Origin of the sequence: Catellatospora bangladeshensis (assembly GCF_016862575.1) — a bacterium.
Taxonomy (GTDB): Bacteria; Actinomycetota; Actinomycetes; order Mycobacteriales; family Micromonosporaceae; genus Catellatospora; species Catellatospora bangladeshensis.
Genome location: NZ_BONF01000005.1, coordinates 281517 through 339187, shown reverse-complemented (window position 1 = coordinate 339187; position 57671 = coordinate 281517). Strand labels below are relative to the sequence as shown.

51 protein-coding genes and 1 pseudogene (2 of these 52 cut by a window edge) are annotated in these 57671 nt (G+C 73.3%); 33 read left to right on the top strand and 19 right to left on the bottom strand.

Translation table 11 applies throughout. From position 1 onward, the window contains the following. The 7 genes from Cba03nite_RS04430 to Cba03nite_RS04400 all read left to right on the top strand — a co-directional run. A protein-coding gene (locus Cba03nite_RS04430) for an asparaginase (protein WP_203742031.1) crosses the window boundary here: on the top strand, positions 1–670 show its 3' portion. 278 nt of this gene lie to the left of the window's left edge; 670 of the gene's 948 nt are visible here — the last part of the coding sequence; its start codon lies off the left edge, out of view; its stop codon occupies positions 668–670. A 358-nt stretch (positions 671–1028) separates the two neighbouring features. Next, complete coding sequence (locus Cba03nite_RS04425) at positions 1029–1490, top strand: helix-turn-helix domain-containing protein (protein ID WP_373315723.1); 462 nt, start codon at positions 1029–1031, stop codon at positions 1488–1490. Continuing rightward, on the top strand, positions 1487–1981 hold the full coding sequence (locus Cba03nite_RS04420) for a hypothetical protein (protein WP_203742029.1): 495 nt from the start codon (positions 1487–1489) through the stop codon (positions 1979–1981). Before Cba03nite_RS04425 ends, Cba03nite_RS04420 begins: the two co-directional genes overlap by 4 nt. Positions 1982–2086: 105 nt before the next feature. Beyond that, complete coding sequence (locus tag Cba03nite_RS04415) at positions 2087–2371, top strand: DUF2516 family protein (RefSeq protein WP_203742027.1); 285 nt, start codon at positions 2087–2089, stop codon at positions 2369–2371. Between the two features lie 7 nt (positions 2372–2378). Then, positions 2379–3269 (top strand): alpha/beta fold hydrolase, encoded by an 891-nt coding sequence (locus Cba03nite_RS04410; protein ID WP_203742149.1) that lies wholly within the window; start codon positions 2379–2381, stop codon positions 3267–3269. A 23-nt stretch (positions 3270–3292) separates the two neighbouring features. Then, positions 3293–4054, top strand: a complete 762-nt coding sequence (locus Cba03nite_RS04405; RefSeq protein WP_239125447.1) for an EI24 domain-containing protein — start codon at positions 3293–3295, stop codon at positions 4052–4054. Between the two features lie 10 nt (positions 4055–4064). Further along, positions 4065–6149, top strand: coding sequence for an endonuclease/exonuclease/phosphatase family protein (locus tag Cba03nite_RS04400; protein ID WP_203742025.1), 2085 nt, complete (start codon positions 4065–4067; stop codon positions 6147–6149). A gap of 183 nt (positions 6150–6332) precedes the next feature. Here the strand turns inward: Cba03nite_RS04400 and Cba03nite_RS04395 are convergent, their stop codons facing one another. After that, positions 6333–7331: a LacI family DNA-binding transcriptional regulator gene (locus tag Cba03nite_RS04395; RefSeq protein ID WP_203742017.1), complete on the bottom strand. Its 999-nt coding sequence runs from the start codon at positions 7329–7331 to the stop codon at positions 6333–6335. A 12-nt stretch (positions 7332–7343) separates the two neighbouring features. Beyond that, complete coding sequence (locus Cba03nite_RS04390) at positions 7344–8102, bottom strand: maleylpyruvate isomerase family mycothiol-dependent enzyme (protein ID WP_203742015.1); 759 nt, start codon at positions 8100–8102, stop codon at positions 7344–7346. A 67-nt stretch (positions 8103–8169) separates the two neighbouring features. Here Cba03nite_RS04390 and Cba03nite_RS04385 point away from each other — a divergent pair, with 67 nt between their 5' ends. Further along, positions 8170–9222, top strand: a complete 1053-nt coding sequence (locus Cba03nite_RS04385; RefSeq protein ID WP_203742013.1) for a UDP-N-acetylmuramate dehydrogenase — start codon at positions 8170–8172, stop codon at positions 9220–9222. A 151-nt stretch (positions 9223–9373) separates the two neighbouring features. Here Cba03nite_RS04385 and Cba03nite_RS04380 read toward each other — a convergent pair whose 3' ends face one another. The 3 genes from Cba03nite_RS04380 to Cba03nite_RS04370 all read right to left on the bottom strand — a co-directional run bounded on the left by Cba03nite_RS04380 (position 9374) and on the right by Cba03nite_RS04370 (position 11179). Then, a complete protein-coding gene (locus tag Cba03nite_RS04380) occupies positions 9374–9532 on the bottom strand; it encodes a hypothetical protein (protein WP_203742012.1) in 159 nt (52 codons plus the stop codon). A gap of 33 nt (positions 9533–9565) precedes the next feature. Continuing rightward, on the bottom strand, positions 9566–10369 hold the full coding sequence (locus Cba03nite_RS04375; protein ID WP_203742140.1) for a class I SAM-dependent methyltransferase: 804 nt from the start codon (positions 10367–10369) through the stop codon (positions 9566–9568). Between the two features lie 66 nt (positions 10370–10435). Next, positions 10436–11179: an SDR family oxidoreductase gene (locus Cba03nite_RS04370; RefSeq protein WP_203742010.1), complete on the bottom strand. Its 744-nt coding sequence runs from the start codon at positions 11177–11179 to the stop codon at positions 10436–10438. Between the two features lie 101 nt (positions 11180–11280). Between Cba03nite_RS04370 and mshA the strand changes: the two genes are divergently transcribed. From mshA to Cba03nite_RS04340, 6 genes are read left to right on the top strand one after another with little or no spacing between them, the layout of a single operon-like run. Then, positions 11281–12570, top strand: a complete 1290-nt coding sequence (gene mshA, locus Cba03nite_RS04365; RefSeq protein ID WP_239125446.1) for a D-inositol-3-phosphate glycosyltransferase — start codon at positions 11281–11283, stop codon at positions 12568–12570. A 16-nt stretch (positions 12571–12586) separates the two neighbouring features. Next, positions 12587–13198, top strand: coding sequence for a type III secretion system chaperone family protein (locus Cba03nite_RS04360; RefSeq protein WP_203742008.1), 612 nt, complete (start codon positions 12587–12589; stop codon positions 13196–13198). Then, positions 13179–14222, top strand: coding sequence for a cobalamin biosynthesis protein (locus Cba03nite_RS04355; protein ID WP_203742006.1), 1044 nt, complete (start codon positions 13179–13181; stop codon positions 14220–14222). The genes Cba03nite_RS04360 and Cba03nite_RS04355 overlap by 20 nt, the downstream gene beginning before the upstream one ends. Next, positions 14219–15244, top strand: coding sequence for an Rv2231c family histidinol phosphate aminotransferase CobC (cobC, locus tag Cba03nite_RS04350; protein WP_203742003.1), 1026 nt, complete (start codon positions 14219–14221; stop codon positions 15242–15244). The genes Cba03nite_RS04355 and cobC overlap by 4 nt, the downstream gene beginning before the upstream one ends. Before the next feature lie 31 nt (positions 15245–15275). Continuing rightward, on the top strand, positions 15276–15746 hold the full coding sequence (locus Cba03nite_RS04345) for a hypothetical protein (RefSeq protein ID WP_203742001.1): 471 nt from the start codon (positions 15276–15278) through the stop codon (positions 15744–15746). After that, a complete protein-coding gene (locus Cba03nite_RS04340; protein WP_203741999.1) occupies positions 15743–16099 on the top strand; it encodes a hypothetical protein in 357 nt (118 codons plus the stop codon). The genes Cba03nite_RS04345 and Cba03nite_RS04340 overlap by 4 nt, the downstream gene beginning before the upstream one ends. Here the strand turns inward: Cba03nite_RS04340 and Cba03nite_RS04335 are convergent. The 6 genes from Cba03nite_RS04335 to Cba03nite_RS04310 form a co-directional block, all read right to left on the bottom strand. Then, positions 16096–16611, bottom strand: a complete 516-nt coding sequence (locus Cba03nite_RS04335) for an O-acetyl-ADP-ribose deacetylase (RefSeq protein ID WP_203741997.1) — start codon at positions 16609–16611, stop codon at positions 16096–16098. The genes Cba03nite_RS04340 and Cba03nite_RS04335 overlap by 4 nt on opposite strands. A 61-nt stretch (positions 16612–16672) precedes the next feature. Continuing rightward, positions 16673–18331: a serine/threonine-protein kinase gene (locus Cba03nite_RS04330; protein WP_203741995.1), complete on the bottom strand. Its 1659-nt coding sequence runs from the start codon at positions 18329–18331 to the stop codon at positions 16673–16675. 15 nt (positions 18332–18346) lie between these two features. Continuing rightward, positions 18347–19963, bottom strand: a complete 1617-nt coding sequence (locus tag Cba03nite_RS04325) for a serine/threonine-protein kinase (protein ID WP_203741993.1) — start codon at positions 19961–19963, stop codon at positions 18347–18349. Then, the gene (locus tag Cba03nite_RS04320; RefSeq protein WP_203741991.1) at positions 19960–21672 is read right to left on the bottom strand and encodes an FHA domain-containing protein; all 1713 of its coding nucleotides are present in this window, start codon (positions 21670–21672) and stop codon (positions 19960–19962) included. Before Cba03nite_RS04320 ends, Cba03nite_RS04325 begins: the two co-directional genes overlap by 4 nt. Before the next feature lie 202 nt (positions 21673–21874). Further along, a complete protein-coding gene (locus tag Cba03nite_RS04315) occupies positions 21875–24094 on the bottom strand; it encodes a hypothetical protein (protein ID WP_203741989.1) in 2220 nt (739 codons plus the stop codon). A 182-nt stretch (positions 24095–24276) separates the two neighbouring features. Further along, complete coding sequence (locus tag Cba03nite_RS04310) at positions 24277–25341, bottom strand: hypothetical protein (RefSeq protein WP_203741987.1); 1065 nt, start codon at positions 25339–25341, stop codon at positions 24277–24279. A gap of 142 nt (positions 25342–25483) precedes the next feature. On the opposite strand from Cba03nite_RS04310, the gene Cba03nite_RS04305 reads away from it, so the two are divergent. Beyond that, on the top strand, positions 25484–27142 hold the full coding sequence (locus Cba03nite_RS04305; protein ID WP_203741985.1) for a helix-turn-helix transcriptional regulator: 1659 nt from the start codon (positions 25484–25486) through the stop codon (positions 27140–27142). A 405-nt stretch (positions 27143–27547) separates the two neighbouring features. Here Cba03nite_RS04305 and Cba03nite_RS04300 read toward each other — a convergent pair whose 3' ends face one another. After that, entirely contained in the window at positions 27548–28294 is a 747-nt protein-coding gene (locus Cba03nite_RS04300; protein ID WP_203741983.1) for a phosphoglyceromutase, read from the bottom strand. Between the two features lie 145 nt (positions 28295–28439). On the opposite strand from Cba03nite_RS04300, the gene Cba03nite_RS04295 reads away from it, so the two are divergent. From Cba03nite_RS04295 to Cba03nite_RS04255, 9 genes are all read left to right on the top strand, one after another. Beyond that, the gene (locus Cba03nite_RS04295) at positions 28440–29693 is read left to right on the top strand and encodes an MDR family MFS transporter (RefSeq protein WP_203741981.1); all 1254 of its coding nucleotides are present in this window, start codon (positions 28440–28442) and stop codon (positions 29691–29693) included. Positions 29694–29754: 61 nt separating this feature from the next. Beyond that, positions 29755–30957, top strand: a complete 1203-nt coding sequence (locus Cba03nite_RS04290; RefSeq protein WP_239125461.1) for an MDR family MFS transporter — start codon at positions 29755–29757, stop codon at positions 30955–30957. Between the two features lie 8 nt (positions 30958–30965). After that, positions 30966–32261, top strand: coding sequence for an MFS transporter (locus Cba03nite_RS04285; protein ID WP_203741977.1), 1296 nt, complete (start codon positions 30966–30968; stop codon positions 32259–32261). A gap of 221 nt (positions 32262–32482) precedes the next feature. Continuing rightward, on the top strand, positions 32483–33385 hold the full coding sequence (locus Cba03nite_RS04280; protein WP_203741975.1) for a MurR/RpiR family transcriptional regulator: 903 nt from the start codon (positions 32483–32485) through the stop codon (positions 33383–33385). A gap of 215 nt (positions 33386–33600) precedes the next feature. Beyond that, positions 33601–35022: an N-acetylglucosamine/diacetylchitobiose ABC transporter substrate-binding protein gene (gene ngcE, locus Cba03nite_RS04275; RefSeq protein WP_203741973.1), complete on the top strand. Its 1422-nt coding sequence runs from the start codon at positions 33601–33603 to the stop codon at positions 35020–35022. Positions 35023–35125: 103 nt separating this feature from the next. Next, the gene (locus Cba03nite_RS04270) at positions 35126–36115 is read left to right on the top strand and encodes a carbohydrate ABC transporter permease (RefSeq protein WP_203741971.1); all 990 of its coding nucleotides are present in this window, start codon (positions 35126–35128) and stop codon (positions 36113–36115) included. An 11-nt stretch (positions 36116–36126) separates the two neighbouring features. Then, on the top strand, positions 36127–37071 hold the full coding sequence (locus Cba03nite_RS04265) for a carbohydrate ABC transporter permease (protein WP_203741969.1): 945 nt from the start codon (positions 36127–36129) through the stop codon (positions 37069–37071). Between the two features lie 204 nt (positions 37072–37275). Then, positions 37276–43506, top strand: coding sequence for a hypothetical protein (locus Cba03nite_RS04260; RefSeq protein ID WP_203741967.1), 6231 nt, complete (start codon positions 37276–37278; stop codon positions 43504–43506). After that, positions 43503–45590, top strand: a complete 2088-nt coding sequence (locus tag Cba03nite_RS04255) for an MBL fold metallo-hydrolase (protein ID WP_203741965.1) — start codon at positions 43503–43505, stop codon at positions 45588–45590. Before Cba03nite_RS04260 ends, Cba03nite_RS04255 begins: the two co-directional genes overlap by 4 nt. A 132-nt stretch (positions 45591–45722) precedes the next feature. Here the strand turns inward: Cba03nite_RS04255 and phoU are convergent, their stop codons facing one another. Then, positions 45723–46361: a phosphate signaling complex protein PhoU gene (gene phoU / locus Cba03nite_RS04250; protein WP_203741958.1), complete on the bottom strand. Its 639-nt coding sequence runs from the start codon at positions 46359–46361 to the stop codon at positions 45723–45725. Between the two features lie 224 nt (positions 46362–46585). On the opposite strand from phoU, the pseudogene Cba03nite_RS04245 reads away from it, so the two are divergent. After that, a pseudogene (locus Cba03nite_RS04245) lies at positions 46586–47845 on the top strand (sensor histidine kinase); the annotation flags it as partial. A gap of 115 nt (positions 47846–47960) precedes the next feature. Then, a complete protein-coding gene (locus Cba03nite_RS04240; RefSeq protein ID WP_120317276.1) occupies positions 47961–48644 on the top strand; it encodes a response regulator transcription factor in 684 nt (227 codons plus the stop codon). A 4-nt stretch (positions 48645–48648) separates the two neighbouring features. Here Cba03nite_RS04240 and Cba03nite_RS04235 read toward each other — a convergent pair whose 3' ends face one another. The 3 genes from Cba03nite_RS04235 to Cba03nite_RS04225 are packed head-to-tail and all read right to left on the bottom strand — an operon-like array spanning position 48649 to position 50078. Next, positions 48649–49032 (bottom strand): type II toxin-antitoxin system death-on-curing family toxin, encoded by a 384-nt coding sequence (locus Cba03nite_RS04235; RefSeq protein ID WP_203741956.1) that lies wholly within the window; start codon positions 49030–49032, stop codon positions 48649–48651. Continuing rightward, on the bottom strand, positions 49029–49199 hold the full coding sequence (locus Cba03nite_RS04230) for a hypothetical protein (protein WP_203741954.1): 171 nt from the start codon (positions 49197–49199) through the stop codon (positions 49029–49031). The genes Cba03nite_RS04235 and Cba03nite_RS04230 overlap by 4 nt, the downstream gene beginning before the upstream one ends. Before the next feature lie 21 nt (positions 49200–49220). Further along, the gene (locus Cba03nite_RS04225) at positions 49221–50078 is read right to left on the bottom strand and encodes a DUF3109 family protein (RefSeq protein WP_373315725.1); all 858 of its coding nucleotides are present in this window, start codon (positions 50076–50078) and stop codon (positions 49221–49223) included. A gap of 35 nt (positions 50079–50113) precedes the next feature. Here Cba03nite_RS04225 and Cba03nite_RS04220 point away from each other — a divergent pair, with 35 nt between their 5' ends. After that, positions 50114–51040, top strand: coding sequence for a Ppx/GppA family phosphatase (locus Cba03nite_RS04220; protein WP_203741952.1), 927 nt, complete (start codon positions 50114–50116; stop codon positions 51038–51040). Positions 51041–51060: 20 nt separating this feature from the next. Next, on the top strand, positions 51061–51861 hold the full coding sequence (locus Cba03nite_RS04215) for a sugar phosphate isomerase/epimerase family protein (protein ID WP_239125444.1): 801 nt from the start codon (positions 51061–51063) through the stop codon (positions 51859–51861). Between the two features lie 68 nt (positions 51862–51929). On the opposite strand, the gene Cba03nite_RS04210 is transcribed toward Cba03nite_RS04215, so the two are convergent. From Cba03nite_RS04210 to Cba03nite_RS04200, 3 genes are read right to left on the bottom strand one after another with little or no spacing between them, the layout of a single operon-like run. After that, positions 51930–52523 carry a CGNR zinc finger domain-containing protein gene (locus Cba03nite_RS04210; RefSeq protein WP_203741950.1) on the bottom strand — a complete coding sequence of 198 codons (594 nt, stop codon included), beginning with the start codon at positions 52521–52523 and terminating at the stop codon, positions 51930–51932. An 18-nt stretch (positions 52524–52541) separates the two neighbouring features. Further along, a complete protein-coding gene (locus Cba03nite_RS04205; RefSeq protein ID WP_203741948.1) occupies positions 52542–53708 on the bottom strand; it encodes a glutathionylspermidine synthase family protein in 1167 nt (388 codons plus the stop codon). 6 nt (positions 53709–53714) lie between these two features. Next, positions 53715–53954, bottom strand: a complete 240-nt coding sequence (locus Cba03nite_RS04200) for a hypothetical protein (RefSeq protein WP_203741946.1) — start codon at positions 53952–53954, stop codon at positions 53715–53717. Positions 53955–54072: 118 nt separating this feature from the next. On the opposite strand from Cba03nite_RS04200, the gene Cba03nite_RS04195 reads away from it, so the two are divergent. The 5 genes from Cba03nite_RS04195 to Cba03nite_RS04175 form a co-directional block, all read left to right on the top strand. Then, complete coding sequence (locus Cba03nite_RS04195) at positions 54073–55035, top strand: proline dehydrogenase family protein (protein ID WP_203741944.1); 963 nt, start codon at positions 54073–54075, stop codon at positions 55033–55035. 75 nt (positions 55036–55110) lie between these two features. After that, entirely contained in the window at positions 55111–57015 is a 1905-nt protein-coding gene (locus Cba03nite_RS04190; protein ID WP_203741942.1) for a hypothetical protein, read from the top strand. 92 nt (positions 57016–57107) lie between these two features. After that, positions 57108–57317 carry a helix-turn-helix domain-containing protein gene (locus tag Cba03nite_RS04185; protein WP_203741940.1) on the top strand — a complete coding sequence of 70 codons (210 nt, stop codon included), beginning with the start codon at positions 57108–57110 and terminating at the stop codon, positions 57315–57317. A 101-nt stretch (positions 57318–57418) separates the two neighbouring features. Then, positions 57419–57520, top strand: a complete 102-nt coding sequence (locus Cba03nite_RS04180) for a 30S ribosomal protein bS22 (protein ID WP_007465623.1) — start codon at positions 57419–57421, stop codon at positions 57518–57520. Between the two features lie 130 nt (positions 57521–57650). After that, positions 57651–57671, top strand: the start of a protein-coding gene (locus Cba03nite_RS04175; RefSeq protein WP_203741938.1) for an NAD-dependent epimerase/dehydratase family protein. It continues 1065 nt past the right edge of the window; the window shows 21 of its 1086 coding nt (coding positions 1–21); it begins with the start codon at positions 57651–57653; its stop codon lies beyond the right edge, outside the window.

Here is a 57671-nt window from a genome sequence, read left to right as displayed (position 1 = left end):
CGCGCTGCTGCGCAGCGGAGGGCTCAGCGAGGCCGCCCTGCGCTGCCCGCCCGACCTGCCGCTCGACGACAACGCGAAGATCGCCACCGGCGGCACCCCGCTGCGCGTCTACATGAACTGCTCCGGCAAGCACTCCGGCATGCTGCTCACCTGCCGCGCCGCCGGCTGGGCCGTCGAGGACTACTTCCAGCCCGACCACCCGCTCCAGCAGCGCCTCAACGAGACCATCGAGGAGTTCGCGGGGGAGTCGGCGGCCGCGATGGGCGTCGACGGGTGCGGCGCGCCGGTGCTCGCCGTGTCGCTGACCGGCCTGGCCACCGCGTTCCGCCGGATCGCCGAAGGGGTGCCCGGTTCGCTGGAGCGCTCCGTCGCCGACGCCATGCGCGCGTACCCCGAACTCGTCAGCGGCACCAACCGGGAGGACGCCCAGCTCATGCGCGCCGTCCCCGGCCTGGTCAGCAAGGTCGGCGCCGAAGGTGTCTGGGCCGCCGCAGTTCCGGGCAAGGGCGCGGTCGCCGTGAAGATCGACGACGGCGCCGCCCGCGCCCGCGGCCCCATCATGATCACCGCCCTGCGCCGCCTCGGCATCGAGGTCGACGCCCCCGCGCTCGCCCACCCCACCCTCCTCGGCGGCGGCCGCAAGGTAGGCGCCCTCCACCCCCTCTGGTAACTCACCCACCCCCGGGCACCCCCGCTGCGCCCACCCGCTGCCCCGCTGCGCTCGCTGCGCCCGCTGCGCCGCGTTGATCATGAACTTAAGTGAGTGTTCGACGGTGTGTCGCGTCCCTAACTTCATGATCGACAGCGGTGCGACGGGCTAGATCGCTGTTTCGTGTCGGAAAGTGGGCCTGCACCGCAGGTTGTGACACGAGATAGCGATCTTCGCCGCGATGGCCGCTGGCGCGGCGGGTCGCAGGCTGGTGAGTTGTGGTGGGATGCAGCGCTAAGGGGTGAATTGCGGCGTGGCGCGGATCGCTAGCTGATTGTTAGCACTATGCTTGCAACTGTTAGCAGTCGTGGGTAGCTTGATGAGCGTGCAGAGTCCCGACATCGGCGCCTTCATCAAGGATCTGCGGGAGAACGCCCGCATCTCCCTGCGGCAGCTGGCCGAGCAGGCCAACATCAGCAACCCGTACCTCAGCCAGATCGAGCGCGGGCTGCGCAAGCCGTCCGCCGAGGTGCTGGCCCAGCTGGCCGCGGCGCTGCGGGTCTCCACCCCGGCCATGTACCTCAAGGCCGGGCTGCTCGGCTCTGACGACCACCAGGGCGTGCCGACCGCGATCGCGGCCGACCCGCTGCTGACGGTCGCGCAGAAACAGTCCCTCACGCAGATCTACGAGACGTTCGTTCGCGAGAACGCACGCGCTGAAGCGGCAGCCGAAGCCGATGCGGCCGCGCCGGCCACCCCGGCCGAGACCGAGGCGACGAAGCCCGCGGTGAAGAAGGCGGTCAAGAAGGCCGTGCGCAAGCAGGCACAGGAGGAACAGTGACCATGACCCAGACGTCGAGCAAGACCGACAGCCGCACCTACCCGAGCGCGTTCTACGCCGCCGCCGGCGTCGGCGACCTGGCGTACGAGCAGCTGCGCAAGCTGCCCGAGCTGGCCGACAAGCTGCGGGTCAAGGCGTCGGAGCTGGCCGACCAGGCCGCCGCGACCGACGTGCCGCAGTGGAAGGCCAAGGCCAACGAGTACGGCGCCTTCGCCACCAGCAAGGCCGCCGAGCTGACCGCGAAGGTCGACGCCGCCGGGATCCGCGACTCGATCGTGTCCGGCACGCAGACCGCCGCGGAGAAGGCGTCGAAGTTCTACGACACGCTGGTCGCCCGGGGCGAGCAGGCGTTCACCGAGCAGCAGGCCGGCACCAAGCCCGCCGCCCCGCAGGCCGAGCCGGCCGCGGCGCCGAAGGCCGAGGCCAAGGCGGACGACGTGCCGCCCGCGGCCAAGCCCGCCGCGAAGAAGCCGCCGCGCGCGGCCAAGTGATCCGTCCCGTCGCGGCGTGCCGATCGAGGTCGGTGCGCCGCGACGAACGTATCCGGCATCGTCAGCGCTGGGATGCCGGGGTCGTGAGGTTCTAAGCTGTCTCCCATGGTCTTCCAGATCGAAGCCTGGATCAAGGTAGTCATGCTGTTCGCGTTCATCGCGCTGCTGCTGTGGGCGTTCGTGGACTGCCTGCTGCGCCGCAAGGACGCGTTCCCGGCGATCGGCACCATGCCGAAGGCGGGCTGGCTCATCGTGCTGCTGGTCGCCATGCTGTTCGTGTGGCTGGCCCAGAGCAGCGAGTTCATCGCGATGGCCGGTGGTGGCCTGGCCGCCTACTACCTGCTCGACGTGCGCCGCGGCCTGCGTGAGGTCGCCGAGGGACACTGGTGACCCCGTGATCAACGACCTGCGCTGGCCGCCCCCGCCGGACGGTTTCCCCCGACGCCTCGGCAAGCCGCGCAACTCCGCCCCCAACACCGGCCGTCCCGCGCCGCCCGCGCTGCCCACCGAGATCGTGGACACCGCGCACGGCGTACAGCTGGAGCGGCTCATCACCGGTGTGGGCACGCCGGTGACGGTGTTCGCGCACGGCCTCGGCCACGGCATCGCCGAGACCCGGCCGCTGGGCAGCGCGGTCGCGGGCAAGCGGGTGTTCTTCCAGTTCCGTGGGCATGGCGAGTCGAGTTCCCCTCGCGGCGCCTGGGACTACGGCGATCTGGCCCGCGACCTGCGCGCGATCGCCGACATGAGCGGGGCTACCCGGGCGCTCGGGGTCAGCCTGGGTGCCGGGGCGCTGTGCCGGCTGCTGGCCGAGACGCCCGACCGGTTCGAGAAGGTCGTCATGTTCCTGCCCGCGGTGCTGGACCGGCCGCGGCCCGAGGCCGCCCGGCGGCGGCTGGTCAACCTGCTGGAGGCGATCAACAGCGGCGACCTGCCGACCGTGGCCAACGCCGTGGTCGAGGAGATCCCGCCGTCGGCCCGCAACGGCGCGTCCGGCTGGGCGTACGTGCGCCAGCGCCTCAACACGCTGATGAACACCGGTCTGAGCAGCGGCCTGCTGACCCTGCCCGACCAGGTGCCGGTGCCCGACGTGGGCCTGCTGCGCGACGTCAGCGCGCAGGTGCTGGTGATCGGCTGCATCGGCGACGACCTGCACCCGTCGTCGGTCGCCGAGCAGCTCGCCGCGGTCCTGCCGGACGTGCGGCTGCACATCTACAACCGCCCGGCCGTGCTCTGGCACGAGCGCGCCGACCTGCGGGAACGGATCTCGGCCTTCTTGAACGGTTGACCGGGCCGCTAGGCTGCCGGTTCGTGGCAGGTCACGCGGTCTCAGAGTTCTTCCTCGGCGTACGGCTGCTCGGGCGGGGCATCCGCCGCTACGTACGCAGCCCGAAGCTCGTCATGCTCGGGCTCATCCCGGCAGTGCTCAGCCTGCTGCTCTTCATCGGCCTGTTCTGGGCGCTGTTCTACTTCATCGAGGACGTATCCGAGGCGGCGACCTGGTTCGCCGACGACTGGCCCACCGACCTGCGCTCGGCGGCCCGCCTGTTCGCCGGGATCGCCATCGTCGGGGCGAGCGGGCTGCTCGCGGTGGTGTCGTACACGGCGGTGACGCTGCTGATCGGCGACCCGTTCTACGAGGCCATCGGCGAGGCCGTCGAGGAGGACTTCGGCGGCGTGCCCGACGCCGTCGACCTGCCCTGGTACAAGGAGCTGCGGCGCAGTGTGTTCGACGCGCTGCGGCTGCTGCTGGTGTCGGCGATGATCGCGATCCCGCTGTTCGCGGGCGGTTTCATCCCGGTGGTGGGGCAGACGGTGATCCCGGTGATCGGCGCTTTCGTGGGCGGCTGGTTCCTGTCGCTGGAACTCGTCGCGGTCGCGTTCAACCGGCGCGGCCTGCGGCTGCCCGACCGGCGGGTGGCCCTGCGCAAGCACCGGCCGCTGGCGCTGGGGTTCGGCGTCGCGGTGTTCTGCTGTTTCCTGATCCCGCTCGGCGCGGTCCTGATCATGCCGGCCGCGGTCGCGGGCGGCACCCTGCTGGCGCGCCGCTCCCTCGGCCTGCCCATCAAATGAGGTAGCCCACGTGTCCACCCACCCCTCGCCCGCACCCACGGGCGGCCAGACCGCCACGCCCGCCACGACGGGTGATCAGGCGTCCACGCCCGCCCCGGCAGGCGGCGAGCCCGCCTCGGGGCCCGTCCCGGCGGACAGCACGTCGACCGAGGCCGGCCGTTCCTCGCCGCCGCAGCCGGTCGGCTGGCATGCGATCACGCTGGTCGCGCTGCTGTTCGCGCTGACGGTGCAGCTGCTCCGGGCGAGCGGGCCGCTGCTCGATCAGGTGGCCGGGCCGGTCGGCATCGTGAACGCGGCGCTGATCGCGCTGGCGATCTTCGCCCTGCCGGGGCTGCTGCTGGTGTGGCTCGGCCGCCGGGCCGCCGCGCCGGGCGCGCTGCCGTCGCACCTCGTGCCGGGGGTGTGCGTCACCGGGGCGCTGTGGGTCGCGGGGAACCTGTTCGGGCACAACCTGCCGCTGACCGCCGCGGGCGCCGTGGCCGGCCTGGTCACCCTGGCCTTCGCGGTGCGGCAGGCGGGCGGTCCGGTGACCGCCGCGGTGGGCCTGCTGGCCGGGGGAGCACTCGACCTCGCCGTACGGTCGGTCACGGTGACCTGGGATCCGCTCTGGGGCGGTGGGATCTGGCGGGGCGGAGAGGCATGGATCCGGCCCTTCAGCACGGTCGGCGCGGTCGTGGCCCTCGTGCTCGCGGTGCGTGTTTCGGCAGCCCGGCCCGCTCCGGCCGGCACGGCCGGCGGCCGCGTCTGGGCGCTGGGCGGATACCTCGCGCTGTGGACGACGACGCTGGGCAACCCGGCCTTCGCCGCGTCCCAGTCGGGCGTCGCGTTGCAGCTGTGCCTGATCGTGCTGATCGGCACCCTCGTGGTCGCGGTCGAGCTGGTGCGCCGGCTCACGCTGGCCGGGGGCACGAACGCGGTCCCGGAGCCGGATCACTGGATCGCGGGCTCGGCGGCGCTGGCCGGGCTGGCGGGCGGGCTCGCGCTGGCCTGGTGGGGCAGCGGGCCGGTGGTGCTGCTCGGCCTCGTGCTCGCACAGCTCTCCGCGGCGGTGGCGGTCGCGCGGGCGCTGGCCTCGCCGAGCGACCGGGGGGTGTGGGCGTACGGGCTGGTCTGGGTGCTGCCCGTGCTGCTCTTCCAGGTGCACTACGACATGCCGCTGCCGTTCGGCAACCGTTGGCTGCTGATCGTGCTCGCCGTGCTCGTCGGGCTCGCCGGGATGGGCCGCCGTCCGGATCACCCCGGCGGCTGGCGCGTGGACCTGCGCGGGCTGGCAGCCCGCCCGGCTCCGGTCGCCGGGGCCGTCGCGCTGGCGCTGGCCGTACCGCTGCTGATGCACCTGACCCGGCCCGACGACGGGACGGTGACCGTGAGCCCGACCGGCGTCACCGTGCTGAGCTGGAACGTCAAGTACGGCCGGGATGACGCGACCGGCCAGGCGGATCCGGACCGGCTCGCGAAGGTGATCCGGGCCCTGGACCCGGACGTGGTGGTGCTTCAGGAGGTCAGCCGGGGCTGGGCCATCGGCGGCGGGGTGGACGTCGCCGAGTACCTGTCCCGCGAGCTGCGCATGCCGTTCTGGTGGTCGCCCGCGGCCGACGGGCAGTTCGGCAACCTGCTGCTGACCCGGCTACCGGTCAGCGACGTGCGCACCGGCCGGTTGCCCTACGGGCAGGGGCCGATGCACCGCTCCTACCTGAAGGCAACGGTGCAGCTGGCCTTCGGGAGATCCATGGACGTGGTCACCGCGCACCTGACGCACCGCAAGCCGAACACGCCGACCCGCCTGGCGCAGATCGACACACTGCTCGACCAGGCCGACCGGGCCCGGCCGACGGTGGTGGCGGGCGACTTCAACTTCTGGCCGAGCTGGCCGGAGACGCGCTCGTTCACGAACGCGGGCTGGACCTCGGCGCAGGACGTGACCGGCCACGGCGACGCCTGGACCTCCCCCACGGACCAGCCCACCAACCGGGTGGACTGGGTCTTCGGCTCCCCGGCGGTGGCCTTCACCGACTTCCGGGTTGTCACCGGGATCACCACCGCCGCCAGCGACCACTTCCCGGTCCTCGCCACCGTCGCCCTCCGCGTCCCTTGACCCGCCCGTCCTCAAGCCGCTGGCGCGGCCGCAGTTTCGGGGAAAGTGCACGAAGCGGCACGCAATACCCGCACTTTCCCCGAAACTGCGTCTGGCCGTTCGCGGACGGCCCGGCGTTGGGGGGTGTGGGTTAAGAAGGGCACCTTCCTCTACGCATAGCGTTAAGAAGGTGCCCTTCCTTTCTTAGGTGGTGCCGCGGATGACGAGTTCGGTGGGGAGGATGACGCTGTCGGCGATGTCCTCGCCGGCGGCCAGGCGGAGCAGCTGGCGGGCCATTTCGCGGCCCTGGCCGACGATGGGCTGGCGGACCGTGCTCAGGGGCGGCTCGGTGTAGCGGGCCAGCGCGATGTCGTCGAAGCCGATCACGGCCACGTCGTCGGGCACGCGGCGGCCCGCGGCCTGGAGGGCCTGGAGGGCGCCGTGGGCCATCAAATCGGAGGCGACGAAGACGGCGTCCAGGTCGGGGTCGTCCTCCAGGAGCTGGCGCATGGCGACCGCGCCCGAGTCGCGGGTGAAGTCGCCGACCGCCACGATCGAGCGCCGATCCGAGCCGCGCAGCTCCTCGCGGTAGCCGGTGAGCCGGTCGATGCCGGCCACCATGTCCTGCGGCCCGGCGATGGTGGCGATCCGGGTGCGGCCGGTCTCCAGCAGGTGGCGTACGGCCGTGCGCGCCCCGGTGACGTTGTCGACCTCGACGTACGGCACGCGCACCTGGCTGAGTGGGCGGCCACCGCAGAGCACGGGGATGCCCATCCGGGCCAGCGTGCCGGGCAGCGGGTCGGCGCCGTGCATGGAGGCGATCAGCACGCCGTCGATGTGCCGGGCCAGCGCGTAGCGCTCGATCCGGTCGTGGCTGGCCTGGGAGCCCGCCACCATCAGCACCAGCTGCTTGTCCGCCGAGTCCAGCTCCTGGCTGACGCCCCGGATGATGCCGGGGAAGAACTGGTCGTCGGAGAACACCCGGGACGGGCTCTCCGGCAGGATCAGCGCGAACGAGTCGGTGCGCTGGGTGACCAGGCTGCGCGCGGCCTGGTTGGGCACGTAACCCAGCTCGTCGATGGCGCGGCGCACGGCGGCGCGGATCGACTCGGCGACCGTGGGGGAGTCGTTCACCACGCGCGAGACGGTGGCCCGGGACACGCCCGCCCGCTGCGCGACCTGTTCGAGGGTCGGTCGGGGCATCGCGGCCCCCGCTCAGCCGGTACGCAGCGAGGCCAGCAGCGACTCGTCGCCGCTCACCTCGAGCGAGTCGAAGCCGATCCGGCCCCACAGCGCGAGCATCAGGTCACTGGCCTGGCCGGACGCGTGCACTCGGGTGTCGGGGCCGTCGGCGTCGAGCAGGGTGTCCGTGTCGAGCAGCGCGATGCCCTCGCCGCGCAGCCGGATGAACCACTCCTGGCCCTCCTCCGGCGCGGTCAGGTGCACGACGCCGTACCGGTCGGTGGGGCCCTTGCGGCGGCCCGCGGGCAGCCAGCTGTCCAGCACCTCGGTCACCCCGTCGGCGGCGAGGTGGTCGTTGAGCGGCTCGGCCATGCCCTGTGACATCTGCATGTCCCAGCGGTGCACGGCGGTCTCGTGCGCCATCCGGCGGTGCCAGAACAGGGCGATCTTGGCCTGGGGCGCCCAGTTCCAGGCGGGCATGTTCGGGTCGAGCGCGTCCAGCAGCTCGATCAGGCCCTTGGCCTCCTCGTCGAACCAGTCGAGGGTCTCCTCGGCGCCCGGGTAGTCGTGCCGCCGGGAGCCCGGGTCGGGCGCGCTGGTGACGCCGCGGCTGGCGTGGCCGCGGACCCAGCGGTACACCCCGCCGAGATGGTGGACCAGGTTGAGCACGGTCCAGTCCGGACAGGTGGGCACGACCGCCGTCAGGTCGGCCTCACCGGCGACGGCGCGGAAGGCGGCCGCGTCGGCGCGCAGCGCGTCGAGCCATAGTTCCTTGGTGCCGTGCGCTCTCATGGCCTCGTCCTCATCGGGTCTTCCCCACCTGGTCGTTCGGGAACTGTGGCGGCACTAGTGTGGTGACGTGTCTGACAATAGCCTCGCCCGCCCCGCACTCGCCGACCTGACCACCCTAGGGCTGGGTGGCCCGGCCGGACGGCTGGTCACCGCCGGGTCCGCGGACGAGATCACGGCCTGCGTACAGGACGCGACCCGCACCGGCGAGCCGCTGCTGCTGCTGTCCGGGGGCAGCAACGTCGTCGTCGGCGACGCGGGCTTCCCGGGCACCGTGCTGCTCATCCGCTCCTCCGGCGTCGACGTGATCGCCGAGGACGGCGACGACGTCTCCGTGCGGGCCGCGGCGGGCCACCCGTGGGACGACTTCGTCATGCGTACCGTCGCCGAGGGCTTCTCCGGCGTCGAGTGCCTGTCCGGCATCCCCGGCACGTGCGGCGCGACGCCGATCCAGAACGTGGGCGCGTACGGGCAGGACGTGTCGCAGGTCGTCGAGTCGGTGACGGTGTACGACCGCACCGAGGGCGAGGTGCGCACGTTCACCCCGGAGGAGTGCCGGTTCGAGTACCGGCACAGCGTCTTCAAGTACACCGACCGCTGGGTGGTGCTCGACGTGGTGTTCCGGCTGCGCCGGGACGGCAAGTCCGGCCCGGTGGCGTACGCGGAGCTGGCCCGCGCGCTCGGGGTGGCCGAGGGCGAGCGGGTGCCGCTGGCCGACGCGCGTGAGGCGGTGCTCGGGCTGCGCCGGGGCAAGGGCATGGTGCTCGACCCGACCGACCCCGACACCCGCTCGGTCGGCTCGTTCTTCACGAATCCGGTGCTCAGCGCCGCGGCGTACACCGAGCTGCGCCGCCGCACCGACACCGACCCGCCGGCCTGGCCCGGCGCGGACGGCGTCATGAAGGTCAGCGCCGCCTGGCTCATCGAGCGCGCGGGCTTCACCAAGGGCTACACGCGCGGTCCCGTGGCGATCTCCTCGAAGCACACCCTCGCCCTCACCCACCCCGGCGGCGGCACCACGCACGACCTGCTCGCCCTGGCCGAGGAGATCCGCGACGGCGTGCACGACCACTTCGGCGTCACCCTCCGCCCCGAACCCGTCCTCGTCAACTGCGAACTCTGAAAGGAAGGGCACCCTCTTAACGGAATACGTAGAGGAAGGGCACCTTCTTAACGGTGCCGGGCTCAGCGGTGGCGGCGCAGGCCGCCCGCGAGCCAGCCGAGGCCGCCGCAGACGGTGAAGAGCAGCAGCAGGCGGACCAGGTCGGTGCGGTTCACTCGGCCGACCGCCGGACCAGCACGACGGCCAGCACGAGCAGGCCCACGCCGAGCAGCAGCAGGGCGATGCCGAGCAGCACCATCGGCCCCAGGCGCAGGGCGCTGAGCTGGCCGCCGTACGCCGAAAGCGCAGAGAACTCCGCATTCAGGTTCATATCGGACGTAACGACCGGCAGCCCCGGCAGGGATCATGCGGCGGTGCCCGGCCAGGGCACGGTCACCTCGCCCAGCCGCCAGCGGGCCGGGCGGTCCAGCACCGGCCAGCCCGCGTCGCGCAGCCGTGACACCGCCTCCAGCCACCGCTGCCGCGGCCCGAACACGGCGAGCGGCGCGGCGTGCCGCCAGGCCTCGTCCAGCGCGCACAGCAGGTCGTACACCGGCTCGCCCGGCACGTTGCGGTGGATCAGCGCCTTCGGCAGCCGCTCGGCGAACGTGGCCGGGGATTCCAGCGTGGCCAGCTTCGCCGCCAGCGTCAGCGAGACCGGCGTGTCCGCGCCCGCCGGCAGGGCCGCCCAGCTGCCCAGGCGGCCCAGCTCGTCACAGGTGCCCTCGACCAGCCAGCCGCCCGGCGCCAGATGCGCCGTCATCGTGGTCCACGCGGCGGCCACGGCGCTCTCGTCATACTGCCGCAGCACGTTGAAGGCCCGGACCACCACCGGCCGCAGCCCGGCCAGCTCGAACCCGCCCCGCGCGAACGTCAGCCCCGGCGGGTCGGCAGCGGCCTGCGCCGCCGCCACCCGCGCCGGATCGATCTCCAACCCGGTCACCCGCACGTCCGCGCGCACCCGCTCCAGCCGCGCCCGCAGCTCGACCGCCGTGATCGGCGTAGCCCCATACCCCAGATCCACCACCAGCGGATCCGCCGCATCGGCAAGCGCACCCCCACACCACCACCCGATCCACCGATCCACCCGCCGCAGCCGGTTCGGATTCGTGGTCCCCCTGGTGATCTCCCCCTGCGGCTTCACTGCCCTCCTCCCGCCCTCAGCCAGCGTCGATCATGAAGTTGTGGACACGACACGCCGCCGAGCCGTGCCATAAGTTCATGATCAACGCACTTAAAGGACCCGGTGGACCTTGTGCTGGGCGGCTTGGGCGAGGGGGCGGACCACGAGGCGGTCGATGTTGACGTGGTGGGGGAGGGTGGCGGTCCAGGTGATGCAGGCGGCGATGTCGTCGGCGGTGAGGGGGTGTTCGACGCCGGCGTAGACGCTGGCGGCGCGGGTGGCGTCGCCGGCGAAGCGGTTGAGGGCGAACTCGTCGGTCTTGACCATGCCGGGGTCGATCTCGACGACGCGGACGGGGTCGCCGCAGAGTTCGAGGCGGAGGGTTTCGACCAGGGCGGTCTGGGCGTGCTTGGCGGCGGCGTAGCCGCCGCCGCCCTCGTAGACGATGAGTCCGGCGGTGGAGCTGACCGTGACGACGGTGCCCGCGCCGGAGGCGATCAGGGCGGGGAGCAGGGCCTTGGTGAGGCGGAGGGTGCCCAGCACGTTGACGTCGTACATGGCCTGCCAGTCGGCGACGCTCGCGCTGGCGACGGGGTCCGCGCCGATCGCGCCGCCCGCGTTGTTGACCAGCAGATCGACCCGGTCGACGGTTGCCGCGTACTGCGCGACGGCGTAGTCGTCGGTGACGTCGCAGGTCACGGCCGTGCCGTTGATCTCCTTGGCGAGCGCCTCGACCCGGTCGGTGCGGCGGGCCAGGGCGTGCACGTGGAAACCGGCGGCGGCCAGGTGCCGGGCGGTGGCGGCGCCGATGCCGCTGGACGCGCCGGAGACGACCGCGATCTTCTGGTCAGACATGAGCTGCATCCTAAGCTCCGCGACGTCCCGGACTGTGGGCTGCGACGCTCGTCACGCCCGCGAACGGGAAGAGTCCGGGCGCACCGGATGTTGATCGACCTGTGAGCTCTCGTACCCTCCGCCGCGAGCTGCCCCGGCGTATCGCCACGCTCTCCGTGCACACGTCTCCGCTGCACCAACCGGGCACCGGGGACGCGGGCGGCATGAACGTGTACATCGTCGAGGTGTCCAAACGCCTGGCCAAGGCGGGCGTGGAGATCGAGATCTTCACCCGTACCACCGGCCGGGACCTGCCCCCGCGGGCCGAGCTGGCGCCCGGGGTGCTCGTCCGGCACATCAGCGCGGGGCCGTTCGAGGGCCTGGCCAAGGAGGACCTGCCCGCCCAGCTCTGCGCGTTCACGCACGGCGTGCTCGGCGTCGAGGCGTCCCGCCCGCCGGGCTTCTACGACCTGCTGGCGTCCCACTACTGGCTCTCCGGCCAGGTCGGCTGGCTGGCCAAGGACCGCTGGGGGGTGCCGCTGGTGCACACCGCGCACACCCTCGCCAAGGTCAAGAACGGGCGGCTCGCCGTCGGCGACCGGGCCGAGCCGATGGGCCGCGTGGTGGGCGAGGAGCAGGTCGTCGAGCAGTCCGACCGGCTCATCGCGAACACGCCGACCGAGGCCCGCGAGCTGATCGACCTGTACGGCGCGCCGCTGGACCGGGTGGCCGTCGTCGCCCCCGGCGTCGACCTGGACCGCTTCCAGCCCGCCGACCGGGCCGCCGCCCGCACCCGGCTGGGCCTGCCGCAGCGCGCCAAGATCATCGCTTTTGTCGGCCGCATCCAGCCGCTGAAGGCCCCCGACGTGCTCATCCGGGCGCTGGCCGAGCTGTCCGACCCCGATGCGATCGCGCTGATCGTGGGCGGGCCGAGCGGCTCCGGGCTGGACCGCCCCACCTCGCTCATCGAGCTGGCCGCGGCGCTGGGCGTACGCGACCGGGTGCGCTTCCTGCCCCCGCAGGCCGGGGACCGGCTGGCCGACGTGTACCGGGCCGCCGACCTGGTCGCCGTGCCCTCGCACAACGAGTCGTTCGGGCTGGTCGCGCTGGAGGCCCAGGCCTGCGGCACGCCCGTGGTCGCCGCCGCGGTCGGCGGCCTGGTCACCGCGGTCCGCGACGAGGTCAGCGGGGTGCTCGTGGACGGGCACGCCCCGGCCGACTGGGCGCGGGTGCTGGACCGGCTGCTCGCCGAGCCCGGCCGCCGCGCCGAGCTGGCGGCGGGCGCGCTGGCGCACGCGTACGACTTCTCCTGGGACCACACGACCGCCCGGTTGCTCGGCGTCTATGGTGAGGCGATGACCGAGCACCGGTCCCGCCGGCAGCTGGAGCTGGCCGGCTGCGCCCGGTGGTGACCCCGCGAGGAGCCCGATGACGACGGTCGAGCAGACCTGTGCGCTGATCGAGCAGGCGTGTGCCGAGCTGCCCCTGGACCGCACCGGCCCCCACTCGTACGTGGTGACCCTGCCCGGCACGCACAAGCTCAAGACGAACGTGAACCTCATCGTCGGCGAGCACGCGCTGCGCGTGGAGGCGTTCGTGGTGCGCCAGCCCGACGAGAACCGCGAGGCCGTCTGGGCCTGGCTGCTGCGCCGCAACGCGAAGCTCTACGGCGTCGCGTTCACCATCGACGCCGTCGGCGACGTCTACCTGACCGGGCGGCTCCCCCTGGACGCGGTCACCCCGCGCGAGCTGGACTCCCTGCTCGGCGCCGTGCTCGCCGCCGCCGACGAGTCCTTCGACACGCTGCTCGAACTCGGCTTCGCCACCGCGATCAAGCGGGAGTGGCGGTGGCGGATCAGCCGCGGCGAGCCCACCGACAACCTGCGCGCTTTCCGGCACCTGATGGACGACGAGGCCGAGGAGCCCACGACCCGTCCCGAGGGCCTCGCCGCGGCGGCGACCCCGTCCGGTGGCGGCGCGGTGCTCGACACCGGCACCGACGTGCTCCCGGAGCCGGGCCGTGACGCGCGGGCGGCCTGACCGCCGCGCCGCCCGCCGGGCCGACGCGCTCGGGCTGCTGGCCGGGGTGGCGCTGGACGCCGCGTTCGGCGACCCGCGGCGGCTGCACCCGGTGGCCGGGTTCGGCAACTTCGCGCAGGTCGTCGAGCGGTACACCTACGCCGACTCACGCCGCGCCGGTGCCGTGTTCACCGCGCTCGCGGTGGGCGTGCCGGTCGCCGCGGCGGTGCTGGCCCACCGGGCCACCCGGCACCGGCCGGTGCTGCGTACGGCGCTCACGGCGGCGGGCACCTGGGCCGTGCTGGGCGGGCGCAGCCTGCGCCGCGAGGGCGGCATCCTGGCCGGGGCGCTGGAACGCGGCGACCTTGCCGCCGCCCGCACCCGGCTGCCGCACCTGTGCGGCCGCGACCCGTCGGCGCTGGACGAGACCGGGCTGGCCCGCGCCACCGTCGAGTCGATCGCCGAGAACTCCTCCGACGCCGAGGTCGCGCCCCTGGTCTGGGGTGCGCTCGCCGGGCTGCCGGGCCTGGTCGGCTACCGCGCGGCCAACACGCTCGACGCGATGGTGGGGCACCGCTCGCCGCGCTACGCCCGCTTCGGCACCGCCTCGGCGCGCCTGGACGACGCCGCGAACCTGCTGCCCTCCCGGCTCACCGCGGCCCTGGCCGCCGCCACGTCCCCGCTGGTGTCGGGTTCGCCCCGGCGTACGGCCCGGATCTGGCGCCGCGACGGCGGCCACCACCCGAGCCCCAACTCGGGGCAGTGCGAGTCGGCCTTCGCGGGGGCGCTCGGCGTACGCCTCGGCGGGACCAACGTCTACTTCGGCCGCTCCGAGACCCGCCCCGAACTCGGCGACGGCCCCCGCCCCCGCGCCCGCGACATCCGCCGCGCGAGCACCCTCTCCGCCGCCGTCGGCCTCTCCGCCGCCGCCCTCGCCGTCCTGGTGAGGAAGGGCACCTTCGCCGGCTCGCGTCAGCGAGACGAGCCGCGGCTCGGCACGCATTCCGTAGAGGAAGGGCACCTTCTTGACCGGGGGCGGCGATGACCGCTTACGACCTCGGGTATCACGGCGACGTCGCCGTCGGGCCGGGGCTGGTCGACCTCGCGGTGAACGTGCGCCAGGCGCCGCTGCCCGGCTGGCTCGCCGAACCCGTCCGCGACTCGCTGAGCAGGCTCGACGCGTACCCCGACGGCACCGCGGCACGGGCCGCGCTCGCCGCCCGGCACCGCCGCGACCCGGCCGAGGTCCTGCTCACCGCCGGGGCCGCCCAGGCGTTCACGCTGCTCGCCCAGGCGCTGCGCGACGCCCGCCGCCCGGTCGTGGTGCATCCGCAGTTCACCGAGCCTGAGGCGGCGCTGCTGGCCGCCGGGCACCGGGTCGGCCGGGTGCTGCTGCCGGAGCCGTTCCTGCTGGACCCGGCCGCCGTCCCGGAGGACGCCGACCTGGTGGTGCTCGGCAATCCCACCAACCCGACGTCGGTGGCGCACCCCGCCGACACGGTGGCGAGCCTGGCCCGGCCCGGCCGGGTGCTGGTGGTGGACGAGGCGTTCGCCGACACGATCCCCGGCGAGCCGCACTCCCTGGCGTCCCGGCGCGACCTGCCCGGCCTGGTCGTGATCCGCAGCCTCACCAAGACCTGGGCGCTGGCGGGGCTGCGCGTCGGCTACCTGCTCGCCGCGCCCGAGCTGGTCACCCGGCTGGCGGCGGTGCAGCCGCTGTGGCCGGTGTCCACGCCCGCGCTCGCCGCCGCCGCGGCCTGCGCCGCGCCGCACGCGGTCGCGGCGGAGGAGCAGATAGCCCATGAGCTGGCGGTACGCCGGGAGCACCTGCTCGCCGCGCTGCGCCGCGTGCCGGGGGTGCACGTGGCGGGGACGCCCGCCAGCTCGTTCGTGCTGATCCGGGTGCCCGACGGGCCGGGGGTGCGCGAGCGGCTGCGCGAGCACGGGTACGCGGTCCGCCGCGCCGACACCTTTCCCGGCCTCGGCCCCGACTGGCTGCGCGTCGCCGTACGCGATCAGCAGGTCAGCGACGCCTTCACGGCGACGCTCGGCGATGTCCTCAGGTGACAGGCGCCGACTGCTGAAGTAGTGTTGAAGTGTGACCGCCGTTCCCCTGGAGAGCGTCGCGTTCTCCGAACTCCTCCGGGAGCCGACCGCCACCGCGGACCGGCTGTCCCGGGTACGCGCCGTGCGCCTGCGCCGGCGTGACGCCGACGACCTGGTCCTGATGTCCGCCCAGCGCGCCGAGCAGGAAGGCGAGGTCATCGACCTCACCGCGCGCCTGCTCGCCGAACTCGCCCGTCATGATCCTGGCATCGTCACCGGGGTCCTGCCGCGCGTGCTGCCGTGGGTCCGCTTCCTGCCGGACGCGGCGGTGAGCGAGCTGGCGGAGGAGTTCGTCAGCACCGCCCAGGCGGTCGTCGCCGTCGGCAACACCACGGCCCTGTCGGTGCTGCTGGCCGCGTGGCGGCACACCGCGGAGGCTTACTCCGATCCGGAGCTGCACGCGATCCTGACCGCTCCGACGAGCGGGGATCACGGCCCTGTGCCGCTGCCGGAGGTGGCATGACTCCCAAGCGGGGAGACCGGGTCGCACCACCATCCCTGCCCGGTGAGTACGCACTGAGGTTCGCGACCAACGACGCGGTGAAAGGCTGGGACGAGCTGTGCCGGCAGGCGGCCGCCAACACCCGCGCCGCGTTCGAGGCACTGCGCGGCAATCCGTGCCCGCGACCGGAGACCGACCGTCAGCACCGGCTCAGGCACGACCTGGCCTGGGGCACGCACGACGGCAGATCGCTGGAGCAGTGGCAGTACGAGGTGACCTCCGGCGGCCGCATCTGGTATCTCGTGGACCACGACACGCGTACCTGCTGGATCAAGCATGCGGGCACCGGCCATCCGAAGGCGACCGACCGCTAGGCGTCCGCTGCGCGTACCGCGAGGGCGGTCCGGTGGGCGTGTTCGTCGAACAGGACGAGCACGGCTTCTTCGAGGGGCGTCTCGGCCGTGTCGAGGACGTGCAGAGCCTGGCGTACGGCGTCGTCGAGCGGCCAGCCGTACACGCCTGACGAGATGAGCGGGAACGCGATGGTGCGCGCGCCGAGCCCCTCCGCGACCCGCAGCGCGTTGCGGTAGCAGTCGCGCAGCAGCTCGGCACGGTCCTCGCCGGTGCTGTACACGGGCCCGACGGTGTGCACCACCCAGCGCGCGGGCAGGTTGCCCGCGGTGGTGGCGACGGCCTGGCCGGTGGGCAGGCCCCGGCCGTAGTGGGAGGCGCGCAGCGCCCGGCACGCGGCGAGGATCTCCGGGCCGCCCCGGCGGTGGATGGCGCCGTCCACGCCGCCGCCGCCGAGCAGCGAAGAGTTGGCCGCGTTGACGATCACGTCGGCCTCCTGGCGCGTGATGTCGCCCTGGACGAGCGTGATGCGCATGATCGTTCCTCCGGTCAGGATGCGGGCTTACGCCTCACATCCTGACTGGCGGACGGCGACCTCACTTGCAGGAGTAGGTGAACTTCGTGGCGGCTTCGAGGACCTGCGGCTTCAGGATGCGCAGGGTGGCCGTGGCGTCGAGCGTGCCCTGCCCCTGGAAGCGCCAGTACAAGTGCACCTGGGTCGAGGTCTCGCCCTTCTTGATGGCCTGCTCCAGGGCACCGGAGCTCTGGCCGTCGCTGCGCAGCCACTCGTAGGTGATCAGGCCCGCGCTGCCGTCCGTCTGGATCGTGCCGACCACGTCGACCTGCACGTCGCACGTGGTGGCGGGCGGCTGCACGGCGGTCACCGCGATCTTGACCACCTGGACCGCGTTGTTGCGCTCCTGCCACCAGCCCCACGCCACGTAACCGGCGATCACCAGCAGCACCACCGTGGTCAGCGCGCTGAGGAACGCCATGATCCGCTTTGAGACCGACTTCTTGCGCGGCGGCGGCGCGGCCTGCGCGGCGGCGAGCTGCCAGGCCGGGGGCGCCGCGGGCACCCCCTGGCCGAAGCGCAGGTTCACGTCCTGCTGCGGTCCCGGCGGGGTGACCCGGCCCTGCTGGTACGAGGCGGACCGGCGCTGCTCCTCGGCGGCGCGCCCGCCCATCCGGGTCGCCCCGTCGGGCGTGACGGCGGGCGGCGGCCCCGGGCGCTGTCCGGGCGGCGCCTGGGCGGGCACACCCGGCGGCGGGCCGGAGTGCGAGCCGCCCGCTAGCTGCACCGTCTCCTCGGCGGCCGGTGGCACCGGCGATCCGGCCTGCGAAAACGCGGGGGCCGACGGCGGGAACGCGGGCGCGCCGTAACCGGGCGCCGAAGGCGCCGCCGGAGCGGGCGGCGCGACCGGGGTCGTCGGGGCATGCGGCGTGGTAGGGGCATGCGGCGCGGCATGTGGAGTCGCCGGGGCTGACGCGGCCGGCGGCACGGCGGCGGCCGGGGGTGCGGACGCCGGGCGGGCCACGGTCGGCGTCGTCTGCGCGGCCAGGGCCTTCACCCCGGAGCGGTCGCCGAAGCCGGGGATGCGCTGGGTGCCCGCGCTCAGGCCGGTCAGCGCCGCGGTCAGGCCCGCGCTGCCGCCGACCGCCTCGACCTGCTGGACCGCCTGGCGCAGCACCTGGGACGTGTCGGCGTCGGTGCACGCGTCGGCGAGCCGGGTCAGCAACCGGGCCCAGCCGGCCGCGTCGTGGCCGGGACCGGCGGCCGTGCCGGCGGCGGCGTGGCTCCAGCCGGGCTCGGCCAGCAGGGCCGCGCCGGAGGCGCTCAGCACCACGGTCTCCGGGCTCACGTCGCCGTGCGCCTGCTGCGCCTGGTGCAGCCGCAGCAGGGTCTGCGCGGTGTCGGTGGCGATCAGGGCCGCGACGGCGGGCGCGAGGGTCGCCCCACCGGCCAGGGCCTGGTCGACCGTGGGGGACGGCGCGGCATTGGTGATCAGCCAGGTGCGCCCGTCATCGACCACCTGGTCGACGACGTTGAGCAGGCCGGGCAGCCGCAGCCCGTTGACGCCGCGTACCGCGTCGGCGAGGCGCTTGGCCGCGGCCGGGTCGGCGAGGCGCTGGTCCTGCAGGCACAGCGCACCCCGCCGCTTGCTGTCCGCAGTGGACACCGTGTACCAGGTGCCGAGGCGCCCTGGACGCCCCTCGCCCAGCACCGTGTACTTGCCGCCGCCGATGGTGGTCACCGGACCCCGTCCTTCTCAGCCGATGATGCAGTTCGCGTTCTGGATGATGGGTGCAGAGTAGACCTTGGTCGGGATGCTGGGGCCGCCCGTATAGGTCACGATCGTCAGCCGGATCTGGGTGTTGCAGTAGAGCAGTCCGCTCATGTCGACCTCCCGCGTAATCATCGGCTGGCCGCCTTCCGTGGCGATGCCGGTGACCGTGACGGTCTTGGCTGCCACGCCGCTGATCGGCTGGTTGTTGTAATCGATCAGCGTGAAGATGAACCGGAACGAGTAGCGGCCCGCTCCCTCGGTGCCCACCAGGACCCCGGCGCGGGCGGTCTTGCCGGCCGTGTCGGCGGTCTGGCCCTGGCAAACGCCCTTCGTGGACCACCAGCACATGGTCGGCCGCGCCAGGGAGCTGACCCGGGTGTTCGGGATCGTCGGCGACGACGACGGCGACGGGGAAGGCTTGGGGGAGGGCTTCTTGCTGGGGCTCGGCGAGGGCTCGTCCGAGGGGGACGGGCTCGGCGACGGCGACTCGCTCGGCGAGACCGACGGGCTGGGCGACGGCGACGCCTCGGGGCTCGGCGACTCGACCGCGGCCGGGCTGGGCGGCGGCGGGAGCGGGGACGAGTCCGACAGCAGCGCCGCGGCGCCGACCCCGCCGAGCACCAGCACCAGCGTGATGGTGGTCGCGGCGATCACCGTGAACGCCTTGCGGGACATACCGAGGATGGTCGTGCCCACCGCGGTCGCGTTGGCGGAGATCGCCGCGGCCAGCGGGAACAGCAGCGCGAGCAGCAGGGCGCGGCGGGCCAGCTTCTCGCGGCCCTCCTCCTCCCAGGCAGGCCCATACCCGGCGCCCGCGACGGCCTCCAGCTCGCGCAGGAACGTCGTGGCGTCCTTGGGCCGCTGCTTGGGGTCCTTGGCCAGGCCACGGCGCACCAGGCCGCGTACGGCCTCGGGCACCAGCTCGACCGGCACGGGCGCCTGCTCGTGCATCAGCCGCAGCGCGATCAGGTCGCCGGGCGCGCGGAACGGCGGCTGCCCGGCCAGGCACTCGAAGAACGTCGCCGTCGCGGCGTAGATGTCGGTCGACGGGTTGGCGGCCGCGCCGGACCACTGCTCCGGCGCCATGTACGACGGCGTACCGGCCAGCGGGCCCTGGCGGCCGCTGCGGGCGGCGATGCCGAAGTCGGCGAGCTTGCTCTGGCCCTCGCCGTTGACCAGCACGTTCTCCGGCTTGTAGTCGCGGTGCACGACCCCGCGCCCGTGCGCGGCGGCCAGGCCGAGCAGCGAGCCCTTGAGCACCACCAGCGCCGCCTCGGGCTCGGTGGGGCCCTGCTCGCGCAGGATCGCGCGCAGCGCGACGCCGTCGACCAGCTCCATCACGATCGCCGCGCCCCCGGGCGCCTCGATGTACTCGTACAGCTTCGCGACCTGCGGGGACTCCACCTCGGCCATGACCCGGGCCTCGGCCCGGAACGACCGGATGAACTGCTCGTCCTCGCGCAGGTGCGCCGCGAGGTACTTGATCGCGACCTGCACCCCGGTCGCCTCGTGCTGGGCCAGCACGACCGTGCCCGAGGCGCCGCGTCCCAGCTCACGGATCTCCGTGTAGCCGGGAACGGTCCACTCCTGCTGACTCACGCGGTCACCTCCGCCGCCGGGGCCGTACGCCTCGATTTGATGAACGTGATGAGCCTGCGCACCAGCCGGTACCAGATCGGGAACATGATCAGGCCGATGGCCAGCGCGATGACCAGCACGTCGATGCCGGGCGGCAGGTACTCGTCGACGAGCCCGCCCAGGCGGTCCCGCCAGGCCAGGAAGCCCAGCAGCACGAACAGGCCGGTGCCGACGACGGCCGTGAAGCCGTACGCCGCCATGCCGATCTGCTTGATCCCGGGCCTGCGCCCGTTCTTCAGGTCCGACCAGATGCCCTTGGTGAAGTACGCCGACGCCTCCTCGCGCAGGCGCGGCAGCCGCAGCCCGTCCGCGAGCGCCTGGTAGCCGTCCAGCGGCATCAGCGGGTTGAGGTTGTAGAGCGTGTTCAGGTAGAGGCCGAAGGCCAGCTGGTACGCGATGCCGGACACCTGCGGCTGCGGCACGTACGCCGCGACGGCCGCGCAGATCCCGGCGACGCCGGCGGTGGACAGGGGCCCCGACAGCGTCACCACGATGCGCGACCAGCGGGTGCCGAACCACATGTCCGAGGTGTCCACGAACGCGAACGGCATGCCCATCATCACCATGAACCCGCCCCGGGTCACGGTGCGGCCGTAGGACTTCACCGCCAGCGCGTGTGCCGACTCGTGGATGACCAGCGCCACCAGGTAGCCGACCGCGATGGAGACCGCACCGGCCACCCCCGCGCCGTTGATGTCGAACAGTTTCTGATGTCCACTCGCGACCGCCATGGCGTAGATCCCGCCGAGGATGAGCACCCAGAGCAGGAACACGCCGGTACGCGTGAAGAAGCGCCAGCCGAAGCTCCGGTACACCCGGCTGAACAGGCTGTCCAGGCCGCCGATCGACACCTCCATGCGCAGCAGCGTGCGCAGGACCGCCCGGCCGATCCGCTTCATCAGCGGCGGCTTCTCCGTCTCCCGCTGGCCGTGCAGGCCGCGAACCAGCTCCAGCGCCGCGAACGTGCGCAGGGTGCGCTCGATCCGGGGCAGGGCCAGCTCGCCGTACTTCTGCGCGTACGCGAACAGCAGGTCGCGCACGGTGTTCTCGCCGTCGAGCTGGTGCCACAGGAACACGTCCCGCTCGTCGAGCTGGAGATACTGCCCCGTGCGGGTGTTGCGCAGCACCCATTCCTGGTCGCCGCGCATACCGGGCACCTGCTTGAGCGCCCAGCCGCTGCGCCGCCGCGGGCGCGCGCTGAGCGGCCCCGTCGCCGTCGGCGCCTGGTCGGGCTGCGCGGCCGGCAGCAGGACGCTGTGCTCCACCCCGCGCACCATGGTCTTCGAGCCGATCGCCGCCGATCGCGGCTGCGCGAACCGCATCGGCACGTCGCCGATGTGCAGCTCGGACTCGTCGGACAGCGGCGCCCAGTCACCGTGGACGACCCGGCCGGCCACCGTGACGCCGTTGAACGAGTTCAGGTCCTCCAGGTGGAAGCCGTCCGCGGTGCGCACCACCCGGGCGTGCTGGCGGGAGACGCTCGCGTCGTTGACCACGATGTCGTTGTCCGTGGCGCGGCCGATCGTGGTGACGGGGTTGACGAGCGGGAACACCCGCTCGCCACCGGCATCGGCCCAGCGCAGCTCCGGCGCCGCGAAGGTGTCCACTTTGGCGCCTTTGCGCAGCGTGCCGCAGTGCAGGCAGTACGGGTAGTCCCGCCGCAGGTGCACGTGGCAGGCGTGGCACAACATCGTTCGGCCTTTCAAGGGGTGGGTGGCCATGCGGCGAGCCGAATCATAGGCGGCCGATCGGCCGCATGCTCTCAGCTGACTGCTTTACGACCGTGATCCGATCAGCTGTATCGAGCGACGTAGGACGGGCGGCCGGCGGGAGGGCTCACGCCGGCGCCGCCGGCCGTCCGACCGCATTCACTCACGCCGGGGCGACACCGCCCGCGACCGTGTCCTCATCGGACCGCCCGTCCAGCGACCGGCCGGCCACGGCTCCGGCGATGCCGCCCGCCACCGCACCGGCGGCCAGGCCCGCGCCACCGATGAGCAGCTCCCGGGTACCGATGCCGTCCTCAGTCGCCGCGTCCGCGGCGGCCGGCGCGGCGCCGTCACCGGCGGGCGTGGGCGAGGCAGCACCGGTCGCTCCGGCGCCGTCGCTCGGCACCGACGGCACGACCTGCACCACGACCGGACTCGCGGGAGCCGTGTCGCCCGGGGTGAGGCCGCCGACCGGACCCGGCAGGCCGGAACCGCCGCCGGTCGCGCCGCCACCCGGGGTCCCCGAGCCGCCGGTCTCTCCGCCGGGCGTGCCGCCGCCGCCTTCCCCGCCAGGGGTTCCGGTGCCGCCGGTCTCTCCGCCCGGCGTTTCACCGCCGCCGGTCTCTCCGCCGGGGGTGCCGCCGCCCTCCTCGCCAGGAGTGCCGGTGCCGCCGGTCTCTCCGCCAGGCGTGCCGGGGTCAGCCGTCTCGCCGCCGGGAGTGCCGGTGCCGCCGTCGCCGCTCTCGCCGCCGTCGCCCGGGGTGGGCAGGAGGATGTCCAGGTCGGGGATGTGGTCCAGGAGGCCCGGGTGGAAGGGCGGGGGCGGCGGGTTCGGTGTCGGGTCGCTGATGTTGGGGTTCCCGTCGCCGTCGTTGTCGCCGAACGGCTCGTCGGTGGTGTCCGGGTTGTCGTCCTGGTTGTCGAGGAAGTCCGGGATCCCGTCGCCGTCGTCGTCGCCGAATCCCCACAGGTCGCCCAGCCCGCCCGAGCCGCCGTCCCCCGCACCGCCGTCGGCCGGGGGGTCGATCTCGAACGGGATGTCCGGCAGGTTGTCGAGCAGGTTCGGCGGGATGAACAGCGAGGGCCCGGTCTCGCCGGGCGGGGACCAGTCCGGGTCGGCACCGTTCACCAGGCCGTCCCCGTCGTCGTCCTGCAGCCCCGGAGGCATGCCGACGCTGGGATCGTGATCGTTCACGTCGACGAACTGCGGCACGCCGTCGTCGTCGGCGTCGGTGAACGGGCCGAGTCCGAGGGACACCGGCTGCACGGCGGGCGCCTCGCCGTCCTCGGGCGCGGGCAGCGGCAGGTCCGGTAGGCCGGGAAGGTGCGGCAGGTCCGGCAGACCGTCGCCGTCGGGCAGCGCGGGCAGGCCACCGGGCAGCTCCAGGCTCATCGGCTCGGCCAGGCCGCCGCCGGGCGGCGCGGGGATCGCGTCCGGAGCGCCGAATCCGGACAGGCCGCCCTGTGCGAGGAGGCCGTTCTGCACGATGATCCCCGCACCGTCCTCCGGACCCTCGCCCGGCGCGTCGGGCCCGAGCGGTCCGAGGTCGAGGAGCAGCTGGGGCGGGGGCGCGGGGTCGTCCTGCTTGGGTCCGATCTGCAGCGCGGGTCCGGTCGGGTCGTCCGCGCCGCCGCCGGGCGTGCCGCCGCCGGGGCCGCTGCCGCCCGGGACGGTGCCGGGGCCGTCGTCCGGGCCGGTGGGCCCGTCCGGGTCGAAGAGGTCCAGCTGGGGCGGGGTGGGTGCCGGGTCGTCCTGCTTGGGGCCGATCTCCAGCGCGGGCCCGGACGGGTCGTCCTGCTTGGGGCCGATCTCCAGCGCGGGTCCAGACGGGTCGTCCTGCTTGGGGCCGATCTCCAGCGCGGGTCCAGACGGGTCGTCCTGCTTGGGTCCGATCTGCAATGCGGGTCCGGTCGGGTCGTCCGCGCCGCCGCCGGGCGTGCCGCCGCCGGGACCGCTGCCGCCCGGGACCGTGCCGGGGCCGTCGTCCGGGCCGGTGGGTCCATCGGGGTCGAAGAGGTCCAGCTGGGGCGGGGCGGGTGCCGGGTCGTCCTGCTTCGGGCCGATCTCCTCGGCGCCGCCCGGCCCGTCGCCGGGTCCGTCGCCGCTGGGCACGTCGTGGTGGTCGGGGATGTCGAGGTCGGGCACCTCGACCGGGCTGATCAGGCCGGCCAGGCCGCCGGTGCCGATGCCGGAACGGGACAGGCGCGGGTTGAGCGCGGTCGGACCGGCGCCCACCGCAGCGTCGGTCAGGCCGCGCAGCTGCTCGGTCTCGCCGGGGGTGAGGCCGTACGCGGCGGCCGTGCCGGCCACGTCGGCGCGTACCCGGCGGGCGAAGTCGGGGTCGGCCGCCATACGGGCGACCAGGTCGGGGAAGTGGGACATCGTGCTGGCTCCTTGCACTGGGGGTGGCCGTCAGTGCGCGGGTCGCCCGCTGGCGGTGTCCCGCGCGGACCGGCCGGTCGGGGCGACACGGGCCGGGTGAGCTGATCCGGATACGGAGGCTGCCGGGCAGCGGGGATGCGACGGGGGTGCACACCCCCGGCTGCCCGGCAGGTTAAGGGAGGTCAGGCGGTGGCGGGGCCGCCCGCCTGATCCTCGTTGGACTTGAGGGCCTTACCGGCGACCGCACCGGCGACGCCGCCCGCGACCGCGCCCGCGGCCAGGCCCGCTCCGCCGATGAGCAGCTCGGTGCCGCCGAGGCCGTCCGTGCTCTCGCCCGCGGCGGCCTCGCCGGCCTGGGCCGGGGCGCCGTCCGGCGCGGGGCCGACGGCCTCGCCCGACTGCACGACCACCACGACCGGGCCGGACTGCTCGCCCTCCGGCGTGGTCAGGACCGGGGCCACGATCGGGTCGGCGGCCGGCGGCGCGGGCGCGGGCTCGGTCGCCGACTCGGGCTCGGGCGCCGGGGCGGGGTCGGCCGGCTCGGCGGGCTCCGCCGGTTCGGCCGGCTCGCCGGGGTCGCCCGGGTCTCCGGGGTCGCCCGTCTCGCCCGGCTCGGGGAAGTCCGGCACCTCGAAGATGGGCAGGTCGGGCAGGTCGAACGGCGGGTCGAACGGCGGCAGCGGCGGGTCCGGGTCCGGGTCGACCGGCGGCAGGTCCGGGAAGTCGAACGGCGGGTCGAGGATGTCGAGGCCGCCCGGGAACGGGTTGTCCGGCTGCAGCTCCAGCTGGAGGTCCGGGATCTTGATCAGATCGAGGCCGGCGTGCGGCGCCGGGACCGGGTCGTCGTCGGCGGGCAGCAGATCGATCGGGTCGAGCGGCAGCGGCTCCAGCGGCGGGGGCGGCGGCTCCGTGCCCTCCGGCAGCAGGTCGCCCGGGTCCACCGGCGGCTCCCCGCCCGGCAGCAGGTCGGTGGGGTCGGGCGCCTCCTCGGGCAGCACGTCGAGCGGGTCCGCCACGTCCGAGATCAGGCCGGCCAGGCCGCCCGAGCCGAAGCCGGACTTGGACAGCCGGGCGCCCAGCGAGGTCGGGCCGGCCGAGGCGGAGGCGTCGGCCAGACCGCGCAGCTGCTCGGTCTCATCGGGCGTGAGACCGTACTGGGTGGCGACGGTGTCCGGGTGCGCCCGCGCGTGCCGGGCGAACTCCGGGTCGATCGCCATCCGGGCGATGAGATCGCGGAACTGGGACATTGCAGACTCCCTTTCGCTGGGATGTCGCACGGGGGCTGTGGTGAGAACACGCTAGGTCGCCTGGGGGACTGCGCACATCGCGGCGAGTACGTAACTTTGCCGCGAGGACTGCTGCGTACCGACCCGGAGACAGGAGGCGGTCGTGGACCATCAACAGGCCGCTGAGCTGCTGCGGCAGCGAGCGGGACGGCCCGTGGCGCCCCGGCTCGTGGAGCAGCTGCTGCGGCGCACCGACGCGGACCCGACAGTGCTGGAAGCGATCCTGGACCAGGTGGACACCGACGCGGACGGGCTGCACCGGGTGCCGCTGCGCTGGCCGGACGAGCTGGCCGACCCGGCTAGGGTGTCGATGCTGTCGCTGAGCCCGGACAGCCGCGCCGTGGTGGGCGCGGCCGCGGTCATCGGCCGCGAGTTCGACCTGGCCATCCTGGAGGGGGTATGCCCCGGCGGGGACGTGCTCGGCGGCCTGGAGGACGGGGTCACCGCGGGACTGATCCGCGAGCAGGGCCCGCAGGTCTACGCGTTCGTGCGGGCGCTCGGCCGGGAGGTCTGCTACGACACGCTCGGCCCCCGGCAGCGTGCCGAGCTGCACGAACGCGTCGCGGCGGTGCTGGCCCGGCTCGGCGCGCTGGGCGGCGTCCGCGCGGCCACCGTGCAGGAGCTGGCGTACCACACCGCCGAGGCGGCCGCGCTGGGCGGCCGGCAGCGGCTGGACGCCGCCGTGGCCGCCGCGGCCACCGCCGCCGCGGCCGCGCTGGAGGACGCCGCGTACGACCTGGCCGCCGGTTACTTCGCCCAGGCGGCGCTGTTCGCGGGCCGGGCGGGCTGGGCGCCGGAGCAGTCCGGGCGGCTGCTCGCCGCGGCGGGCACGGCCCGGCTGCGCGGCGCGAGCGGCGCCGGGGCCAGGGACGCCGGCCGGGCCTCGCTGACCGGCGCGATCCGGCTCGGCCTGCGCGCGGGCGATCACGGCCTGGTCGCCGCCGCGGCGCTGGGGCTGGGGCCGCGGCCGACCCTCGGCGCGCTGGCCGGGGACGCCGCACCGCCGCCGGATCCGGTCCGGCTGGACGCGCTCCGGGACGCGTGCGCGACGCTGCCCGCCACCGGCCTGCCCCCGGAGCAGCACTCGGCGGCGGCCCGGCTGATGTCCCGGCTGGCGTACGAGACGGGCCGGCCCGAGCTGGCCCGGCGCGCGCTGGACCTGGCCCGCACCGGCGGCGACCCGCGCGCGGTGGCTGAGGCGCTGCTGGCAGTCGGCGGCGAGCTGGACCAGGTGGTGCGGGAGGCCGTCGCGCTGGGCGACGAGGAGCTGCTGGCGCGGGCGTACGACCTGGCGGCGGCGGAGGCGGTGCGGCGTGGCCAGACCGGCCGCGCGGCGGCGCTGCTGGAGCGGCTCGCGGCGCTGGCCGACCTGCGCGCCGCGGCGCTGGTGCGCTGGTACGCCCTGCGTGCCGCGGCGGAGCTGGCCGCGCTGCGCGGCACTCCGGACGCCGCGGCGGCCGCGCGGGCGCTCGCGGCGGGGCAGGCGGTCGCTCCGGCCGCGGCCGACGCCGCCGACGCCGCGCTGCGCCGCTGGACGGGACCGAAGGCGGGGCCCGGCCGGGCCAACCCCGCCGGGCTGACCGCGCGCGAGCGTGAGGTGCTGGTCTGGGCACTGCGCGGGACACCCGCCAAGGAGATCGCGAGCGCGCTGGTGCTGGGCGAGCGCACCGTGGAGACGCATCTGGCGAGCATCTACCGCAAGCTCGGCGTGCGGACCCGGATCGAGCTGATCCGGAAGCTGGGAGACGGTAGCGGGCTGTAGTGGCGCCAGTGACTTAAAGTTACGAACGAGATTCGCAAATGACTGGACGGCCACTTGACCAGCGGCGTAGCGTCTTCTTCAAGCGCATCGCTCGATGGAAACCCGGGGGATGGCCCAGCTGATCATTTATCGGTTGTGGCGCCGAGTGATGCGCCGGGGGATGGGTGGCACATCGCCGTTGGGGGACGGCCGCCACCTGAGACCGGTCGGCCGGCCGGCGACGCTAACGGGGGTGAGCGTCGCCGCCGGCCACCGGCATGTCCGGCCCCCGTCGCGGCCTCCAGGATCGCCGCGACCTTCAAGATCGCCCGACTTGCCTGGCACCTGTGCGTATCTTGAGCCCGCGAAGGCCCATGTGCCAGGCAAGTCGGATGATCAAGCGGCCGGGACGGCCGGGTGAGCGGGTCAGCGGCCCTGGTTGGCGACGGCGGCGGCGGCTTCGGCGGCCGCTTCCGGGTCGAGGTAGGTGCCGCCGGGGGTGATCGGGCGCAGGTTCGCGTCCAGGTCGTAGCGCAGCGGGATGCCGGTCGGGATGTTCAGCTTGGCGATCGCCTCGTCGGAGATCCCGTCCAGGTGCTTGACCAGCGCGCGCAGCGAGTTGCCGTGCGCGACCACGAGCACGGTCCGGCCCGCGTGCAGGTCCGGGATGATCGCGTCGTACCAGTACGGCAGCATGCGCGCGACGACGTCCTTGAGGCACTCGGTGCGCGGCTTCAGCTCGTCCGGCAGCTGCGCGTAGCGTGGGTCGCCCACCTGCGAGAACTCGTCGTCGTCGGCGATCGGCGGGGGCGGGGTGTCGTACGAGCGGCGCCACAGCATGAACTGCTCCTCGCCGTACGCCTCCAGGGTCTGCTTCTTGTCCTTGCCCTGCAGGGCGCCGTAGTGGCGCTCGTTGAGCCGCCAGCTGCGGGCGACCGGGATCCAGGACCGGTCCGCGGCGTTGAGCGCGATCTCGGAGGTGCGGATGGCGCGACGCAGCACGCTGGTGTGCACCACGTCGGGCAGCAGCCCGCTTTCCCTGAGCAGCTCGCCGCCGCGGCGCGCCTCGGCCTCTCCCTGGGCGTTGAGGTCGACGTCGACCCAGCCGGTGAAGAGGTTCTTGGCGTTCCATTCGCTGTAGCCGTGCCGCAGCAGCACCAGTGTTCCAACCATGCCGACCATCCTCCCCGATGGCCGTCAAGGCCCTGTGACCAGCCCCACGTGACGACCACCACGTGATATTCGAGGTGACTTCGGTCGTACCCGAGCCCTAGGTTGTAAGGCACCACGGGGTTTCGAATCATTACAGGGGTGCGGCGTGCGGGGCTGGCTGGCGCAGACGGCGGGTGGACTACCGAAGACCTTCTGGTATCTGTGGACCGGCACTCTGATCAACCGCACCGGCGCGTTCGTCATGCTGTACCTCGAGATCCACATGGTGGTCGAGTACGGCTTCTCCCCGGCCTTCGCCGGTCTGGTGCTGGGCCTGTTCGGCGGTGGCATGGCGCTCGGCTCGCTGGCCGGGGGCGTGCTGGCCGACCGCTGGGGCCGCCGGTCCACGCTGCTGGTGTCCAACGTCGCGCTGGCCGCCACGGCGATCGTGCTCGGCTTCGTGTTCCAGCCGCTCGCGGTCGCGGCGCTGGCCACCGTGTACGGCTTCTGGAACGGCCTGGGCCGCCCCGCCTTCTCCGCGACCATGGTCGACGTGCTCGGCCCGACCATGCGGCTGCGCGGCATGAACCTCAACTACTGGGCGATCAACCTGGGCTTCTCCTGCGCCGCGGTGCTGGCCGGCGTGCTGTCGCGGACCCCGCACCTGACCGTGTTCCTGCTGAACGCGGCGGCGCAGCTGATGATGGCCGCGATCGTGTTCTGGCGGGTGCCCGAGACGCAGCCTGTGCGCAGCGCGGTGCCCGGAAGGGCACCGGTCGAGGGCAGCATCGTGACGGTCCTGCGCGACCGCGTGTTCATGCTGTTCGTGCTGCTCAACCTCGGCCTGTGGATCATCATCGAGGCTTGCAAGCTGATCCCGATCGCGATGCACCAGCGCGGGATGGACGCCGCCGACTACGGCACGGTGATCGCGGTCAACGGCATCATGATCGTCGCCTTCCAGCTGTTCGTGCCGAAGCTGCTCGCCGGGCGCGACCGCAGCCGGGTGCTGGCCCTGTCGGCGCTGCTGGTCGGCCTGGGCATGGGCGCGGTCGCGATCGCGGGCACCGTGCCGCTGCTGATGCTGACCGTGGTGGTGTGGACCGCGGGCGAGATGCTCAACGCGCCCGTCAACGGCACCCTGATCGCCGACCTGTCCCGGCCCGAGATGCGCGGCCGCTACCAGGGCGTGGCCTCGATGGGCTTCACCGCGGCCAACTTCTTCGCCCCGATCTTCGGCGGCCTGCTGCTGGAGCACGCCCCGCCCGCCACCCTGTGGCTGGTGCTGGCCGCGCTCGGCGTGGTGGTCGCGCTCGGCCAGTTGCTCAGCGGCCCCGTCCGCGAACGCCGCGCCCGTGCCCTCCTGGAGCCCAGGCCCGCCGCCACCGAGGGAGCGAACCTTGCCCCCGCCGCAGCCTGACTCTCCCGCCGCCGGACCGCGGGCGGCCAGGCCCGGCGCCGACGGCAGGCTCCGGGGCTGGTTGCGGGAGACGGCCGGTGGGCTGCCCGCGACGTTCTGGTACCTGTGGGTCGGGACGCTGATCAACCGGGCGGGCGGGTTCGTCGTCATCTACCTGACGATCTACCTGACCACGGTGCAGGGGTTCAGCCCGTCGCAGTCGGGTCTGGTGCTCGGGCTCTGGGCGGCCGGTGGTGCCGTGGGCACGCTGGCCGGGGGCGTCGCGGCGGACCGGATCGGGCGCCGGCCCACCCTGCTCGTCGCGCACCTCGGCGCGGTGGCGCTGCTCGTGTCGCTCGGCTTCGCGCGGGGCTTCTGGGTGATCGCGCCGCTGACGTTCCTGTTCGGCGTGGTCGCCGAGAGCGCCCGGCCCGCGTTCCAGGCGCTGATGGTCGACGTGGTGCCCGAGCGCGACCGGCTGCGCGCGTTCACGCTGAACTACTGGGCCGTCAACGTGGGCTTCGCCGTGGCGGCGATGCTGGCGGGCCTGGTGGCCTCGGCCGACCCGAGGCTGATCTTCCTGCTGGACGCGGCGAGCGCGCTGGCGCCGTTCCTGTTCATCCTGCTCAAGGTGCGCGAGCCGCGGCGGGAGCGGCCCGCCGCCGCCCCGCACGCGCCGCTGGAGCGGGCCGGACTGGGCGCGGTGCTCGGCGACCGGGTGTTCCTCGGGTTCGTCACGCTCAACGTGCTGATCGCCTTCGTGTTCATGCAGCACCTGTCGACGCTGCCCATCGCGATGACCCGCGACGGCATCTCGGCGCAGCAGTACGGCCTGGTCATCGCGCTCAACGGGGTGCTGATCGTGGGCGGGCAGCTGTTCATCCCCAAGCTGATCAGGTCGTACGACCGCTCGAAGGTGCTCGCCGCGGCGTCGCTGATCATCGGGTTCGGCTTCGCGCTGACCGCGTTCGCCGATACGGCGCTGTTCTACGCGGTGACGGTGCTGGTGTGGACCGTCGGCGAGATGCTGAACTCTCCCTCGAACTCGACGCTGACCGCGGCGCTGTCCCCGGCCGCCATGCGCGGGCGCTACCAGGGTGTGATGTCGCTGTCGTGGTCGGTGGCCGGGTTCGCCGCGCCGGTGCTGGGCGGATACGTGCAGCAGCATCTCGGCAACGAGGTGCTCTGGTTGAGCTGCGGCGCCATCGCCGTCGTCGCGGCCCTGGGACAACTCTGGTCGGGGCCGGCCCGCGAGCGGCGGGCGGCGGCACTGCAGGCGATGTGAGGACGGCGATGAGGTTCGTACGCCAGACCGTGGGCGGGCTGCCCCGCACCTTCTGGATGCTGTTCTCGGCGATGCTGGTGAACCGGGTGGGCGCGTTCGGCCTGCTGCTGCTCCCGACGTACCTGACCACCGCCCGGGGCACCACGCTGGCCGTGGCCGGGCTGGTCACGGGTGCGTACGGCGCGGGCGGCGCGGGCGGCACCCTGCTCGGCGGCGTGCTCGCCGACCGCTGGGGCCGCAAGGCGACCTACCTCGCGGGCACCTGCACGGCGGCGGTGCTGATGGTCGGACTGGGCCTGGCCCGGCCGATCTGGCTGATCGCGGTGCTGGCGGCGGCCACCGGCCTGGCCCACTCGCTGCCCGGCCCGGCCACCGTCGCCGCGGTGGTCGACGTGCTGCCCGAGCAGGACCGTTCGCGGGCCTTCAACCTGCAGTTCTGGGCGTTCAACATGGGCGGTGCGGTGGCGGCGGCGCTGGCCGGTGTGATCGCCGAGTTCAGCTTCCTGGCGCTGTTCCTCATCGACGCGACCATGACCGCGGTTACGGCGGTGCTGGTCTGGCGGCTCGTACCGGAGACGCTGCGCCGCGACCGCACCGAGGTCGCCGGGCCGCGGCGGCTGTTCCCGATCAACCGGGCCCGCACGCCGCACGCCGCGGACCGTCCCGCGCCGGGCGGGCTCGGGGTGGTGCTGCGGGACCGGGTGTTCCTGACGTTCGTCGGGCTGACCTTCATCCTGGCCCTGCTCACCATGCAGGGGCAGTCGATCCTGCAGCTGGCCATGGAGGGCGACGGGCTGCGGCCGTCGGCGTACGGCATGGTCGTCTCGCTGGGCGGCGCGATGATCGTGGTGGGGCAGCTGTTCGTGCCCCGGCTGATCGGGGCGCGCCGCCACGCGGTCGTGCTCTCGGCGGCGTTCGTGCTGCTGGCGGTCGGCTACAGCGCCGTGTTCCTAGCCGACCGGCTGTGGATCTACCTGGCCGCGGCGTCGGTGTGGACCGTCGGGCAGATGCTCGCCGCGCCGCCGAACGCATCGATCATCGCCGAGCTGGCGCCGACCGCGCTGCGCGGCCGGTATCAGGGCGTGTTCTTCCTGGTGTTCCCGGCGGCGGGCTTCGTCGCGCCGTCGCTGGGCGGCTGGAGCCTGCAACACCTCGACGCCTGGCACTGGCTGCTGTGCGGTGCGCTGGGTCTGGCGGGGGCGCTCGGGCACCTCCTGGCGGCCCGCCGGCGCGAGGCGCGGGCGGCGCAGATCCGCCGGGTCGACGTCACGCCACAAACGACGGCGGAACCGGCGCTCGCCTGACGCCGCAACACCTTCGCGCCCGCGCCGTTGCTGAGCGGGCGGTCTCTGATAACCGGATGACATCGGCTCCGCCGAATGGCTGATGGGGGCCTAATCCCATCGACCGATGTCGCAAAGTAACGGTTTGAAAACAGCCAACGTGACTGTTGACACAGCGCCAAATTAAGTAAGAATTCTTTCCACATACAGTTAACACTCCTTCCTAAAAGAGGTTGACGACCGTGGAAAAAGGCGCGTTCCCGACGGCAGGCACGGACAGCGTGCTCGCCCGTCTCCGCGCCAAACTCCCGGAGTTCACCGGCGCCCTGCGGCGCGTCGCCGAGCAGGTGCTGACCGACCCGGCCGGGGCCTCCCGGGCCACGATCGTCGAGCTGGCCGAGCGCTCGCACACCTCGCCCGCCACCATCACCCGGTTCTGCCGGGCGGTCGGCTTCGAGGGGTACGCCGACCTGCGGCTGGCCATCGCGGGCGAGACCGGCCGCGCCGCCCGCTCGGCGGGCTGGGTCGTCGACATCGGACGCGAGATCGAGCCCGGCGACCCGCTGGAGCGCGTGCTCGGCCAGATCATGGCCGCCGACACCCGCGCCATGCAGGACACCGCCGCGATGACCGACCTGGCCGAGGTCGAGCGGGCCGCCGACGCGATCGCCGCCGCCGAGCGGGTCGACATCTACGGCGCCTCGGGCTCCGCCCTGGTCGGCGCCGAGATGCAGTTCTCGCTGCACCGCATCGGGATCGCCGCCTGGTCCTGGCCGGACGTGCACAACGGGCTGGCCAGCGCCGCGCTGCTGCGCGCCGGCGACGTGGCGCTCGGCATCAGCCACTCCGGGCAGACCCGGGAGACCATCGAGATGGTCGCCGAGGCCGGCAGCCGCGGCGCGACCACAGTGGCGCTGACCAGCTTCCCCCGCTCGCCGCTGGCCGACGTCGCCGACGTCGTGCTGACCACGGCGACGCAGGCCACCACCTTCCGGCCGGACTCGCTCTCGGCCCGGCACCCGCAGCTGGTCGTGCTCGACCTGCTCTACATCGCCGTCGCGCAGCGCACCCACGAGCGTGCGCACGCGGCGTTCCAGCGCACCGCCCAGGCGGTCGCCGGGCACCGCCTCCGGGAGGTGGTGTGAGTGCTCTCCACCCTGACGGCCCTGCGCCGTCCCACAGATTCCGGCGCATTGGCGCCGGTTGACGCGGCGACGTCAAGCGACGCAACGCTGCGGCATCTGGTCACGCCCACGGGCGTGACGTCTCCCGGATCCACCGGGGCGCAACACCAGATCCAAGTGCAGCGACGCGCCGGATGGGCCCGACGCGCCGCGATATCTCGTACGAGGAGATTGTCATGACCGTAACTCCCGACAGCCCGTCGGAGCTGAACCGCCGCACCCTGCTGCGCCGGGCCGCTGCCGCCGGTCTGCTCGCCGCCCCCGCCATGAGCGCGCTGGCCGCCTGCGCCAGCGAGGACGGCGAGGGTGGCACCACCGGCGAGAAGACCGAGGCCAACCCGTTCGGCGTCGGTGACAAGCAGCCGCTCGAGGTCGCGTTCTTCAACGGCGGCTTCGGCGAGGACTACGCCAAGTTCGACGTTGCCGCCTACGAGAAGAAGTTCCCGGGCAGCAAGGTCGAGCTGAAGTTCTCGAAGACCATCCTCACCGACTACCAGCCGCGCTTCTACGGCGGCAACCCGCCGGACGTGCTGAACAACTCGTCGCCGGAGACCATCCCGGTCGGCCCGGTGGTGCAGGGCGGCCAGCTGACCGACCTGACCCAGCTGCTGGAGGCGGGCTCGTTCGACGACCCGGCCGTCAAGGTGAAGGACACCCTGGTCGCCGGCGTCGTTGAGGAGGGCACCTTCAACGGCAAGATGTACACGCTGAACTACGCGTACTCCATCTACGGCCACTGGTACGACGAGGCGCTGTTCGCCAAGAACGGCTGGACCGTGCCGAAGACGTGGGAGGAGTTCACCACGCTGGCCGAGGCCGCCAAGGCCAAGGGCATCGCGGCGTACACCTTCCAGGGCATCCACCCCTGGTACATCCACAACGTGATCTCGGAGTGGATCTACAAGGTCGGCGGCAAGGAGGCGATCCTCAAGATCGACAACCTGGAGCCGAACGCGTGGAAGCAGGACGCGGTCAAGGTCGCGGCCGAGCGCATCGCCGAGATGGCGAGCAAGGGCTGGATCCAGGCCGGCGCCGCCGGTCTCGACCACACCACCACGCAGCAGGCCGTGCTCGACGGCAAGGCGCTGTTCATCTGGTGCGGCTCCTGGCTCGAGGGCGAGATGGCCAAGACCCTGCCGGCGTCGGTCAAGCTGGCCGTCGCGCCGCCGTGGGACCTGTCCGGCTCGGACAAGGCCAAGTACGGCGCCGTGCACGCGGCCCCCGGTGAGGGCTTCGTCGTCCCCACCAAGGCCAAGAACCAGGCCGGTGGCCTCGAGTTCCTGCGCATGATGCTGGGCAAGGAGCAGGCCCGCAAGTTCGCCGAGCTCACCAAGTCGCTGCCCGTGGTGAAGGGTGCGGCCGACGGCCTCACCATCTCCAGCGCCCTGACGTCGGCCTCCAAGGTCGCTGCCGCGGCCACCGAGGTCATCAACTGGCGTTACGGCGGCTGGTACACCCCGCTGCAGAACGCGGTGTTCGCGGCCGCGACCGACCTGGCCGCCGGCAAGAGCAGCGCCGAGAAGTTCATGGACGCCGTGCAGAAGGCCGCCGACGAGGTGGCGAAGGACGACAAGATCGTGAAGCAGAAGGCCTCCTGATCTGACGTCCGGGCCGCCGCCAGCGGCGGACCAGCGTGAACGGGCGGGGCCGGACCTCCGGCCCCGCCCCTCCCTCCGAAGTCGCCGGTTAAGGACTACCGCCATGTCGTTCGGCAGAGCCCGCTTCATCACAGGGTTCCTCTTCGCCCCGATCCTGCTGTACGCGGTGTACGTGCTGTATCCGTACGCCCAGACGGCGTACTACTCCGTCACCGACTTCTCGGGCTTCAGCCCGGACTTCGCGTACGTCGGCTTCGGCAACTACGTGGAGCTCTTCGAAGACGAGGTCTTCCTGAAGGCGCTCGGCCACAACGTCGTGGTGCTGACGGTCTTCCCGGTCGTCACGATCCTGCTGGCCCTGTTCTTCGCCTTCATGCTCAACGTCGGCGGGCGCGGCGACAAGGCAGGCGTGCGCGGTGTCCGCGGCTCCTCGGTCTACAAGTTCATCTTCTTCTTCCCGCAGGTGCTCTCCATCGCCATCGTCGCCGTCATCTGGCGCCGGGTGTTCCAGAGCAACGACGGCGGCCTCATCAACTCGCTGCTGATGGCGATGGGCCTCGTCGAGAAGGACAAGCCGCTGATGTTCCTGGCCGAGGGCGAGTCGGTGTTCCCGCCGATCACCATCGGCAACTTCACCTTCGAGGCGCCCGTCGTCCTGGTCTGCCTGATCCTGATCGCGATCTGGGGCGGCGTCGGCTTCTACCTCGTCCTGTTCTCCGCGGCGATGCAGTCGATCCCCAAGGACATCTTCGAGGCGGCGACGCTCGACGGCGCCACCCGCGTGCAGACGTTCTTCCGGGTCACCCTGCCGCTGCTGCGCGAGCACGTCTCCGTCGCCTGGGTCTACCTCGGCATCGCCGCGCTCGACTTCTACGCCCTCGTGGTCGGCATGACGCCCGGCCCCGGCGGCGGCGGCCCGAACGACGCCAGCCAGGTGATGAGCTCGTACATGATGTCGAACGCCTTCCGGCCGTCGCGGTTCGACTCCTTCGCGTTCGCCTGCGCCATGGGCGTCTCCATCGCCATCCTGACCCTGCTGCTCGCCGCGGTGCAGCTGCGGGTCACCCGCAGCCGCGACAAGCTCGAGTTCTGAGGGGCAACGCCATGTCTCACCTCGCGACCACCGAAGCGCCCGCGACGCCCGCACCCCCCGCCGCGCCGTCCAAGGCGACGGGGCAGGCCAAGCCGCCCTCGGACGAAGGCCGGGTCTTCAACGTCTTCTCGCACGGCTTCCTGTTCCTCTGGGGCGCCCTGGTCACCATCCCGCTGCTCTGGGCCGTCATCCAGTCGTTCAAGACCGACACCGAGATCATCAACGACCCGCTGGGCCTGCCCGAGCAGTGGCTCTGGGGCGCCTTCGGCCGCGCCTGGACCAAGGGCCACATCGGCGAGTTCTTCATCAACACGATCGTCGTGCTGATCGGCGGCGTCACGCTCACCATGCTGCTGGGTTCCATGGCGGCGTACGTGCTGGCCCGCTACCCGTTCCGCGGCAACCGGGCCGTGTACTGGATGTTCATCGCCGGTCTGACCATGCCGATCTACCTGGGCATCCTGCCGCTCTACCTGACCGTGGAGAAGGTCGCCAAGGCGCTCGGGCTGGTCGAGGTCATCGGCCTCAACACCCACCTCGGCCTGATCCTGGTGTACGTCGCGTACTCGCTGCCGTTCACGATCTTCTTCCTGCACGCGTTCTTCCGTACGCTGCCGAGCAGCATCGCGGAGGCCGCGTCGGTCGACGGGGCCGGGCACGTGCGGCTGTTCTTCCAGGTGATGATGCCGATGGCCAAGCCCGGCCTGATCGGCATCGGCATCTTCAACGTGATCGGCCAGTGGAACCAGTTCATCCTGCCCACGGTGATCATGAAGGACGAGGACAAGCGGCTGCTCACGCAGGGCCTGCTGGAGCTGGCCACCAACGCCCGTTACGAGACGGACTTCGCCCGCCTGTTCGCCGGCATGACCATCGCCATGCTGCCGATCCTCGCCGTGTACCTGGTCTTCCACCGCCAGGTCCAGGCCGGCCTCACCGGCGCCACCCTCAAGTAGCGCCGGCCGATCTCCAGGAGCGGCATCCGCCATCGCGGCGGGTGCCGCTCCTCCGTTGTGGAGGGGCTGTCCGTCAGAGCCCCGGAGGGTCGCCGGGCCGCGTCGCTGATGTGTGACGCGGCGCACATTTCTCGCGATTCACATGGTAGACAAGGGCTTCGGCGCGGCACCGGCGATCGGGAGGTCATTGTGGGCAGAGCGGACGTGGACCCGGAAGCACGCTTCCTCCCCAGCCCGGAGACGCCGATCCTGAACGAGCACGACGTACGCGAGCTGCGCCCGCTGCGGCTGGCCAAGTCGGCCGCGCTCGGTATCGGCGGCCCCGAGTTCGCCGACGAGCTGCGCCGCCTGCCCGCCGCCGAGCTGTCCTGGATCCAGCAGCAGCTGAAGGTCCGCACGGGCGCCTCGCCCTCCCTGCTCGCCCAGTCCCTGCGCATCAGGCTGGTGCGCGCCCCGGAAGGGCTCGCCGAGCAGATCCTCTTCGACGCGCTTCGGGTCGGGGCCGTGAACACGGCGTTGACCTGCTGCTTCACCGAGGAGGAGCTGGCCGCGGTGCTCCGCGCGGACGCCGGTGCGCTGGCCTTCCTCGCCACGCACGACGTGCTTGCGCTGCTGCTGGACGCGGGTTCGTTCGGATACACGCCCGCGGTGCGGGCCGGGGTGTGGTCGGTGATGGTGGCCAAGGCGCACGTCGGCGCGGTGGCCGCGCTGGGCTGGCTGGTCGCCGAACCACCCGCGGGCTGGAGCCCGGACACGCTGGCCGCGGTGCGCGCCACGTGGGCCCGGCTGCGGCAACGGCACCGGCTGCTTCCCGAGCGGCCGGAACCGCTCGGCCGCCTGGTGGACGTCGTGTCCGAACTCCAGCACGGCTGGGCGGCCGCCGTGGAGCCCGCGCGGCCGGACGAGCATGCGGCCGTGCCGCCGGACACCGGGGTGGGCGTCGGGCGGACGCCGGCAGCCTGGGGCAACGGCTCGCACGGGCAGGAGGTGTCGCCGGAGGACGTGGGCGATCTCGCCGCGCTGTGCGACGTCGTGACGGACGCGCTCGGCGAGATCCGCGCCGACGTCCTGCCGGGCCTGGTGGAGGCCGTCGACGCCGGCCGCCTGCCCGCCGAGGGCGACCTGGCGCGGGTGGGCCGGTTCGTGGACAACCTGAACGCGTTCTTCGAGAAGGTGGCGGTGGTCACCCAGGAGCCCGCGCCGCAGACGCTCGACGAGGCACGGCTGCGGCTCGACGAGCTGTCCGCGGCGATGGACTCCCTGGGCCAGGTGGCCCGGGTCCGGCGGCTGACCTCGCTGCGCGCCCCGGAGTACGTGGCCAACGAGGCGCGTCAGGTGGCCGAGCTCGCCGCGTCGGTCGACGCGAGCGCCGATCCGGCCGTCCTGGCCGGGCTCGACGCCCTGCTGACGGCGATCGAGATCGGCGGCCGCGACCCGCAGCGGGTCACCGAGCTGGCCCGCACCGTGCAGCGGGACCTGCCGGTCGCGTCCCTGCTCATCATGCACGTGGCATCCGGCGGCCTCAGCCTTGCCGACGACGGGGAACCCGTGCCGGACGGCGGCCCTGTGCCGGACGGCGGGGCCGTGCCGGACGACGCACCCGCGCCGCAGGACGCCTCGCCGCGGGACACCGCGCCGCAGGAAACGGCGGTGCCGGACACCGGCGTGGCGGACGGTGGCACGGCGGACGACGTCGTCGCGGCCGGTCCCCTTGCGCAGTCACCGGCCGGAACGTCGGCAAAGGTGCCCGCGCCGCGTTTCGCGGCGGAGACGGCGGCCCTCCCGGCGGCGAGCCTTGAGGAGGTCCTCGCCGGACTCCAGCTGACCGTCCCCGTGCCGGTGGGCGGCCCGGCCGACGAGGTGACCGCGGCCGACGACGCCGCCGGTCCGGGAGCCCCGCCCGACGCCGAATCCCTGCACGTGCGGCTGCTGGCCGAAGGGCGGTTCGTCCTCGCCTCGTGGCTGATGCAGGCGCAGGAGGCGCCCGCCGCGGTGGTGGCGGCGCACCGGCTCGCCGCGCACGCCGTGGCGATGCGCAGCTCGGCCGGGTCCAACGCCGCGGCGTTCGCGGACACCGCACGGCAGCTAGACGCCGATGCGCTCAGCGACCGCCCGGACATGCAGATGCTGGTGTACGCCGCGTCGGTGCGGGCGGGCCTGCTGTCGCCGACGGCGGGCGCCGCCGGGCCGCTGCGCGACGTCACCCCCGGCATCAACAAGGCGGGCGCGGCGGTCGAGGAGCTGACCGAGGCGCTGCTCAACGCGATCTACAGCGGCGCCTACCTGACGGCGCGCAGCACCGACGCGGTGGCGGAGGCGGCCGGCGCCGAGGCCGAGCACGCGGCGCTGACCGGTGCGGCGCGGGAGATGCTGCTGTCCGGGCCGTCCCGCACCATCCGGTACGCGGCCGCGACCGAGCTGTGGCAGCTGTGGATGGCGGCCGGCGGCTTCCTCGGCGCACCACTGACCATCGTCGCGAGCGGCTCGCGCAGCCTCGACGACCTCGCGGTCGTGCGGGAGCGGGTGCGGGAGCTGAGGTCCAAATCGGTCCTGGAGGCGGCGCTGGACCAGGACACGCGCCGCTCCTCGTCCGCGAAGCGGCGCCAGCGCATCGAGGCCAAGGCCCGCGGCAAGATCCTTGAGTGGACCGCGGACGTCACCGACCTGCTCACCAAGTGGGTGGAGGCGACCGAGAACCTCACCCGCCCCCCGGCCGCGGGCACGTGGATGGCGGACCCGATGGCGGAGCTGCGGTCCCGGGTGAACGGCATCCGCGAGCAGGCTCTGGACCAGCTCGCGGCGTTCGCGCACACCGGCCAGCCGGCCCGGGACGCGGCCACCGCGGCGGGCCTCGCGCTGCTCACCGAGTCGCTGGAGCTGCTCGACGGAAAGACCACCCTGCGCGGCGCCGAGCTGGCAGCGGACCGGCTCATCCACGGCCAGCTGGCGCTGGCACCCCAGCTGCCCATCGCGCCGTCCCTGGAGCCGTCGCGCCCGCCGACGCCGCACGACATCGCGGCCGCCATGGACGCGCTGAACGACGGCGAGGCGGGCTGGAACCGGGCCTTCGAGCAACGCTCGGCCCGGCACGACCAGGTGGGCACGCAGATCCTCATCGACGTCCTGCGGGCGGACGATCCCCAGCTCGCGCAGCGGCTGTCGGCCGCGCGGGAGCGGGCCGTGGCGGCCTCGGCCGAGCGCCTGGACCAGCTCGCGCTGGGCACGGCCACCCGCATCGACGCCGACCGCCGCTACGGCCGGCTGAGCGCCGACGACTGGGCCGACCTCTCGTCGCGGGTGCGGGAGCACACCTCGGGCACGCGCGGCACCCGGCGGGACTACGACGCGATGCTGACCGACGTCGCCCGGATCGAGCAAGACCGGGCCGACAAGGCGCGGGCGGCCGTCGAGACCGCCCGCGACCAGCTCCGGGAGGCCGAGATTCCGGCCGCCGCGGTTGCCCGGGTCGCCAGCCGGATCGACGACGGCGACCTCACCACCGCCAACGAGTACCTGGAGACCGTGCGCAGCGGGCGCGAGCTGCCCGGACCGCACGACGACGTGGACCACCTGCGGCTGTTCCACCCGGTCTTCCCCGCCCTCTTCGCGGGTTCCACCGGAAAGGCCCCGACCACCGCGCTCCTGACCGAGTTGAAGCAGGCCATCGACGAGGGACGCAATCCCGCGACCGGTCCGCTGGGCGAGGCGCTGGCCGGCGCCGGGATCGACGTCTCCCAGATCCGGGCCCGGGGGGCCGCAAGCAGCATCAGCCAGTGGACGGCGCTGGCGCAGGTGCGGGCGCTGGACGCGAAACTCGGTGGCGTCAAGGAGGTGCTGGAGCGGCTCGGCTTCTTCGTGGAAGGCGCCAACACGCCCCCCACCGGCCGTCGCGGCCAGACTGCCGGACGCTCCTACTGGATGCACCTCACCGGCGTCCGCGCGACCGCCGGCAATGCCGTCATCCCGGCGTTCGGCAGCGCGATCAGCCCGTCGGGGGATACGCTCCGGCTGCTCGCGGTGTGGCGCTCGCCCACCGCGTCCGAGCTGATCGAGCTGCTGCGCAGCGAGCCGACCGACCACTCCGTGCTGGTGCTCTACTTCGGCACGCTCGGCGTGAACGCACGCCGTGAGCTGGCCACGGAGTTCCGCGGCGGCAGCGGCGGGCGCCGGCTGCCGGTCACCGCGGTGATCGACGAGGCGGCGTTCGCGTACCTCGTCGCGCAGCCGGAGCCGAGCCGCGACACCACCATGGCCGTCTCGCTGCCGTTCACCTCCGCCACGCCGTTCACCCCCGACGTCGCCGGGCTCGTCCCCCAGGAGATGTTCTACGGGCGGGCCGAGGAGCGCGACAAGGTCGTGGACATGATGGGGTCCTGCATCGTCTACGGCGGCCGCCAGCTCGGAAAGTCGGCGCTGCTGCGGGCCGCGGCGCGGGAGTTCGACGACAACGTGTCGCGGCACGCCGTCTACCTCTCCATCTACAAGGTCGGTCAGGCCGTGCCGGCTGACGCGGTGTGGTCGACGCTGTGGCCGAGCCTCGCCGAGAAGGGCATCGTCTCGGGCGAGGTGCCCGCCGGTGAGCTGGCCCCCGCGCTGATCAGGCAGGTGGCCGCCTGGATCGCGGCCCGGCCGGGCCGCCAGCTCCTGCTGCTGCTGGACGAGTCGGACTTCTTCCTGGACGCCGATGCGGCCGAGGGCCGGTTCACCAACGTCACCCAGTTCAAGGAGCTGATGGAGCGCACCATGCGATCGGTGAAGGTGGTCTTCGCCGGCCTGCACCAGACGGCCCGCTTCGAGCGCCTGGTGAACCATCCGCTGGCCCACTTCGGGGATCCGGTCTGCGTCGGCCCGCTCGCGCCGCAGGCGGCCTACGATCTGCTGACCAAACCGCTGCACGCGCTCGGCTACCGCTTCGGCGACCAGGATCACGCGCCCCGGGTGCTGGCCCTGGCCAACAACCAGCCCGCGCTGATCCAGCTCTTCGGGGCGCAGCTGCTGCGCAACCTGCAGCGGGTGCCGCTGGCCGCGGACGCCCCGCCGCAGAACGTCACCGACGGCGACGTCGAGACGGTATGGGCCGACGACAGCCTGCGGACGGCGTTCCGCAAACGTTTCGACTGGACGCTGAACCTGGACCTGCGGTACAAGGTCATCGCCTACAGCGTGGCCTTCCACGCGCACGCGAACGGTGCGGGCTCGGCGCTGCCGGCGGCCGTGCTGCGCGCCGAATGCGAGCAGTGGTGGCCGCAGGGGTTCGCCGCGGAGAACGTGCGGTCCGGCGAGTTCCGGGCGCTGCTCGACGAGTGCGTCGACCTGGGCGTGCTGTCGTACGCCAGCGGCCGGTACCGGCTGCGTACGCCGAACGTGCTCGACCTGCTCGGCTCGCGCGAGGAGGTGGACGAGTTCCTGGATCAGGCGCACTCGATGCCGCTGCCGCAGAGCTTCGACGGAAGCCTGCTGCGCCCGCCGTTCGGCACTGGCCCCACCCGCGGCCCGCTGACCTCCCAGCAGATCGCGGACCTGCTGTCGCCGCGGAGCCAGGTCCGTATGATCGCCGGCTCGGCGGCGCTGACCATGGAGCGTTGCATCCGGGCCATGCGCGACGAGCACGACACGATCACCGGGGTGCGGCGCAGCCAGCTGCGTGAGGCCACCCCGACGAACATCGCGCACGAGTGCCAGCAGGCCACCATGCTCGCCGCCGGTGGGCACGCCGTCGTGGTCGTCGACCTCAAGACGGCCACCCCGCAGGTGGCCCGGACCACCTGGCGCACCGCCCGGGAGCTCATCGCCGCCCACTCCGGGGGGACGCTGGGCATCGTCCTGGTGACCAGCCCGAGGCAGGCCGCGGTATGGCCGACCGTCGCCGACGAGTCCGACGCCTCGTCCGGCCTGACCGGGCTGCGCCGCTACGAGGAGACGGACCTGCGGTTGTGGCTCACCGAGACCACCCTGCCGTTCCAGGACGACGCCTCCCGCAACGAGCTGCTCACCATGACCGGCGGCTGGCCGATGAACGTGAACAAGGTCGCCGAGGACCTGTCCCGCGACCAGGACGGCGACGCCCGGGTCGACCCGCTCGGCGGCCTGCGGCTGCACCTGTCCGATCCGGCGCGCGCCGACGAGCTCGTCGCCGCCTCCGGCGCGCGGGCCGACGAGGTGCTGCACGAGGCCTGGCGCTTCCTGGTCCGTGAGCTGGCCGACGAGCAGGCCGATCCGCAGGAGGTCGCCGAGTATCTCGCGATGCACGCGGAGTCGGAGGACCCGGCGGCGGCCGTGCTGCGCGCCGCCGGGCTGGTGGCGCTCGGCTACCGCGGGCTGGGCGACGTGGTGGACGTTCTGCGTACGCTCGGGCTGCTCGTGGCCAGCACCGAGGACGGCAAGCTGCTGGTGGAGCCGGTGATGGCGGCGGCCACCCGGGCGGCCGCGCGGTGAGCCGGACCACGCACCGCCTGCTGGCCGTGCTCGTCGAGGAGGCGGCGGGTCAGGTGCTGGCCACGCCCGCCTACGCGGGCCGGGGCATCGACCGCAAACGGTTCGCGGAGGCGAACCGGTCGGACCTGCTGCTGGTCATCGCGCGGGCCGGGACGCTGCGCGGCGAACTCGCGGAGCGGTATGCGGCTGACCTGGCGGCCGACCATGCGCTGCTGCGGGACCTCACCGGGCCCGACCCGGCGGTGGCGGAGCAGGCGGCGGTGCGGCTCGCCGTCGATCCCCGGGCGCTCGTGCCGGCGCAGGTGCGACCGGCCCCGAAACCCGCGCCGACCGTCGACGAGCGCCGGGCGGAGCGGGCCGCGCGCACCCTCGCGGAGGTGAAGGCGGCGCGCGACCTGGCCAGGGGACGCCTGGAGTGGGCCACCCGGGAGCGGGACGCCGCCCGGCAGGAGCTGGAGGCCGCGCTCACCGATCGCGACGAGGCGCTCGCCGTCATCGAGTCGCTGCGCGCGCAGCTGGAGGTGGAGCGCCGGCGCGGCGGTGACCTGCTGCACGCGGCGGACGTGCTGGCCCGCGCCGCGCGGCCGGCCCCGCCGGACGGCGACCCGCGCGAGCGGGAGCAGCGGGGGGAGGGCGCCGAGCAGGTGACCTCGCGGCTGACCGGGGCACTGGCGACGGCGGGCGTCGACCCCGGCGCGTTCCTCGCGGTGCTCGATGCGATGCGGGTCCCGTCGCCGCCGCCTCCGGCGCGGACCCGGCGCAGGGACATCTCGCTCGTCCCGCTGGGCGGGGGCACCGACATCGGCGGGTCGTGCATGCTCGTGGAGGTCGGCGACGTACGCATCCTCGTCGACGCCGGACTCCGCTCGCGCCAGCTGCTGAGCGAGGTCGGGCCGCCGGAGATCGCCGTCGCGCGGGCCGGGCGGATCGACGCGGTCGTGGTCACCCACGCGCACAACGATCACGCGGGCTACGTGCCGGCGCTGCTGGCCGACCACCCGGCGCTGCCCGTCATCTGCACGCCGGACACCGCGGCGCTGCTGCCGACGATGTGGGCCGACTCGGTGAAGGTGTTCGAGCGGGCCCGGCGGGCGGAGCTGGCCGCGGGCGTGGCGGCCGCGCTGCCGTACGGCCCCATCGAGGCGGGCGCGGCCCGGCGCGGCATCCGGACCGCGGAGTTCGGCACCGAGGTCGAGGTGCACGACGGGGTGACCGTGGAGCTGTTCCCGGCGGGGCACATCCTGGGCGCCGCGGGTGTGGTGGTCCGTGCGGGGAGCAGCCGGGTGGTGGTCACCGGCGACGTCTCCGACCAGCCTCAGGCGACGGTGCCGGGCCTCGTGCTGGCGGATTCCGCCCGCGGGGCCGACCTGCTGGTCATCGAGTCGACCCACTGCCGGCCCGGCGGCTCGCCCCGCGCCTTCGAGGTGCAGAACTTCCTCGCCACGGTGGCGGAGACGGTGGCGGCGGGCGGGCGCGTGCTGGTGCCCGCGTTCGCGCTGGGGCGGGCCCAGGAGGTGGCGCTGACCCTGCGGCGGCACCTGCCGGACGTGCCGGTGCTCGTCGACGGGATGGCCCGGCAGATCACCCGCATCTACGAGCAGCAGAGCGAGGGCGGCGACAGCCCGCTGCGCATCTTCGGCGGCCAGGTGCGCGAGGTCCCGCCCGACCGCCGCCGGGAGCTGATGGCGTCGTTCCGGCGCGGCGTCGTGATCACCACCTCGGGGATGCTGACGGCCGGCCCGGCCGTGCAGTGGGCCCGGTCGATCCTGCCGGACCCGGCCGCCGCGCTGCTGCTCGCCGGTTATCAGGACGAGGAGTCGCCGGGCGCCGCGCTGCTCGCGCTGGCCGACGGCGAGGAGACCCGGTTCCTGATGGACACCGAGACGATCGAGGTCAAGGCCCGGATCGCCAGGTTCGGGCTGTCGGCCCACGCCGACCGCAAGGGGCTGGTCTCGATCGTCAACAGCGCCGCCGCGGCCGAGGTGATGCTGGTGCACGGGCTGCCCGGACCGCAGCGCGAGTTCGCCGACCACCTGGGCCGGCTGGGCAAGCGGGTGGTGCCGACCCGGCGTTGGCAGTCGTGAGCGGGCTCCGGCGGCCCGCCGAAGATCGCTGGTTCGTGTCGGAACCTGTGGCCAGGCCCGAGGTTCCGACACGAACTGCCGATCTTGCGTCCAGCGCCGCCCCGGCGCGGCCGCGGGTGCGCGCCGCGACGGTCAGGACTCGCCGGTGACCAGGTAGATGACGTGGCGGCCGGCGTTGACGGCGTGGTCGGCGTAGCGCTCGTAGAAGCGGGCCAGCAGCGCGGTGTCGACGGCGGACTCGACGCCGTGCGTCCAGCTCTGGTCGAGCAGCTTGGCGAAGAGCGCCTTCTCCAGCTCGTCCATGGCGTCGTCGTCGCGTTCCAGCTCGGCGGCGCGCTCGATGTCACGGGACGCCAGCACCAGGGTGATCTTGCCGGCGATGCGGTCGGCCACGTTGGCCATCTGGCCGAAGATCGAGGTCAGCTCCGCGGGCACGGCGACCGCGGGGTGGCGGCGCAGGGCGGACTTGGCGACGTGCTCGGCGAGGTCGCCCATGCGCTCCAGGTCGGTGCCGATGTGCAGGGAGGTGATCACCATGCGCAGGTCGGAGGCGACGGGGGCCTGCTGGGCGAGCAGGCGCAGGACCTTGTCCTCGACGGAGCGGAACAGGGCGTTGATCTCCTCGTCGCGGGCGACGACCCGTTCGGCTCCCTCCTTGTCGGCGCTGAGCAGGGCGGTGGTGGCCGCGCTCATCGCGGTGCGGACCGCCTCGGCCATGGAGACCAGCAGGCGGCCGACCTCGAGCAGGTCGGCACGGAACTCCTCGCGCATTGATCACTTCCTGAGAACGGTGGAGGGGGTCGCGGATCACGGTAGGCGGCGCGGACGGCCGTAAGGTGAACATCGGTGAACGAGAGCAGGCGCGACGGTGAACACTGTGCAACCAATGCCGGTTTTGGTCGCGTTATACCTGAATTGTGGCGGAACGTTGGGGGAGCGGTCTGACCTACGATCGCATCGTGAACCCACTGGCAGCGCCACCCGGCGGCGGCACGATCATGCTCGCCGTCGCCGTGGGCGTCGTGCTGGGCCTGATCGCGGGCCTGCTCTACGCCCGCTGGCGCGCCCACCGGCAGGCCGCCACCGCGGTCAACGCGCTCGGCCCGTCGGGTCTCGGGGCGCCCCTGTCCAACGACCCGCTGGCGGGGCTGGGCCGCAAGAGCCTGGACGCGCTGCGCGTCGGGGTGGTGCTGCTCGACGGCGGTGACCAGGTGGTGCTGGCCAACCGCGCGGCCCGCGCGATGGGCATGCTGCGGGCCAGCGGGGTGCCCGGCGCGATCAGTGCGCACCCGATCCTGCGTACGCTGGCGGGCCAGGTCCGCCACACGGGCGTGCCGCGCGAGGTGGAGCTGGACCTGCCGCGGGGCCGCGAGCTGGCCGACTCCCCGCTGGGGGTGCACCTGCGCGCGGTGGCGGTGGGCGGCGGCCTGGTGGCGATCGAGGCCGTCGACGTGACCGACGCGCACCGCGTGGAGCGGGTGCGGCGTGACTTCGTGGCCAACGTCAGCCACGAGCTGAAGACGCCCATCGGCGCGCTGCAGCTGCTGGCCGAGGCGCTGCTGGACGCGACCGAACCGGCGAGCGAGCAGCCCGACCCGGAGGCGGCGGCGGCCCAGGCCGCCGAGGACGTGGCGGCCAGCCGCCGGTTCGCCGAGCGGATCCAGCGGGAGAGCACCCGGCTGGGCCGGCTCGTCTCGGAGCTGCTGGAGCTGTCCCGGCTGCAGGGCGCAGAGCGGCTGCCCGACCCGGAGCCGGTCTCGGTGGACGCGGTGATCGCCGAGGCGCTGGACCGGGCCCGCACGAACGCGGCCGCCAAGCACATCGAGCTGGTCACCGTGGGCACCCGCGGGCTGACCGTGTACGGCAACGACAACCAGTTCGCGACCGCGCTGGGCAACCTGGTGGAGAACGCGGTGGCCTACTCGCACGAGCAGTCGGCGGTCGTGGTCAGCGCGCTGGCCGAGGGGGACCGGGTCGACATCAGCGTCTCCGACCAGGGCATCGGCATCGGCCCCGGCGATCTCGACCGGGTCTTCGAGCGCTTCTACCGGGCCGATCAGGCGCGCTCGCGTTCGACCGGCGGCACCGGGCTGGGCCTGGCCATCGTCAAGCACATCGCGACCAACCACGGGGGACGGGTCGACGTGCGCAGCCGCCTCGGCGGTGGCTCGACGTTCACCCTGCGGCTACCCGCCCGACCCCCGGAGGCGATGCTTCCGCTACCCGCCTCCTTTGAGATCGAGACGTCGCCGTCCCCCGGCGCGCCCGCTCCGACCCTCGCGACACCGGCCGTGGACCCCACGGCGGCGGCCGCGAACCCCGCACGACCGGCTCAGACCGGCTGACTGGCAACTGCGAAAGGTGGGCGTGATGTCCCGCGTACTGGTGGTCGAGGACGAGGAGTCGTTCTCGGACGCGCTGTCGTACATGCTGCGCAAGGAAGGCTTCGAGGTCTCCGTCGCGGCGACCGGCACCGCCGCGCTCACCGAGTTCGACCGCACGGGCGCCGACATCGTGCTGCTGGACCTGATGCTGCCGGAGATGTCCGGCACCGAGGTGTGCCGGCAGCTGCGGCAGCGCTCGCACGTGCCGATCATCATGGTCACCGCACGGGACAGCGAGATCGACAAGGTGGTCGGGCTGGAGATCGGCGCGGACGACTACGTGACCAAGCCGTACTCCCCGCGCGAGCTGGTCGCCCGGATCCGCGCGGTGCTGCGCCGCCAGACCACCGACGTGGTCGAGGTGGCGGGCGGCACGCTCGCGGCCGGGCCGGTGCGGATGGACGTGGAGCGGCACGTGGTGACCGTGGACGGCGCCCCGGTGCAGCTGCCGCTGAAGGAGTTCGAGCTGCTGGAGCTGCTGCTGCGCAACGCGGGCCGGGTGCTGACCCGCGGCCAGCTGATCGACCGGGTGTGGGGTGCCGACTACGTCGGCGACACCAAGACGCTGGACGTGCACGTGAAGCGGCTGCGCTCGAAGATCGAGCCCGAGCCGTCCACCCCGCGTTACCTGGTCACCGTCCGCGGCCTGGGCTACAAGTTCGAGCCCTGACCGGTCAGTACAGCTCGCGCAGCGCCTGGGCGATGTCCTCGATCTCCCGCAGCTCGCCCGTGCACACGGCGATGACCAGGTCGTACGCGACGTCCTGGTCGAGCGCGGCGAGCCGGCGGCGGCTGACCGCGCCGTTGACGGTGAGGAAGGCGGTGGCCGTGATCCAGCCGATGCGCTTGTTGCCGTCCACGAACGGATGGTTGCGGGTCAGCGACTGGAGCAGCGCCGCCGCCTTGGTCCACAGGTCCGGATACATCTCCGTGCCGAAGGCGGTGCTGCGCGGGCGGGCCACCGCAGACTCGACCAGGCCCGGATCGCGTACGGCGACCCCGAGCCGCCCGGCGATCGCCAGCACGTCGGCGTACGTCGGGACGTAGACCTCGCTCACTGGGCCAGCCGGGCCAGCAGGTCGGTGTGCACGGAGACGATCTCGTCGACGGCCGCGGCGAAGCCCTCCGGTCCCGGCTCGCCCGACAGGTCGTCCAGCGCGGCGAGGCGCTCCTCGTCATGTACGTCCGGCGGCGCCGGGGCCCGGCGCACCTGCTCCTCGCTCATGCTGACTCCTGCGGGTTCTGCTCAGGCCCGCTCGGCGCGGGATGATTCGAGGTTATCCCGCGGGGCAAGCAGCTTCAGCGTGGTGCGTTCGCGGGCGGCGACGGTGGCCGGGTGCTCGGCGATCAGGCCGCGCTTCTCCCGCTCGGCGCACAGCTCGGCGAGCTTCGCGTACGCCTGCTCGCCGATCAGCGCGGTCAGCTCCGGGGCGTAGCTGACGTACATCGCCTCGGCGCCGGTGTGCGCGTCCGGCGACGAGGTGCACCACCAGTGCAGGTCGTGGCCGCCCGCACCCCAGCCGCGCCGGTCGAACTCGCCGATCGCGGAGACCAGCACCTTGGTGTCGTCCGGGCGCTTGGTCCACTGCTGGTCGCGGCGGATCGGCAGCTGCCAGCACACGTCGGGCTTGTACTCCAGCGGGTGCACCCCGTCGCGCAGCGCCTGGGCGTGCAGCGCGCAACCGCCCCCACCCGGGAAGCCCCCGTCGTTGAGGAACACGCACGGGCCCTCCTCGCCGTCGGGGCCCTTCTGCGTGGCGGTGCGCCGGGCGGGCTTCTCGTCGTGCAGCTCGTCCAGCTCGGTCCACTTGTCGAAGCCGCGTACGTGGTGCTGCCAATGCGCCTTGTCCAGGCGCTTGACCGCGGCCTTGACCCGCTTGACGTCGTCGGCGTCGGTGAAGAACGCGCCGTGCGAGCAGCATCCCTCCTGTTCCCGGCCGGCGATGATGCCCCGGCAGGCGCTGCCGAACACGCACGTCCAGCGGGACAGCAGCCAGGTCAGGTCGGCGCGGATCAGATGGTTCGGGTCCGCCGGGTCGGCGAACTCCAGCCACTCCCGCGGGAAGTCCAGCGAAGTCTCTCCCTCGTGCTCCACGAGTCCCAGCCTACGGCGCTGGCGGGCACCGATAACGTAGGCGCATGCGGCTCGGTGTCCTCGATGTCGGATCCAATACAGTTCACCTCCTCGTGGTGGACGCGCACCGCGGTGCGCACCCCTGGCCGGCCCGCTCGCTGAAGGAGCGGCTGCGCCTGGCCGAGCAGCTCGGCGGCGCCGGGGAGCTGACCGTCGCCGGGGCCGACGCGCTGGTGAAGGCGTGCGCGCAGGCCAAGGCCGCGGCCGAGGAGCTGGGCGCGGAGGAGCTGATGGCGTTCGCGACCTCGGCGGTCCGCGACGCGACCAACTCGGCCCAGGTGCTGCGCCGGGTGTACGAGGAGACCGGCGTCGACCTGAAGGTGCTCTCCGGCGAGGACGAGGCCCGGATGACCTTCCTCGCGGTGCGCCGCTGGTTCGGCTGGTCGGCGGGGCGGCTGATGGTGCTGGACATCGGCGGCGGCTCGCTGGAGCTGGCCGCGGGCATCGACGAGTCGCCGACGGTGGCGGTGTCGCTGCCGCTGGGCGCCGGGCGGCTGACCCGGCGCTGGCTGGCCGCGGACCCGCCCGGCGCCGCCGAGCTGGCCGCGCTGGAGTCCTACGTGGACGAGCAGCTGATGCACCGCGAGCTGGACGAGCTGAGGGGCTGCGAGTTCGCGGCGGCGACCTCGAAGACGTTCCGTTCGCTGGCCCGGCTGGCCGGCGCCGCGCCCAGCGGCGACGGGCTGTGGGCGCCGCGCGCGCTCACCCGGCGCGGGCTGCACCAGGTGCGCGGCTTCATCCAGCGCATCCCGTCGGCGGCGCTGGCCGAACTGGACGGTGTGAGCGCGAGCCGGGCCCATCAGCTGCTCGCCGGGGCGGTTGTGGCGGAGGCCGCAATGCGGCGATTGGGGGTCGACGAGCTGCGGATCTGTCCGTGGGCGCTGCGGGAAGGTGTCATCCTCACCCGCCTGGATCAGCTGACTACGGGCTGACCGGGGCTACCCTGGAACGCGTGTCCGTGCCGGTGCTTCTTTCCAGTTCGTCCGTGTTCCCCGAGCCCACCGCCGCCGCCTTCGAGCTCGCGGCGTCGCTGGGCTACGACGGTGTCGAGGTCATGGTGTGGACCGACGCGGTCAGCCAGGACGCGGGCGCGCTGCGCGGGCTGTCCCGCCACTACGGCATCCCGGTGCTGTCGATCCACGCGCCGTGTCTGCTGGTCACCCAGCGGGTCTGGAGCCCGGACCCGAAGGAGCGGCTGCGCCGCGCGGTGATCCTGGCTGACACGCTGAGCGCGCCGACCGTGGTGGTGCACCCGCCGTTCAGCTGGCAGCGCGACTACGCGCGCGGCTTCACCGACACCGTGTCGAAGCTGGCGCACCGGCACACCGGGGTGCGCATCGCGGTGGAGAACATGTACCCGGTGCGCATGGGCAAGCGCCAGGTGGTGCCGTACCACCCGGGCTGGGACCCGACCGAGACCGGCTACGACTCCTACACGCTGGACCTGTCGCACTGCGCGGCCTCGCGCTCCGACGCGCTGGAGATGGCCGACGCGATGGGCGAGGGCCTGGCCCACATCCACCTGGGCGACGGCACCGGCGAGGGCCGGGACGAGCACCTGGTGCCCGGCCGGGGCACCCAGCCGTGCGCCCGGCTGCTGGAGTCGCTGGCCGAGCGCGGGTTCACCGGCTCGGTGGCGATGGAGGTGGCCACCCGCAAGGCGGGCAGCCGGGCCGCCCGCGAGGCCGACCTCGCCGAGGCGCTGGAGTTCGCCCGTACGCACCTGTCCGCGCCGAGCGCGGCCCGCGCCTGACCGGCGCCCCTCGACGAGCGAAGCTCCCGCCCTGCCGGGCGGGAGCTTCGGTCATGGAAGGAGTGAGGTCAGCCGACCGGGGTCAGGCTGGCCTGCTGGGGGACCTCGGGCTTGAGCCGGGCCGCGGCGGGACCGTGCTCGGAGATGGCGGCCTTCTTGCGGGCGCGGTGTGCCGCCACGTGGGAACGGGTGGCGCACCGCTCCGAGCAGAAGCGGCGGCAGTTGTTCGACGAGGTGTCCAGGTAGACGTTGCCGCAGCGGTCGTCGGCGCAGACGCCGAAGCGGGCGCTGCCGTACTCGCACAGCCACACCGACAGGCCCCAGACGGCGCCGGCCAGGTATTCGGCGCTGACCGCCGAGCCCCGGCTGGTGACGTGGATGTGCCAGTTCCCGGACTCGTGGCCGGAGATGCGGGGGTGCACCGGATGTGCTTCGAGCAGCGAGTTGAGCTCGTTGACGGCCTCACGTTCGCGGCCGTTCGCGCCGTGCTCGAACACCTCGCGCAGCCGACGCTGGGCCTTGCGGAACACCTGCAGGTCGCGTTCGGTGGCGTCCTCGCACATCCAGTCCGGCCCCGGCAGGACAGCGCGGAGCTGGCTCAGGTCGTCCAGCGGCGCGTTGACAAGATCAACAGCCGTTCGGGCGTACGCATCGAAGTTCACCCGACAAAGGTAGTGCAACTACGGCGTGCGTGGGGTGTCAACATAGTGGGGGATGAAGCGCGCGTGACCGTCCGTGATGAGCTTGGTGCTCTCGCGTAGCCCCAGGCCCGCCGCCTCGCCGTCGATCATCCAGGACCCGAGGACCACGTGGTTGCCGTCAAACGACGGCAGGGCACGGAATTCCTGGAAGCAGTGCCCGCCCTCGCCGTAGATACCGTCGGTGAACTGTTCGCCCTGCGCAGTGACGATCCGCACATTGGCGCCCTCGCGGCCGAGCAGCGCCTTGGCCACGTACTCGGTCATGTCCCGGGGGCCGTCCAGGTACGCCGGCAGCAGCAGCTCGTGGCCGGGGTAGAGCTCCCACAGCACGGCCAGCAGCGCCTTGTTCGACAGCAGCAGCTTCCAGGCGGGCTCGATCCAGGTGGTCGGGGTGCCCGGGTCCAGCGCGAGCCGCCCGTAGGGCTCGGCGACCATCCACTCCCAGGGGTACAGCTTGAAGATCGTGTTGATCGGGTCGCCCGCGCTGTCGCGGAAGCGGCGCCCGTCCCACGCGATGTCGAGCATCGGGGTGACCCGCACGTCGAGGCCGGCCTGGTGCGCCGTGTCGGCCAGGTAGCCGACGGTCATCAGGTCCTCGAACGTCTCCTCCAGGTTCGACCAGGCGAAGTACACCGGACCCTCGGCGAACCGCGGCGCGAGCCCGCGCCAGCCCTCGATCAGGCGCTCGTGCATGCTGTTCCACTGGTCCAGGCCCGGCCGGGTGTCGGTGAGCCAGAACCACTGGATGATCGACGCCTCGATCAGCGAGGTCGGGGTGTCGGCGTTGTACTCCAGCATCTTGGGCGGGCCGCTGCCGTCGTACCAGAGATCGAACCGGCCGTAGAGGGTCGGCGGCTGCTCCCGCCACACCCGGCTCACCTCGGCCCGAGCCCACTCCGGGATGCCGAACTCGGCGAAGCGTCCCCGCTCCACCACGTGCGCGGCCGCGGCCAGGCACATCCGGTGCAGCTCCTCGGTCGCCTCCTCCAGCCGCAGCACCTCGTCCAGCGTGAACGAGTAGCAGGCCGACTCGTCCCAGTACGGCGTGGTCGCGCCGTCGTCGAGCTTGGTGTCGGAGTAGAGCATGCCCTGGGCCCGGACCGTCTCACGCCAGTCCGGGCGGGGTTCGATCTGATGACGCCGCACCGGTGCTCAGCCTCCGCAGGAGGCCAGGTGCGTGCCGAAGCCGCCGGAGGCGGGCAGCGGCTCGGCGGAGGCCGGCGGCTCGGCCAGACGGATGCCCGAGTTGCCGGCGGCGAACACGGTCTGGCGCGGCGCGGGCTGGCTGTCGCAGTCGTCGTCATCGTCCATGGCACAGGCGAGGGCGGCGACCAGCACGACCACGCCGCCGATGATCACAGCGGGGGAGCGGAGCGGGTTCTTGTCGGTCACGTGGAATGTTGTAGCCGACGCGGACAACTACCGGACAGTCGAGACATCGAACAGTGCTCTTGTATACAAGAACCGGTGTCCCCGGAGGGGCCCGGCACACGCGCGTTACGCTGCCCTCATGCTTCGCTCCGTGATCCTCGCCGCCGCCCGGTCCCAGAAGGTGGAACACCTCGTCGAGACCGCACCGATCAGCCGCGACGTCGTCAGGCGCTTCGTCGCGGGCACCGGCACCGCGGACGCGCTCGCCGCGACCCGGCAGCTCGCGGACGCCGGACTCACCATCACGCTGGACAACCTGGGCGAGGACACGCTCACCGCGGACCAGGCCAACGCCACCAAGGAGGCGTACCTGGAGCTGCTGGCCGAGCTGGGCCGGGCCGGGCTGACCGGCCGCGCCGTGCCCGGCGAGCAGACGGGCGAGGTGACCGTCGCCACCGCCGAGGTGAGCCTGAAGCTGTCCGCGCTCGGCCAGGCCTTCGACGAGCAGCTCGCCGAGAAGAACGCCCGCGAGATCTGCGAGGCCGCCGCGGCGATCGGCACCACGGTCACCCTCGACATGGAGGACCACACCACCACCGACTCGACGCTGGACATCCTGGCCCGGCTGCGCCGCGACCACCCCGGCACCGGCGCGGTGCTGCAGGCGTACCTGCGCCGCACCGAGAGCGACTGCCGGGAGCTGGCCACCGCCGGATCGCGGGTGCGGCTGTGCAAGGGCGCGTACAAGGAGCCCGAGCACGTCGCGTACCAGGCCCCGCTGGAGGTCGACAAGTCCTACGTGCGCTGCATGAACATCCTCATGGCGGGCGAGGGCTACCCGATGCTGGCCACCCACGACCCCCGCCTGATCGCGATCGCGCAGGACCGGGCCAAGTGGTTCGACCGCTCCCCGGCCGAGTTCGAGTTCCAGATGCTGTACGGCATCCGCCCCGACGAGCAGGCCCGCCTCGCCCGTGCCGGGCACACCGTGCGGGTGTACGTGCCCTACGGCACCGAGTGGTACGGCTACCTGATGCGCCGGCTCGCCGAGCGCCCGGCCAACCTGACCTTCTTCGCCCGCGCCCTGGTCTCGAAGAAGTAGCCCCGTTAGCAGGTCCGGCGGGTTGCGGCGCGCGGGGCTGTCGCGCGGTGCCGCACGTTGGTAGCGTCCTCGTCCGTGCACCCCGAGGACGCGAACGACGCCGCCGGCCCGGCCCTGCCCGCAGGCTGGCAGCCGTTCGAGGACACGGGGACCGGCCCGGTCGATCCGTGGGCCGAAGGCGGCGCGGGGCTGCCCGACGACCATCTGCCGCTGGACCACGAGGACCCGACCCCGTCCGCGGTGATCATGGCTGCCCAGTCGGCCCCGCCCCCACCCGACGAGCCGCCGACCGCACCGATCACGGTCGCGCCGCTGCCCGCCGACCCGGCGGCACCGGACGTCACGACCGTGCTGCCCACGACCGTGCCGCCCGCCGCCGCACCGCCCGCGCCGGGTACGGGGAGCAACCCGTCCCCTCAGCTGCAGCACAGCAGTGGCGCGTGGCCGGTGGTGCAGCCACCCACGGGCAGTGGCGCGTGGCCGGTGGTGCAGCCTCAGCATGACAGCGGCGCCTGGCCAGCGGCGCAGCCGCCACCGCCGCAGCACGGCAGCGGGGCGTGGCCCGTGGTGCGGCCGCAGCACGGCAGCGGGGCGTGGCCTGTCGTGCAGCCGCACGGCACGGGTGCGCACCCGTCCGTCTCCGGGGTGCCCGGCTACCCGCCGCAGGTCCCGTCGTGGCCGGTGGTCGCGCCGCCGCCGCGGCGGCGCTGGGGGCGGCTCATCGTGCTGCTCGCGGTGCTGCTGGTGGTGGCCTGCCTGGCGGCGGGCGGCGCGGCGGTGCTGGTCTTCCCGTGGCTGCGGGACCGGGTCACCGGCGGCGGGCCCGCCCCGGAAGGCTCCGTGCCGAGCCCCGGGTTCGGCGCGTCGCTGGCGGACCGGCAGGCGTGGATCAAGGACCGGATCGGCGCGGCGCTGGTCGCGCAGCAGAAGGCGCTGCTGTCGGGGGACGAGCAGGGTTACCTCGCCGTGGTGGACCCGGCGGCCGAGGTGAAGGTGCGCGACGGGCTGCGGCGGCAGTTCCGGTCGCTGCGGGCGATGCAGGTCGCGGCCTGGACCGAGGAGCCGACCCACCCGCTGCCCGCGCCCGACGGCCAGGTCTGGATCACCGAGCTGCGCAGCACCCCGTGCTTCGTCACCCCGATCTGCTCGTCGGCACCGGCGCGGGCGGCCACCCGGTGGCGGATCGCGGACGGCCGCGCGCTGCTGCGCGAGTGGGCGCCGGTGCAGGTGCAGCCGTCGCCGCATCCGTGGCAGGTGGCCGAACTGGTCGCGGTGGCAGGCCCGCGGACCGTCGTCGCGACCACGCCGGAGCACGAGGATCGGCTCGCCCGGCTGCTGACCGAGGCGGAGAAGGCGGCCAAGGTCGCCGACCGGCTCGCCCGGCCCGGGAAGCTGCCCCCGCGTTACGTCGTCTACCACGCCGGGGACGGGGCCTGGGGGACCTGGTTCTCCTGGAAGCCGGGCCGGCACGTCAGCGGCGGAGCGGTGCGGGTGGGCCCCGACCGCTGGGAGATCGTGCTCAACGAGCGGGACAGCGGGCCGAGCACGGCAGGTGGGGTGCTGCGCCACGAACTCGCCCACGCCGCGTCGCTGGCCGGGCTGGGCGACGACGACGACGACGAACTGTGGTGGCTGCAGGAGGGACTGGCCGAGTATGCGGGCCTGAACGGCCGTCCGGTCAAGGACTACCTCCGGCTGACCGACATCCGGCGGCTGATGAAGCAGTGGGACGGCGACGTGGAGAGCGCGCTGCCGCCGCGGGACGCCCCCGCGTGGCAGGTGGTCGCGCGCTACGGCGTCAGCGGCCTCACCGTGCGCTACCTGGCGGACCGGTTCGGCGAGGCGAAGCTCGTCGACTTCTTCCACCGGGTGGTCCACGACGGCAAGGCCGTGACGGAGGTCGCGCCGCAGGTCTTCGGAGTGGCGTGGGCGGCGCTGGAGCGCGACTGCGCCGCGTTCATCCGGCGTACCGCGGCCTGATCTTGGCGAAAGCCTCGCATCGGTCACAACCGTCCCGGTAACGTACTCAATACACAGGAACCCGCCCGTCGCATAGGGAGGTGGGGCTGCTCATGATCGGATCAGCACGGCCGGACGCCCGGCTGGCGGAGGTCAGGTTTCTCACCGTCGCCGAGGTGGCGACGCTCATGCGGGTCTCGAAGATGACCGTCTACCGTCTCGTGCACTCCGGGGAGCTCTCGGCGGTACGGGTCGGGCGGTCGTTCCGGGTCCCTGAGCAGGCCGTTCAGGAGTACCTGCGCGGGGCCTTCTCGGAGCAGTGAGGCGGCCCGCCTCACTAGGACGGTGACCCCTGGCAGTGCGCCCACGGCTGCTCGGCTACCCTGAACGGGTTCCACCACCGTCAACTTCGAGGGGATGCCGTATGGGCTCCGTGGTCAAGAAGCGCCGCAAGCGCATGGCGAAGAAGAAGCACCGCAAGCTGCTGCGCAAGACCCGCGTCCAGCGTCGCCGTCTCGGCAAGTGAGGCACGCGCCCGGGTGCCGTGAGCTAGCCGGACACCTGGGCGTGGAACTGTGGGACCCTACGGCGGGTGTGATGCCCGCCGGGTCCGCGGTGCCTCTCGACCATTCTTCGCCGCCCCGGGGAGGCGCGTCATGACCGCGGCAGCCGCCGGC

Coding starts and splice junctions, on each gene's coding strand:
- Cba03nite_RS04425 (WP_373315723.1), top strand. CDS start 1,029: ATGAGCGTGCAGAGTCCCGACATCGGCGCCTTCATCAAGGATCTGCGG.
- Cba03nite_RS04415 (WP_203742027.1), top strand. CDS start 2,087: ATGGTCTTCCAGATCGAAGCCTGGATCAAGGTAGTCATGCTGTTCGCG.
- Cba03nite_RS04395 (WP_203742017.1), bottom strand. CDS start 7,331: ATGCCCCGACCGACCCTCGAACAGGTCGCGCAGCGGGCGGGCGTGTCC.
- Cba03nite_RS04390 (WP_203742015.1), bottom strand. CDS start 8,102: ATGAGAGCGCACGGCACCAAGGAACTATGGCTCGACGCGCTGCGCGCC.
- Cba03nite_RS04380 (WP_203742012.1), bottom strand. CDS start 9,532: ATGAACCTGAATGCGGAGTTCTCTGCGCTTTCGGCGTACGGCGGCCAG.
- Cba03nite_RS04370 (WP_203742010.1), bottom strand. CDS start 11,179: ATGTCTGACCAGAAGATCGCGGTCGTCTCCGGCGCGTCCAGCGGCATC.
- Cba03nite_RS04360 (WP_203742008.1), top strand. CDS start 12,587: ATGACGACGGTCGAGCAGACCTGTGCGCTGATCGAGCAGGCGTGTGCC.
- cobC (WP_203742003.1), top strand. CDS start 14,219: ATGACCGCTTACGACCTCGGGTATCACGGCGACGTCGCCGTCGGGCCG.
- Cba03nite_RS04340 (WP_203741999.1), top strand. CDS start 15,743: ATGACTCCCAAGCGGGGAGACCGGGTCGCACCACCATCCCTGCCCGGT.
- Cba03nite_RS04335 (WP_203741997.1), bottom strand. CDS start 16,611: ATGCGCATCACGCTCGTCCAGGGCGACATCACGCGCCAGGAGGCCGAC.
- Cba03nite_RS04315 (WP_203741989.1), bottom strand. CDS start 24,094: ATGTCCCACTTCCCCGACCTGGTCGCCCGTATGGCGGCCGACCCCGAC.
- Cba03nite_RS04310 (WP_203741987.1), bottom strand. CDS start 25,341: ATGTCCCAGTTCCGCGATCTCATCGCCCGGATGGCGATCGACCCGGAG.
- Cba03nite_RS04300 (WP_203741983.1), bottom strand. CDS start 28,294: ATGGTTGGAACACTGGTGCTGCTGCGGCACGGCTACAGCGAATGGAAC.
- Cba03nite_RS04285 (WP_203741977.1), top strand. CDS start 30,966: ATGAGGTTCGTACGCCAGACCGTGGGCGGGCTGCCCCGCACCTTCTGG.
- ngcE (WP_203741973.1), top strand. CDS start 33,601: ATGACCGTAACTCCCGACAGCCCGTCGGAGCTGAACCGCCGCACCCTG.
- Cba03nite_RS04270 (WP_203741971.1), top strand. CDS start 35,126: ATGTCGTTCGGCAGAGCCCGCTTCATCACAGGGTTCCTCTTCGCCCCG.
- Cba03nite_RS04265 (WP_203741969.1), top strand. CDS start 36,127: ATGTCTCACCTCGCGACCACCGAAGCGCCCGCGACGCCCGCACCCCCC.
- phoU (WP_203741958.1), bottom strand. CDS start 46,361: ATGCGCGAGGAGTTCCGTGCCGACCTGCTCGAGGTCGGCCGCCTGCTG.
- Cba03nite_RS04240 (WP_120317276.1), top strand. CDS start 47,961: ATGTCCCGCGTACTGGTGGTCGAGGACGAGGAGTCGTTCTCGGACGCG.
- Cba03nite_RS04230 (WP_203741954.1), bottom strand. CDS start 49,199: ATGAGCGAGGAGCAGGTGCGCCGGGCCCCGGCGCCGCCGGACGTACAT.
- Cba03nite_RS04220 (WP_203741952.1), top strand. CDS start 50,114: ATGCGGCTCGGTGTCCTCGATGTCGGATCCAATACAGTTCACCTCCTC.
- Cba03nite_RS04195 (WP_203741944.1), top strand. CDS start 54,073: ATGCTTCGCTCCGTGATCCTCGCCGCCGCCCGGTCCCAGAAGGTGGAA.
- Cba03nite_RS04185 (WP_203741940.1), top strand. CDS start 57,108: ATGATCGGATCAGCACGGCCGGACGCCCGGCTGGCGGAGGTCAGGTTT.
- Cba03nite_RS04180 (WP_007465623.1), top strand. CDS start 57,419: ATGGGCTCCGTGGTCAAGAAGCGCCGCAAGCGCATGGCGAAGAAGAAG.